46 protein-coding genes and 1 tRNA gene (1 of these 47 cut by a window edge) are annotated in these 57,671 nt (G+C 71.6%); 27 read left to right on the plus strand and 20 right to left on the minus strand.

Annotation, left to right across the window (positions count from 1 at the left end):
- Positions 1 to 338 (plus strand): hypothetical protein (locus ACWDVB_RS06580; RefSeq protein WP_451611946.1); only part of this gene is annotated, 338 nt, incomplete at its 5' end.
- Here the strand turns inward: ACWDVB_RS06580 and ACWDVB_RS06585 are convergent.
- From ACWDVB_RS06585 to ACWDVB_RS06605, 5 genes are all read right to left on the minus strand, one after another.
- The gene (locus ACWDVB_RS06585; RefSeq protein ID WP_451517366.1) at positions 282 to 1,133 is read right to left on the minus strand and encodes a DMT family transporter; all 852 of its coding nucleotides are present in this window, start codon (positions 1,131 to 1,133) and stop codon (positions 282 to 284) included. The two genes, ACWDVB_RS06580 and ACWDVB_RS06585, sit on opposite strands and share 57 nt — an antisense overlap.
- Positions 1,130 to 1,672 carry a YbaK/EbsC family protein gene (locus ACWDVB_RS06590; RefSeq protein ID WP_451517365.1) on the minus strand — a complete coding sequence of 181 codons (543 nt, stop codon included), beginning with the start codon at positions 1,670 to 1,672 and terminating at the stop codon, positions 1,130 to 1,132. The genes ACWDVB_RS06585 and ACWDVB_RS06590 overlap by 4 nt, the downstream gene beginning before the upstream one ends.
- Before the next feature lie 126 nt (positions 1,673 to 1,798).
- Positions 1,799 to 3,565 carry a penicillin-binding transpeptidase domain-containing protein gene (locus ACWDVB_RS06595; RefSeq protein ID WP_451517364.1) on the minus strand — a complete coding sequence of 589 codons (1,767 nt, stop codon included), beginning with the start codon at positions 3,563 to 3,565 and terminating at the stop codon, positions 1,799 to 1,801.
- A gap of 160 nt (positions 3,566 to 3,725) precedes the next feature.
- Positions 3,726 to 5,357: a penicillin-binding transpeptidase domain-containing protein gene (locus tag ACWDVB_RS06600; RefSeq protein ID WP_451517363.1), complete on the minus strand. Its 1,632-nt coding sequence runs from the start codon at positions 5,355 to 5,357 to the stop codon at positions 3,726 to 3,728.
- 93 nt (positions 5,358 to 5,450) lie between these two features.
- Positions 5,451 to 7,190 carry a dolichyl-phosphate-mannose--protein mannosyltransferase gene (locus tag ACWDVB_RS06605; protein WP_451517362.1) on the minus strand — a complete coding sequence of 580 codons (1,740 nt, stop codon included), beginning with the start codon at positions 7,188 to 7,190 and terminating at the stop codon, positions 5,451 to 5,453.
- A gap of 122 nt (positions 7,191 to 7,312) precedes the next feature.
- Between ACWDVB_RS06605 and rsmI the strand changes: the two genes are divergently transcribed.
- The 7 genes from rsmI (at position 7,313) to ACWDVB_RS06640 (ending at position 14,646) form a co-directional block, all read left to right on the plus strand.
- The gene (gene rsmI, locus ACWDVB_RS06610) at positions 7,313 to 8,176 is read left to right on the plus strand and encodes a 16S rRNA (cytidine(1402)-2'-O)-methyltransferase (protein ID WP_451517361.1); all 864 of its coding nucleotides are present in this window, start codon (positions 7,313 to 7,315) and stop codon (positions 8,174 to 8,176) included.
- Between the two features lie 172 nt (positions 8,177 to 8,348).
- On the plus strand, positions 8,349 to 8,753 hold the full coding sequence (locus ACWDVB_RS06615) for a hypothetical protein (RefSeq protein ID WP_451517360.1): 405 nt from the start codon (positions 8,349 to 8,351) through the stop codon (positions 8,751 to 8,753).
- A 68-nt stretch (positions 8,754 to 8,821) separates the two neighbouring features.
- Entirely contained in the window at positions 8,822 to 9,709 is an 888-nt protein-coding gene (locus ACWDVB_RS06620; RefSeq protein ID WP_451517359.1) for a TatD family hydrolase, read from the plus strand.
- Positions 9,710 to 9,798: 89 nt separating this feature from the next.
- Positions 9,799 to 11,199, plus strand: a complete 1,401-nt coding sequence (locus ACWDVB_RS06625) for a ubiquitin-like domain-containing protein (RefSeq protein ID WP_451517358.1) — start codon at positions 9,799 to 9,801, stop codon at positions 11,197 to 11,199.
- Positions 11,200 to 11,359: 160 nt separating this feature from the next.
- Positions 11,360 to 12,226 (plus strand): 16S rRNA (adenine(1518)-N(6)/adenine(1519)-N(6))-dimethyltransferase RsmA, encoded by an 867-nt coding sequence (gene rsmA / locus ACWDVB_RS06630; protein WP_451520012.1) that lies wholly within the window; start codon positions 11,360 to 11,362, stop codon positions 12,224 to 12,226.
- On the plus strand, positions 12,223 to 13,110 hold the full coding sequence (locus tag ACWDVB_RS06635; RefSeq protein WP_451520011.1) for a 4-(cytidine 5'-diphospho)-2-C-methyl-D-erythritol kinase: 888 nt from the start codon (positions 12,223 to 12,225) through the stop codon (positions 13,108 to 13,110). The genes rsmA and ACWDVB_RS06635 overlap by 4 nt, the downstream gene beginning before the upstream one ends.
- Before the next feature lie 180 nt (positions 13,111 to 13,290).
- Positions 13,291 to 14,646 carry an acyltransferase family protein gene (locus tag ACWDVB_RS06640; protein WP_451611947.1) on the plus strand — a complete coding sequence of 452 codons (1,356 nt, stop codon included), beginning with the start codon at positions 13,291 to 13,293 and terminating at the stop codon, positions 14,644 to 14,646.
- Here ACWDVB_RS06640 and ACWDVB_RS06645 read toward each other — a convergent pair.
- Entirely contained in the window at positions 14,624 to 15,235 is a 612-nt protein-coding gene (locus ACWDVB_RS06645; protein WP_451517978.1) for a Uma2 family endonuclease, read from the minus strand. The two genes, ACWDVB_RS06640 and ACWDVB_RS06645, sit on opposite strands and share 23 nt — an antisense overlap.
- A 169-nt stretch (positions 15,236 to 15,404) precedes the next feature.
- Between ACWDVB_RS06645 and ACWDVB_RS06650 the strand changes: the two genes are divergently transcribed.
- From ACWDVB_RS06650 to ACWDVB_RS06685, 8 genes are all read left to right on the plus strand, one after another.
- On the plus strand, positions 15,405 to 17,219 hold the full coding sequence (locus ACWDVB_RS06650) for an ABC-F family ATP-binding cassette domain-containing protein (RefSeq protein ID WP_451517979.1): 1,815 nt from the start codon (positions 15,405 to 15,407) through the stop codon (positions 17,217 to 17,219).
- Between the two features lie 156 nt (positions 17,220 to 17,375).
- A complete protein-coding gene (locus ACWDVB_RS06655) occupies positions 17,376 to 19,190 on the plus strand; it encodes an outer membrane protein assembly factor BamB family protein (RefSeq protein ID WP_451517980.1) in 1,815 nt (604 codons plus the stop codon).
- A gap of 61 nt (positions 19,191 to 19,251) precedes the next feature.
- Entirely contained in the window at positions 19,252 to 21,081 is a 1,830-nt protein-coding gene (locus tag ACWDVB_RS06660) for an outer membrane protein assembly factor BamB family protein (RefSeq protein ID WP_451517981.1), read from the plus strand.
- A 223-nt stretch (positions 21,082 to 21,304) separates the two neighbouring features.
- Positions 21,305 to 22,036: a helix-turn-helix transcriptional regulator gene (locus ACWDVB_RS06665; RefSeq protein WP_451517982.1), complete on the plus strand. Its 732-nt coding sequence runs from the start codon at positions 21,305 to 21,307 to the stop codon at positions 22,034 to 22,036.
- A gap of 244 nt (positions 22,037 to 22,280) precedes the next feature.
- Positions 22,281 to 23,342 (plus strand): galactose-1-phosphate uridylyltransferase, encoded by a 1,062-nt coding sequence (gene galT, locus ACWDVB_RS06670; RefSeq protein ID WP_451517983.1) that lies wholly within the window; start codon positions 22,281 to 22,283, stop codon positions 23,340 to 23,342.
- A complete protein-coding gene (gene galE / locus ACWDVB_RS06675) occupies positions 23,339 to 24,298 on the plus strand; it encodes a UDP-glucose 4-epimerase GalE (RefSeq protein ID WP_451517984.1) in 960 nt (319 codons plus the stop codon). The genes galT and galE overlap by 4 nt, the downstream gene beginning before the upstream one ends.
- A 6-nt stretch (positions 24,299 to 24,304) precedes the next feature.
- Positions 24,305 to 25,459: a galactokinase gene (galK, locus tag ACWDVB_RS06680; RefSeq protein ID WP_451517985.1), complete on the plus strand. Its 1,155-nt coding sequence runs from the start codon at positions 24,305 to 24,307 to the stop codon at positions 25,457 to 25,459.
- A gap of 115 nt (positions 25,460 to 25,574) precedes the next feature.
- Positions 25,575 to 25,922, plus strand: coding sequence for a DoxX family protein (locus ACWDVB_RS06685; RefSeq protein WP_451517986.1), 348 nt, complete (start codon positions 25,575 to 25,577; stop codon positions 25,920 to 25,922).
- A gap of 9 nt (positions 25,923 to 25,931) precedes the next feature.
- On the opposite strand, the gene ACWDVB_RS06690 is transcribed toward ACWDVB_RS06685, so the two are convergent.
- Complete coding sequence (locus ACWDVB_RS06690) at positions 25,932 to 26,387, minus strand: GNAT family N-acetyltransferase (RefSeq protein WP_451517987.1); 456 nt, start codon at positions 26,385 to 26,387, stop codon at positions 25,932 to 25,934.
- Between the two features lie 287 nt (positions 26,388 to 26,674).
- Here ACWDVB_RS06690 and ACWDVB_RS06695 point away from each other — a divergent pair, with 287 nt between their 5' ends.
- Complete coding sequence (locus tag ACWDVB_RS06695; protein ID WP_451517988.1) at positions 26,675 to 27,490, plus strand: LuxR C-terminal-related transcriptional regulator; 816 nt, start codon at positions 26,675 to 26,677, stop codon at positions 27,488 to 27,490.
- On the opposite strand, the gene tamR is transcribed toward ACWDVB_RS06695, so the two are convergent.
- Complete coding sequence (tamR, locus tag ACWDVB_RS06700) at positions 27,449 to 27,946, minus strand: MarR family transcriptional regulator TamR (protein ID WP_451517989.1); 498 nt, start codon at positions 27,944 to 27,946, stop codon at positions 27,449 to 27,451. The genes ACWDVB_RS06695 and tamR overlap by 42 nt on opposite strands.
- Positions 27,947 to 28,068: 122 nt before the next feature.
- On the opposite strand from tamR, the gene ACWDVB_RS06705 reads away from it, so the two are divergent.
- Together ACWDVB_RS06705 and ACWDVB_RS06710 are read left to right on the plus strand one after the other, a co-directional pair.
- Positions 28,069 to 28,926 carry a trans-aconitate 2-methyltransferase gene (locus ACWDVB_RS06705; RefSeq protein WP_451517990.1) on the plus strand — a complete coding sequence of 286 codons (858 nt, stop codon included), beginning with the start codon at positions 28,069 to 28,071 and terminating at the stop codon, positions 28,924 to 28,926.
- On the plus strand, positions 28,926 to 29,291 hold the full coding sequence (locus ACWDVB_RS06710; RefSeq protein WP_451517991.1) for a VOC family protein: 366 nt from the start codon (positions 28,926 to 28,928) through the stop codon (positions 29,289 to 29,291). Before ACWDVB_RS06705 ends, ACWDVB_RS06710 begins: the two co-directional genes overlap by 1 nt.
- A gap of 79 nt (positions 29,292 to 29,370) precedes the next feature.
- Here ACWDVB_RS06710 and ACWDVB_RS06715 read toward each other — a convergent pair whose 3' ends face one another.
- Positions 29,371 to 30,057 carry a TetR/AcrR family transcriptional regulator gene (locus ACWDVB_RS06715; RefSeq protein ID WP_451517992.1) on the minus strand — a complete coding sequence of 229 codons (687 nt, stop codon included), beginning with the start codon at positions 30,055 to 30,057 and terminating at the stop codon, positions 29,371 to 29,373.
- Positions 30,054 to 31,061 carry an acyl-CoA desaturase gene (locus ACWDVB_RS06720; RefSeq protein ID WP_451517993.1) on the minus strand — a complete coding sequence of 336 codons (1,008 nt, stop codon included), beginning with the start codon at positions 31,059 to 31,061 and terminating at the stop codon, positions 30,054 to 30,056. Before ACWDVB_RS06720 ends, ACWDVB_RS06715 begins: the two co-directional genes overlap by 4 nt.
- Positions 31,062 to 31,371: 310 nt before the next feature.
- Between ACWDVB_RS06720 and ppc the strand changes: the two genes are divergently transcribed.
- Positions 31,372 to 34,128, plus strand: a complete 2,757-nt coding sequence (gene ppc, locus ACWDVB_RS06725) for a phosphoenolpyruvate carboxylase (protein ID WP_451517994.1) — start codon at positions 31,372 to 31,374, stop codon at positions 34,126 to 34,128.
- A 45-nt stretch (positions 34,129 to 34,173) separates the two neighbouring features.
- Here the strand turns inward: ppc and pth are convergent, their stop codons facing one another.
- The 5 genes from pth to ACWDVB_RS06750 all read right to left on the minus strand — a co-directional run bounded on the left by pth (position 34,174) and on the right by ACWDVB_RS06750 (position 38,363).
- Positions 34,174 to 34,776, minus strand: coding sequence for an aminoacyl-tRNA hydrolase (pth, locus tag ACWDVB_RS06730; protein ID WP_451517995.1), 603 nt, complete (start codon positions 34,774 to 34,776; stop codon positions 34,174 to 34,176).
- 73 nt (positions 34,777 to 34,849) lie between these two features.
- Entirely contained in the window at positions 34,850 to 35,440 is a 591-nt protein-coding gene (locus ACWDVB_RS06735; protein WP_451517996.1) for a 50S ribosomal protein L25/general stress protein Ctc, read from the minus strand.
- Between the two features lie 178 nt (positions 35,441 to 35,618).
- Positions 35,619 to 36,602, minus strand: a complete 984-nt coding sequence (locus ACWDVB_RS06740; RefSeq protein ID WP_451517997.1) for a ribose-phosphate diphosphokinase — start codon at positions 36,600 to 36,602, stop codon at positions 35,619 to 35,621.
- A gap of 116 nt (positions 36,603 to 36,718) precedes the next feature.
- A complete protein-coding gene (gene glmU, locus ACWDVB_RS06745) occupies positions 36,719 to 38,167 on the minus strand; it encodes a bifunctional UDP-N-acetylglucosamine diphosphorylase/glucosamine-1-phosphate N-acetyltransferase GlmU (protein WP_451517998.1) in 1,449 nt (482 codons plus the stop codon).
- 122 nt (positions 38,168 to 38,289) lie between these two features.
- Positions 38,290 to 38,363: transfer RNA gene (locus tag ACWDVB_RS06750), tRNA-Gln, on the minus strand.
- A 178-nt stretch (positions 38,364 to 38,541) separates the two neighbouring features.
- On the opposite strand from ACWDVB_RS06750, the gene ACWDVB_RS06755 reads away from it, so the two are divergent.
- On the plus strand, positions 38,542 to 39,882 hold the full coding sequence (locus tag ACWDVB_RS06755; RefSeq protein WP_451517999.1) for a sensor histidine kinase: 1,341 nt from the start codon (positions 38,542 to 38,544) through the stop codon (positions 39,880 to 39,882).
- Between the two features lie 156 nt (positions 39,883 to 40,038).
- Here the strand turns inward: ACWDVB_RS06755 and ACWDVB_RS06760 are convergent, their stop codons facing one another.
- Together ACWDVB_RS06760 and ACWDVB_RS06765 are read right to left on the minus strand one after the other, a co-directional pair.
- A complete protein-coding gene (locus ACWDVB_RS06760) occupies positions 40,039 to 40,551 on the minus strand; it encodes an SUKH-3 domain-containing protein (protein WP_451518000.1) in 513 nt (170 codons plus the stop codon).
- Between the two features lie 95 nt (positions 40,552 to 40,646).
- Entirely contained in the window at positions 40,647 to 41,180 is a 534-nt protein-coding gene (locus tag ACWDVB_RS06765; RefSeq protein WP_451518028.1) for a YwqJ-related putative deaminase, read from the minus strand.
- Between the two features lie 345 nt (positions 41,181 to 41,525).
- On the opposite strand from ACWDVB_RS06765, the gene ACWDVB_RS06770 reads away from it, so the two are divergent.
- The 3 genes from ACWDVB_RS06770 (at position 41,526) to ACWDVB_RS06780 (ending at position 46,637) form a co-directional block, all read left to right on the plus strand.
- The gene (locus tag ACWDVB_RS06770; RefSeq protein WP_451518001.1) at positions 41,526 to 42,521 is read left to right on the plus strand and encodes an SMI1/KNR4 family protein; all 996 of its coding nucleotides are present in this window, start codon (positions 41,526 to 41,528) and stop codon (positions 42,519 to 42,521) included.
- Between the two features lie 7 nt (positions 42,522 to 42,528).
- Positions 42,529 to 45,390 carry an SUKH-4 family immunity protein gene (locus tag ACWDVB_RS06775; RefSeq protein WP_451518002.1) on the plus strand — a complete coding sequence of 954 codons (2,862 nt, stop codon included), beginning with the start codon at positions 42,529 to 42,531 and terminating at the stop codon, positions 45,388 to 45,390.
- 341 nt (positions 45,391 to 45,731) lie between these two features.
- Positions 45,732 to 46,637, plus strand: a complete 906-nt coding sequence (locus ACWDVB_RS06780) for a cellulose-binding protein (RefSeq protein WP_451518003.1) — start codon at positions 45,732 to 45,734, stop codon at positions 46,635 to 46,637.
- A gap of 55 nt (positions 46,638 to 46,692) precedes the next feature.
- On the opposite strand, the gene ACWDVB_RS06785 is transcribed toward ACWDVB_RS06780, so the two are convergent.
- Entirely contained in the window at positions 46,693 to 48,183 is a 1,491-nt protein-coding gene (locus ACWDVB_RS06785; protein WP_451518004.1) for an MDR family MFS transporter, read from the minus strand.
- Positions 48,184 to 48,567: 384 nt separating this feature from the next.
- On the opposite strand from ACWDVB_RS06785, the gene ACWDVB_RS06790 reads away from it, so the two are divergent.
- A complete protein-coding gene (locus ACWDVB_RS06790) occupies positions 48,568 to 49,356 on the plus strand; it encodes an ABC transporter ATP-binding protein (RefSeq protein WP_451518005.1) in 789 nt (262 codons plus the stop codon).
- Entirely contained in the window at positions 49,353 to 51,935 is a 2,583-nt protein-coding gene (locus ACWDVB_RS06795) for an ABC transporter permease (RefSeq protein WP_451518006.1), read from the plus strand. The genes ACWDVB_RS06790 and ACWDVB_RS06795 overlap by 4 nt, the downstream gene beginning before the upstream one ends.
- A 77-nt stretch (positions 51,936 to 52,012) precedes the next feature.
- Here ACWDVB_RS06795 and ACWDVB_RS06800 read toward each other — a convergent pair whose 3' ends face one another.
- Complete coding sequence (locus ACWDVB_RS06800; protein WP_451518007.1) at positions 52,013 to 53,470, minus strand: DUF2079 domain-containing protein; 1,458 nt, start codon at positions 53,468 to 53,470, stop codon at positions 52,013 to 52,015.
- Positions 53,471 to 53,691: 221 nt separating this feature from the next.
- Between ACWDVB_RS06800 and mfd the strand changes: the two genes are divergently transcribed.
- The gene (gene mfd, locus ACWDVB_RS06805) at positions 53,692 to 57,222 is read left to right on the plus strand and encodes a transcription-repair coupling factor (RefSeq protein ID WP_451518008.1); all 3,531 of its coding nucleotides are present in this window, start codon (positions 53,692 to 53,694) and stop codon (positions 57,220 to 57,222) included.
- A gap of 13 nt (positions 57,223 to 57,235) precedes the next feature.
- Here mfd and ACWDVB_RS06810 read toward each other — a convergent pair whose 3' ends face one another.
- Positions 57,236 to 57,671 carry the 3' portion of a nuclear transport factor 2 family protein gene (locus ACWDVB_RS06810; protein ID WP_451518009.1) on the minus strand. 11 nt of this gene lie beyond the right edge of the window, so 436 of the gene's 447 nt are visible here — the last part of the coding sequence; its start codon lies off the right edge, out of view; the stop codon is at positions 57,236 to 57,238.

Genomic DNA, 57,671 nt, shown 5'->3' on the forward strand with positions numbered 1-57,671 from the left:
ATCCGCCGGGCACCGGCCATCCGCCGGGCACCGGCCGCCCGCCGGGCACCGGCCATCCGCCGGGCACCGGCCATCCGCCGGGCACCGGCCATCCGCCGGGCACCGGCCATCCGCCGGGCACCGGCCGCCCGCCGGGCACCGGCCATCCGCCGGGCACCGGCCATCCGCCGGGCACCGGCCATCCGTCGGGCACCGGCCGCCCGCCGGGCACCCGCCGCCCCCAGGGCACCCGCCGCATACCCGGCACCGCCGGTCGCCGCCCTCGTGCCGACGCGCTCGCGTCAGCCCGCGTGCAGCATCAAGCCGATTCCCGCCACCATCAAGCCCGCCGCCACTAGCCGCGGTGCCCCGAACCGTTCCTTGAAGAAGATCGCGCCGATCGCCGCGCCGACGATGATCGAGGACTCCCGCAGGGCGGAGATCGGGGCCAGTTCCGCCTTCGTCTGGGCCCACAGGACCAGGCCGTACGCGGAGACCGAGAGGGCCGCGCCCAGGAGGCCCACCGCCGCGAAGGGGCGCAGTCTCGTGGGCAGTTCGCCGCGCCAGCGGTACGCCGCGTACAGCGGGACCCCGATGCCCTCCAGGATCATCAGCCACGCGATGTAGCCCAGGGGCGAGTCGGAGGCGCGTACGCCCAGGCCGTCCACCACCGTGTACGCCGCGATGGAGACGCCCGTCGCGAGGGCCGCGCCGATCGCCGCCCAGTCCGGGCGGCGCCCCGACCCTCGTATGCCCCACAGGGCGAGGCCCGTCAGACCCGCGCACGACACCGCGACGCCCGCCGCCTGCCAGCCGTCCGGGATCTCGCCCGCGAAGACCGCCGCGAGAACGGTGACCACCAGCGGCGCCGTGCCGCGCGCGATGGGGTACGCCTGGCCGAAGTCGCCGAGCTTGAACGACCGCATGAGCAGGGCGTAGTAGCCGACGTGGAGGACGGCGGACGTGATCAGGTACGGCCACGCCTCCGCCGCCGGGACCGCGACGAAGGGGGCCAGGAGCAGGCCGATCAGCGTGCCGCCGCCGGATATGAGCGTGAAGCCGACCAGCTTGTCCGTGATGTGGTGGGCGATCGCGTTCCAACTGGCGTGCGTGACGGCGGCGAGCAGCACCGCCGCCGCGACCAGCGGGGTCACTTCGCGGTCTCGCGCACGTCCACCAGCGCGCCGCCCGCGTGGGCGATCAGCGTCTTGGGGTCCATGGGGAAGACGGCGTAGGGGGTGCCCGCCGCGGCCCACACCACGTCGTGGCCGAGGAGCGAGCGGTCGGCGAGGACGCGGGTCCTGGTGGCGTGACCGAAGGGCGGCACGCCGCCGATGGCGTAGCCGGTGGTCTCCCGGACGATGTCCGCCTTGGCGCGGGTGACCTTCTCGGCGCCCAGCTCCCGGCGTACGAGGTCCACGTCGACCCGGGACGCGCCGTCCATCAGGACCAGCACGGGGGCCCCGTCCGCCGCGAAGATCAGGGACTTGCAGATCTGGCTCAACTCGCAGCCGATCGCGGCCGCCGCCTCCTGCGCGGTACGGGTCTGCTCCGGGAAGCGACGGGCCCGCCCGACCACTTCGGCGAGCCCCAGTTCGCGCAGCGCGGCGGCGAAGCGGGGGTGAGCCGCGGACTCGGCGGCCTCGGCGGACGTGGCGTGCTCGGTCGGTCCGGCGGATTCTGTGGCGCTCATGCCCGGCACGCTAGCGGTCCGTGTACGGGACATGCGACCGCGTATCCGCATGGCGGACAAGGGGGTTCGCCATGCAGTGCGCCAGGCACACCGACGCGCCGGCCGCCGGACGCCGCCCGCCCGCGCTCAGCCCCCGGCCACCAGCATCGCCCGCACCAGCGGTCCCGCCGACTCCCCGCCGTGGCCGCCCTGCTGCACGACCGCCGCCGACGCCAGGTCACCCCGGTACGCGGTGAACCAGCCGTTCGGCTTCTTCTGGCCGTCGACCTCCGCCGAACCGGTCTTCGCGCCCATGTCGGAGCCGAGGCCCCGCATCGGCTCGGCCGCGGTGCCGGCCACCGCCGTGTAGTGCATGAGGTCCCGCAGCGCCGCCGCCGTCGCGCCCGACATCTTGCGCGGGGCCGTCGCCAGAGTGCGGTCGTCCACGTCGGGCGAGACCAGGTAGGGCTGCTTGAACGTGCCCGACTTGACCGTCGCCGCGACCGACGCCATGTTCAGCGGGTTCATCCGCACCGCGCCCTGCCCGATCAGCGAGGCCGCCATCTGGGCGTCCGACTGCACCGGGACCGCGCCGTCGAAGGACGGCACACCGATCGACCAGTTGTCGCGGCCGAGACCGAAGACGTCCTGCGCCTGTACGGTCAGGGAGTCGTTCTCCAGCTTCTTGGCCTGGCTGATGAAGGCCGTGTTGCAGGAGCGTGCGAAGCTCGCCCGGAACGTGCCGTTCTTGATCTGGAACTTGTCGTCGTTCTGGAACTTCCAGCCGCCGTACGTCTCGTACTTCGGACACGGGTGCTTCTTGTCCACCCCGGCGAGCTTCTTCTCCAGGAGCATCGACGCGCTGACGACCTTCATCGTGGAGCCGGGCGCCAGGGAGCCCTGGAAGGCCGTGTTGAAGCCGGTCGGGTTGGAGTTGGCGGCGGCCAGGATCTCGCCGGTGCTCGGCTTGACGACGACCACGGACGCGCGCTGCCGCTTGGCCGTCTCGCGCTCCGCCGCGGCCTGCAACGAGCCGCTGAACGTCGTCTTCAGCGTCCCCGGGGTGCCGGGGGAGAGCGTCAGGAGCGTCTTGTCGGGCGTCGACTTCGCGTCGGCCTTCCGCGTCGAAGCGGCGTCCCCCTTCGAGGACTTCGAGGACTCGCCGTCCGCCCGCACCACCCTCAGCTCCACGCCCGCCTTGCCGCCCGCCTTCTTGCCGTACTTCTCGCGCAGCCCGTCCAGAACCGTGCCCAGCGAGGGGTACTTCGCCGCCGTCATCTCGGCGCCGTCCCGGTCCACCGCCTTGATGGGCGGATCACCCGCCTCGCCGGTGACCAGGCGGTCGCCCGCCTTCAGTTCGGGGTGCAGGACCGAGGGACGCCAGCCGACCAGCGTCTTGCCGTCGCTCTTCCTGCGTACGACCGTCAGTTCGGACTGGTAGGCGAAGGGCTCGCTCTTGCCCTTGTAGGAGACCGTGGCCGCCGCCTTGAACGGCACCTCGGCACCCGACCGCTTGCCTGCCTTGCGTTTCTCGCCCGTCTTGCCCGTCTTGCCCGGCGTCAGCCGCACCTGCGTGAAGTGGCCCTCCTCGCGGTAGGAGGTCAGGGCCTTCTTCGCCGCCGCCCGGTCGTCCGTCAGCGCGGCGGCACCGGCCACGTCGCCCTTGGCCCATGCGGCGAGGAACGCCCGCGAGGTGGCGCGCACCTCGGCGGAGGTCGGCGGCCCCGAGGCCACCGGCTTCTCGTCGACCGTCGAGTCGCCGCCTGGCCCCGAGCCGCCGGAGAGTGCGAACGCGGCGGCTCCCGCACCGCACAGGACGACGGCCGCCGCCCCGCCGAGCACGGCCGGGCGCACCCGCACGTTCCTGAATCCGACGCCGCCCTTGCGCTCGGTGGCGCGCCTTCGCTTGCCCACAAACCCTCCGCAGTTCCCCGGAGCCCCCATGCTCCTCACCGGTTCCTCACCGGAAGGCCACCTTAGAGGCGTACGGAGAAGCCCTTGACCACTTTTTCCCCCGGCCGGACGCCTGTCCGACCGACCCTCTACCCTGCGTCCGCCACCTGCCCCGCGCCCTCTACCCCGCGCGCAGTACGTCCGCGACGATCGGTCCCGCCGCGTCGCCGCCGTGCCCGCCCTGCTGCGTCATCGCGGCGGCCGCCACATCGCCCCGGTAGCCGGTGAACCAGCTGTCGGACTTCGCCCGGCCGTCCACCTCCGCCGACCCGGTCTTCGCGCCGATGTCCCCGGTGAGGCTCGCCATGGTCCGCGCCCCGGTGCCGCTGACCGCCGTGCGGTGCATCATCTGACGCAGCTGCGCGACGGTGGAGGCGGGCAGGCCGCGTGCGGTGGCCAGTTCGCGGCCGTCGAGGGACCTCGGCACGATCACCGGCTGCCGGAACGTGCCCGTCATCGCGGTCGCCGTGACCGACGCCATGTTCAGCGGGTTCATCTGGACCTTGCCCTGGCCGATGGCGTTGGCCGCGCGGTCGGGGCCCGGGGAGGCCGGGACGGCGCCGTCGAAGGAGGGGACGCCGACCTTCCAGTTGCCCTGGCCGAGGCCGAAGCCGTTCTGCGCCTCCTCGGTGAGGGAGGCGTCCGTGAGGCCTTCCTCGTCGACGAGCTTCACGAACGCGGTGTTGCAGGAGCGCGCGAAGCTCTCCGAGAACGTCGCGGACTCGTTCGGTGCCATGCCCTTGAGGTTGGGGAAGGTCTGGCTCTGCCAGGTCGCGGTGGCCGGACAGGGCGCCGCGCCGCCCGCCGTGGTGACGCCCTTGTCGATGAGCATCGCCGCCGACACGATCTTCATCGTCGAGCCGGGCGCCGCCTTGCCGAGGAACGCCGCGTTCCAGGAGTCCTTGCGGTTGTTGGCGACCGCGAGCACCTCGCCGGTGCTCGGCTTCACCGCCACCACCGACGAGTCGTCGTACCGCAGGACCGCCCGCTCCGCCGCCCTCTGCACGGGTGCGCTGAGCGTCGTGCGCAGCTTGCCCGGCCTGCCCTTGGCGAGGGTGAGCAGCGTGCGCGTCCCCGCGTCCTCGTCGGCGTGCTGGACGTACAGCTCCACGCCGGCCGTGCCGCCCGCGCTCTCCCCGTACTTCGCCCGCAGCTCGTCCAGGATCGGGCCGAGCGAGGGGTACTCCTTCTTGCGCAGGACGGCGCCCGCGCGGTCCACCGCCTGGATGGGCGGCGCCGCGGCCTCGCCCGTCACCAGGGTGTCGCCCTCCTCCAGGGAGGGGTACAGGACGGCCTCCGACCAGTCGACGAGCGGGCGCCCCGTGGTCTCGCCCCGCACCACGGTCAGCTGGGAGTCGTAGGCGAAGGGCTTGCTCTTCCCCTTGTACGACACCGTGGCGGAGACGGAGAACGGCACGCGCGTGCCGGACGCCTGCTTCGGGGTGAGCTTCACCTTCATCAGACGCGCGTCGTCGCGGTAGCCGGTCAGGGCGCGCGAGGCCGCCGCGTCGTTGTTCGTGTACGCCGCCGCCCGCCGGGCATCACCGTCGGCCCACGCCGCGAGGAACTTCCGCGTGGTCTCCCGGACCTCACCGCTGCTGGGCGGCCCGGTCTTCACCGGAGCCGGGCCCGCCCCCGACGAGCCGCCGCCCCCGGTCACGCCGTTCACCAAGTTGTACGCGCCATAACCGGCGCCCCCCACCATGACGGCGAAGACCCCGCCGACCAGAGCGGCCTTTGCTCCCTTGCGCACGATGCGCCCCCTCCCCAGGAGCCTTCCCGAAAGGAGATGTCCAGGAAGGTCATTCGTCCGGCACCTTATGGGGAGGCGTCCAGAACCGCGCAACTACACCCACGTATCGAGCCACATTCGGGACCGCCAGGAATCGATGGGGATCGCGGTGCCGGTGTAAATGGGCCAGAAGTAGATGAAGTTCCAGAAGATGAGCAGGACGACGACACCCGACGCCGCGGCTCCCGCCACTCGGCGCCGCTCACTGGACCCCGCCGGCCCCAGCACCGCGCCGATCAGCATCGCCACGGCGAGACAGAGGAACGGCACGAAGACGACCGCGTAGAAGTAGAAGATCGTCCGCTCCTGGTAGAAGAACCAGGGCAGATAGCCCGCGAGCACCCCGCACACGATCGCGCCCGCCCGCCAGTCGCGCCGGAACACCCACCGCCACAGGACGTAGAGCAGCGCGAACGCCGCGACCCACCACAGCAGCGGGGTGCCGAGCGCGAGGACCTCACGGGCGCACTTCTCGGCCGTGCCGGCGGGGCAGCCGTCCTTGCCGGGCAGCGGCGACTCGTAGAAGTACGAGACGGGGCGGCCGTCGACGATCCAGCTCCAGGGGTTGGACTGGTAGGTGTGCGGCGAGGAGAGACCGACGTGAAACTCGTACACGGCGTGCTCGTAATGCCACAGGCTGCGCACCCAGTCCGGCAGCCACGTCCAGCTGCCGCCGCGCCCGCTCGTCGCCGCCCAGTCGCGGTAGTAGCCGCCGGAGCCGTCCGTCGGCGAAAGGATCCAGCCGAGCCACGACACGACGTACGTCGCGAGGGCCACCGGCACCGTCGACACGAACGCCGGGAGCACGTCCCGCTTCAGGACCGCGCGGTAGGGCCGCACCGCCCCGGCGACGCGGCGCGCGCCGACGTCCCAGAAGACGGTCATCAGGCAGAGGAAGACCATGACGTACAGGCCGTTCCACTTCGTGCCGAAGGCCAGCCCCAGACAGAGCCCGGCCGCCCACCGCCACGGCCGCCACCCCAGGCGCACCGTTTCGGCGACATGGGCGTCAGGGCGTACGACACCGTCCTCGTCCACCGAAAGCGCCGCCGCCAGTCTCGCCCGCGTCTTGTCCCGGTCGATCAGGAAGCACCCGAAGGCGGCCAGCACGAAGAACATCAGCACCTGGTCGAGCAGCGCGGTGCGGCTCATCACGAAGTGCAGGCCGTCCACGGCGAGCAGCGCGCCCGCCAGACACCCCAGGAACGTGGAGCGGAACAGCCGCCGCCCGATCCGGCACAGCATCAGGACCGACAGCGTGCCGAGCACCGCCGTCATGAACCGCCAGCCGAACGGGTCGAAGCCGAACAGCCACTCGCCCGCGCCGATCACGTACTTGCCGACCGGCGGGTGCACCACGTACGCCGCGTCGTGCGGGATCGCGATGTCGCCGCCCTGCCGCAGCACATCGTCGTTGATCTTGTCCGGCCAGTTGACCTCGAAGCCGCGGTGGATGAGCGCCCAGGCGTCCTTCGCGTAGTACGTCTCGTCGAATATCACGGCCTTCGGATTGCCGAGATCCCAGAACCGGGTCACCCCGGCGACCAGCGTGATCAGCAGCGGGCCGATCCACGCCGACCAGCGCACCACCTGGCCGGCGGCGGCCTTCGACAGGCCGAGCGTCGTCCACAGCCGGGGACCGGGCTCCGTGTACGGGGGCACCAGCCGCGCCCCGACGTCTTCTCCGGGCCGCGCCACATGGCCGAATCGGCGCAGCCGCCGCTGCCAGGAGAGCTGCTGCTCCTCGGCTGCCTGGCCCTCGCGGGTGTCCGGGGAAGACGCGGTACTGGTCACCGCGCCATCGTAGGGAACCAGACTGTGCGAGTCCTGCCCGTGGCCCGGACTGTGCGAGTCCCGCCTGCGGGCCCTGCGAGGATGGAGCCGTGACAGGAAGCGCAGATTCCCCCGGAACCCTCGTGTTGGCAGGCACTCCCATCGGCGATGTCGCCGACGCGCCGCCGCGCCTCGCCACCGAGCTGGCGTCGGCCGACGTCGTCGCCGCCGAGGACACGCGGCGCCTGCGCCGGCTCACCCAGGCGCTCGGTGTACAGGTCGGCGGCCGCGTCGTCTCGTACTTCGAGGGCAACGAGACCGCACGCACGCCCGAACTCGTCGAGGCCCTCGCGGGCGGCGCGCGCGTCCTGCTCGTGACGGACGCCGGGATGCCGTCGGTCTCCGACCCCGGCTACCGCCTGGTCGCCGCCGCCGTGGAACGGGACATCAAGGTGACCGCCGTACCCGGCCCGTCGGCCGTGCTCACCGCGCTCGCCCTGTCCGGCCTGCCGGTCGACCGCTTCTGCTTCGAGGGCTTCCTGCCGCGCAAGGCGGGCGAGCGGCTCTCGCGCCTGAAGGAGGTCGCCGAGGACCGCAGGACGCTCGTCTACTTCGAGGCCCCGCACCGCATCGACGACACGCTCACCGCGATGGCCGAGGCGTTCGGCGACGAGCGCAGGGCCGCGGTCTGCCGCGAGCTGACCAAGACGTACGAAGAGGTCAAGCGCGGTTCGCTGAAGGATCTCGCCGAGTGGGCCGCCGACGGCGTACGCGGCGAGATCACCGTCGTCGTCGAGGGCGCCCCCGAGAAGAGCGCCGGTGAACTCGGCCCCGACGAGCTGGTGCGCAGGGTGCGCGTGCGCGAGGAGGCGGGGGAGCGGCGCAAGGAGGCGATCGCCGCGGTCGCCGCCGACGCGGGCGTTCCCAAGCGCGAGGTGTTCGATGCCGTCGTCGCGGCAAAGAACGCGGATCGGGGCAGCCCATCGGAGGGCAAAGGACTATCGTGAAAGGCAAAGTGCGGGCCGCGCACCAGGCCCTTTTGCTAAGGAATGGCCAAATCGTCTTCAACGCTCGACAGGTCTGATGCGCTCGCTCCGGGAAAGGCGTCCACTGGTCGAAGGGACGGTGGAGCTTGTCCCTCGGACAAGTGCTTGTCCCTCGGACAAGAGGAGCAGCGGCATGAGTGAGATCGCAGACACCGGCCACCCCCGGACGGCGCTGAATGTCGTTCATGAGTCCTACGCCTTCGCCTGCATGCGCTGCGGGCACGGCTGGGAACAGTCGTACGAGATCGAGCATCACGTGGACACCGCGGGCCAGGAGTTCGTGATGTACCGGGCGGACGGCCTCCACGTGCCCTCGCCGCTCTCCCGGCCGACCTGCCTGAACTGCGGCGGCCATGTCGTGCGGATCATGCGCGCGGGCCAGGTGTCGTCGGTGCTCGACATGATGCGGCGCCAGCACGAGGTCGGCCGGGTCGGGAAGCCGGCGGGGCCGGTGCCGGTCGCCGGCGGAAGCGGACCCCGGCACCACTGGCACTTGTCCGACCTGCTGCACCCCTTCCAGCACCGCAAGGCGCGGTGAGACGCCGCCCCGAACCGGGGCGGTCCGCCGGTTCTCCGGGGCGGGCCGGCGCTTCGTAGGATCGGGGTATGCCTTCGAAGAACGCCGATACGAACGCCGACGTGCCGCCGCCCCTGCCCGAACCGCTCCGGGTGGCGGTAGCCGACTCCCACACCCACCTCGACATGCAGTCGGGCACGGTGGAGGAAGCCCTCGCCAAGGCCGCCTCCGTGGGCGTCGAGACGGTCGTCCAGGTCGGCTGCGACATCCGGGGCTCCCAGTGGGCGGCGCGCACCGCCGCCGAGCACGGCCGGGTGCACGCGGCCGTCGCCCTCCATCCGAACGAGGCGCCGCGCATCGTGCTCGGCGACCCCGACGGCTGGTCCCGGCAGGGCGCGCGCGAGGCGGGCGGCGAGGCCGCGCTCGACGAGGCGCTCGCCGAGATCGACCGGCTCGCCGCGCTGGAGCACGTCAAGGGCGTCGGCGAGACCGGCCTCGACTACTTCCGCACCGGACCGGAGGGCATGGCCGCCCAGGAGCGGTCCTTCCGCGCCCACATCGAGATCGCCAAGCGGCACGGCAAGGCCCTCGTCATCCACGACCGCGAGGCCCACGAGGACGTGCTGCGCGTCCTGAAGGAGGAGGGCGCCCCCGAGCGCACCGTCTTCCACTGCTACTCCGGCGACGCGGCGATGGCCCAAGTCTGCGCGGAGCACGGCTATTTCATGTCGTTCGCGGGAAACGTCACGTTCAAGAACGCGCAGGGCCTGCGGGACGCACTGGCGGTCGCGCCGCTCGAACTCGTACTGGTGGAGACGGACGCGCCGTTCCTCACCCCTGCTCCCTACCGCGGGCGGCCCAACGCGCCGTATCTCATTCCGGTCACGCTGCGTGCCATGGCGGAGGTCCGCGGTATCGAGGAGGACGCCATGGCCGAGGCGGTCTCGGCGAACACGGCGCGCGCTTTCGACTACTGATCGCGACACAGCGTAGTCGTACGACTTTGGAGAGTGACGAAAGCTCCGCTAGGTTCTGTCCGCCCGGTCCGGACCCCTGGAGCGTCATCGTGAGCAGTTCGCAGTACGAGACGTATGAAGCGCCGTATGCGGCGCCGCATGAAACGGCGTATGAGCCGACCGTCCCGTATGGCCACGCGTACGGCCAGGGGTACGGCCACCCGTATGGCCAGGCGCACGGCCAGACGTACGCCCCGCCCGAGTCCCAGGGCGGCTACCCCCACCCCCGCCAGACGACGACTACCACCACCACCGCTACTGCCACTGCCGGCGGCGGGCGGGCCGCGGCACGGCGGGCGGCGCGCCGCAAGGTGTTCAGGGCGCCTCCCAGGGACTCCAGACCGGAGCCCCTTGAGCGCTCCGAGGTGTTGCGGCGCCTCGTGCCGCAGGCGCTCGTCGTCGCCTTCCTCGCGGGTGGCACCTCCGCGTTCGTCGCCGACGACAAGACCGTGCGGCTCAACGTCGACGGCGAGCCCCGCACCCTGCACACCTTCGCCGACGACGTCGGTGAGCTCCTCGCCGACGAAGGGGTCCCCGTCGGCGCCCACGACCTCGTCGCGCCCGCCGCGGGCACCGCCCTGGCCAGCGGCGACGAGATCGCCGTCCGCTACGGCCGGCCGGTCCGGCTCACCCTCGACGGCGAGTGGCGCCAGGTGTGGACGACGGCCCGCACCGTCAGCGGCGCCCTGCGCCAGCTCGGGGTGCGTGCGGAGGGCGCGCACGTGTCGGCCTCCCGCAGCCGGCGCATCGGCCGCGCCGGGCTCGACCTCGCCGTCCGCACGGAACGCACCGTCACGGTCATGGCGGACGGGCGGGAGCGGACCATCCGCACGAACGCGGCGACCGTGCAGGAGGCCGTCGCGGAGGCCGGGGTCACGCTGCGGGGGCAGGACACCACGTCGGTGGCGCCCGACAGCTTCCCGCGCGACGGGCAGACGGTCACCGTCATGCGGATCACCGGGTCGAAGGAGGTGCGGGAGGAGGCGATCCCGTTCGCCGTGGAGAAGACGCCGGACGCGACGCTGTTCCGCGGCACGGAGGTCGTCGTACAGACCGGGCGGCAGGGCGTCCGGCGCATCACGTACGCGGTGCGCACCGTCAACGGCGTCAGGCAGAAGCCGCGGCGGCTCGGCTCCGAGGTGGTGCAGGAGCCCCGCAACCGGATCGTGAAGGTCGGTACGAAGCAGATGCCGTCGTCGGTGGCCGGGGCGGAGGGCCTCGACTGGTCCTCGCTGGCCCGCTGCGAGTCGGGCGGCCGCCCCGGCGCGGTCGACGCCTCGGGCACGTATGGCGGGCTCTACCAGTTCGACACGAGGACATGGCAGAGCATGGGCGGCTCGGGCCGCCCCCAGGACGCCCCATCATCGGAACAGACCTTCCGCGCGAAGAAGCTGTACGTCCAGCGCGGCGCAGCCCCGTGGCCCCACTGCGGCCGCCGCCTCCACGGCTGAACACGCCGGGCCCGCGTCCCTTCAGCCCCTACGCCCACCCATCGACGCGGGGCAAACGGGTGGGTGGGTGGGAGACATCCGCCGCGAAGCGGCGGACCAGGCGCCGCAGGCGAGACCACATGAGGCCCAGGGGCCAGTCACAGCACCGTAACCTGGTGCGGTGAGCACTGAGCACGGCGCCCTCCTCGGCCCCGCCGACATCCGCGAACTGGCCGCTGCCCTGGGCGTACGCCCCACCAAGCAGCGCGGCCAGAACTTCGTCATCGACGCCAACACCGTACGGCGCATCGTCCGCACCGCGGGGGTAGGTCCGGACGACGTCGTCGTCGAAGTGGGCCCGGGCCTCGGGTCACTCACCCTGGCCCTGCTGGAGAGCGCCGCCCACGTCACGGCCGTCGAGATCGACGACGTACTCGCCGCCGCGCTGCCCGCGACCATCGTGGCCCGCCTCCCGGAGAAGACCGACTCTTTCGCGCTGGTGCACAGCGACGCCATGCTCGTACGCGAGCTGCCGGGCCCCGCGCCGACCGCCCTGGTCGCGAATCTCCCGTACAACGTCGCCGTACCCGTGCTGCTGCACATGCTCGCCACCTTCCCGACCATCGAGCGCACGCTCGTGATGGTGCAGGCCGAGGTCGCCGACCGGCTCGCCGCCGCGCCCGGCTCGAAGGTGTACGGCGTACCGTCCGTGAAGGCCAACTGGTACGCCGAGGTGAAGCGCGCCGGCTCCATCGGCCGCAACGTCTTCTGGCCCGCCCCGAACGTCGACTCGGGCCTCGTCTCGCTGGTGCGCCGCACCGAGCCGGTGAAGACCAGCGCCTCCAAGCGCGAGGTGTTCGCGGTCGTCGACGCCGCCTTCGCGCAGCGCAGGAAGACGCTGCGGGCCGCCCTGTCCGGCTGGGCCGGTTCCGCGCCCGCCGCGGAGGCCGCCCTGGTCGCCGCCGGGGTCTCGCCCCAGGCACGCGGCGAGGCGCTGACCGTGGAGGAGTTCGCGCGCATCGCCGAGCACAAGGGGGCCGCCGCGTGAGCGTGACGGTACGGGTTCCCGCGAAGGTCAACGTCCAGCTCGCGGTGGGCGCCGCACGCGCCGACGGCTTCCACGACCTGGCCAACGTCTTCCTCGCCGTGGGTCTCCACGACGAGATCACGGTCACGCCCGCCGACGAGCTCCGGATCACCTGCGAGGGCCCCGGCTCCGACCAAGTGCCGCTGGACCGCACGAACCTGGCCGCCCGCGCCGCCGGACTCCTCGCCGCGCGGTACGGCATCTCCCCCGACGTCCACCTCCACATCGCCAAGGACATCCCCGTGGCGGGCGGCATGGCGGGCGGCAGCGCGGACGGCGCGGGCGCGCTCGTGGCGTGCGACGCGCTGTGGGGCACGATGGCCTCCCGCGAGGAGCTGCTGGGCATCTGCGCCGAGTTGGGCAGCGACGTGCCGTTCAGCCTGGTGGGCGGCGCCGCGCTCGGCACCGGGCGCGGCGAGAGGCTTCAGCCGCTGGAGGTCGGGGGCGACTTCCACTGGGTCTTCGCCGTCGCCGACGGAGGGCTCTCCACACCGGCCGTGTACCGCGAGTTCGACCGGCTCACCCCGGCCGCGCCCGCCCCCGAGGCGTCCCCCGCACTGCTCGCCGCCCTGCGCAAGGGCGACGTCGAGGCCCTCGCCGCCACGGTCAGCAACGACCTCCAGCCCGCGGCCCTCTCCCTCTTCCCCTCACTCCACGACACCCTCGCGGCCGGCACCGCGGCGGGCGCCCTCGCCGCGCTGGTCTCCGGCTCCGGCCCGACGACGGCGTTCCTCACGGCCGACGCCGCCTCCGCACGCGAGGTGGCCGACGCGCTGACAACCTCCGGCACCTGCCGCACGGCCCGGGTGGCGACCTCCCCGGCCCCGGGCGCGCAGGCGGTCTAGCGGGTGCTCAGCGCCCCGAAGGGGCGCGGGGAACTGCGCGACCGGCCACGACGGACCTGCGGCCATGACGGAACCGCGGCCGCATCGGACCCGTTGACACGGAGAAGCGCTCAGGTACTCACCCCCGAATGAGTACGGGCACGCTGACGCCGGAGGCAGACCGCACGCGACCGTACGTCCATGGGATCAAGCGTTCGCGAACTGGCCGAGAAGACGCCCTCCGGGCGTGACCGGTACATCGACCTGCTGCGGGTCGCCTCGCTGGGCACGGTCGTCCTCGGGCACTGGCTGATGGCGGCCGTGACCGTCGGCGACGACGGCCGCGCCGAGGTCGGCAACCTCCTCGCCGTCGTGCCGGAGCTGCAACTCCTCACCTGGGCGATGCAGATCATGCCGGTGTTCTTCTTCGTCGGCGGCTTCTCGCACGCACTGTCGTACCGCTCACTGAGCCTCGGGTCCGAGGGCGGATCGATCTACTCCGCCTTCCTCCGAGCGCGCCTCCAGCGGCTGCTGCGCCCCACCATGGTGTTCATAGGCGTCTGGGGCGCGGGCGCGCTGGCCCTGCAACTCCTCGGCCAGGGCGGCGGCCTCCTCGACATCGCACTCCGCCTGGTCGCCCAGCCGCTGTGGTTCATCGGCATCTATCTGGCGATGGTCGCCTTCACGCCGCCGCTGCTGCGGCTGCACGAGCGGTGGGGCTGGGGCGCGTTCGGCGCGCTCGTGGCGGCGGCGGCCGCGGTGGACGTGGCGCGCTTCGCGCTGGACGTGCCGTACGTCGAGTTCCTGAACTTCGCCTTCGTCTGGCTCGCGGTGCACCAGCTCGGCTTCCTGCGCGCGGACGGCCGACTGCGGCTCCCGTACGTCCTGGCGGGCGCGGGCCTGGCGGGCGCCTCGCTCCTGGTCGCCCTCGGCCCCTATCCCCTCTCGATGGTCGGCATGCCCGGCGAGCGCGTCTCGAACATGGCGCCGCCCACCTTCGCCCTGCTCTGCCACGGCCTGTGGCTGGTCGGCGCGGTGGAACTGCTGCGGGGCCCGGCGACGCGGTGGCTGACGAGGCCGCGGGTGTGGCGCGGCGTGGTGGCGGCGAACGGCATCTCCATGACGGCGTTCCTGTGGCACCTGACGGCGATGCTCGGGGTGTACGGGATGATGCTCGCCCTCGACGTCCCGCTCCCGGAGCCCGCGAGCGCCGCGTGGTGGGCGCAGGTGCCGCTGCGGATGGCGGTGGCGGCGGCCCTGACGGCGGCGCTGGTCACGGCCTTCCGCCGCTTCGAACGCCCCGGCGCGGCGAGGAAGGCCGGTACGCCGGGGGCCGCCTCCGGCCCGACCGCGGCCCTCGGCGTCACCCTCTGCCTCTTCGGGGTGCTCGGCCTGTCGATGGTCGGCTTCGGGGGCCTGTTGGAGGGGCGTACGGCGATGCTGATCGCCGTCCATGTGACGGCACCGGCGGCGGTGGCGATGGCGCTGGTGGGGTGGCTGCTGGTGGAGCGGGCGGGGCGGGGCGCCGCCGTCCTCACAGGTCGTCGATGCCCTTGAGGTCGATGTCGATGTCGAAGGGCACGGAGACCTTGAGGCGGTCGTGATAGATGCCGGTCAGGGCGTACGTACCGGACACCGTGCCGAGTTCGTAGACCTGGACGACAGGGTGATCGTCCTGGCCCGCCATCTCCACCAGCCAGAAGTGGCGGATACCGGCAGCGGCGTACTTGAGCGGCTTGGCGTCCCGGTCGCGTGCCTCCGAGTCGGGGGAGACGACTTCCACGGCAAGAAGGACGTCGGCGGCGGGGAAGGACGTCTGATCGCGGCTCTTGACGGCTTCCTTGCGGACGACGGAGATGTCCGGCTCGGGGCCGTTGCGACGGTCGAGGACGACGGTCATCTCCCGACTCACCCGCATCTCCGTCGGCACGCTGCTGCGGAGCCCGTTCACCAGCAGATCGATGGCGAGGCTGTGGAACAGGCGTTGCGGACTCACGAAGATCAAGCTCCCGTCGATCAACTCAGTGTGCGGCGGGAGGTCGGGCAGCGTGTGCAGGTCGTCCACGGTCCAGCCCTCCGGCGGCGGCACCGGCCATCGGGGCCCGGACACCGGCTCGGAGATCTCGGAAATCGGCTCGGCGGTCATGGTTCCTCCCATGGACGGGATTCTTCGGCCTGCGTCTCCACGGTAGCCGCGCTTTCCTCGAACCGTCATCACAAGGAGTGAGCGAGCCGGTACCCCCAGAGAGGCCGACGGCCCGTCCCCGCGGGCGACTACGCTGGAGGATCGATCGTCCCCCCTCTCAGGAGCGTTAATGGCCGTCAATCTGGTCAATGTCGAGGCAGTCAGCAAGGTGTACGGCACCCGTGCCCTGCTCGACGGCGTCTCACTCGGCGTGTCCGAGGGGGACCGGATCGGCGTCGTGGGGCGCAACGGCGACGGGAAGACCACCCTGATCCGGATGCTCGCCAAGCTGGAGGACGCGGACACCGGGCGCGTCACGCACAGCGGCGGGCTGCGGCTCGGCGTGCTGACGCAGCATGACTCCCTCGACCCGGAGGCCACCGTCCGGCACGAGGTCATCGGTGACCTCGCCGATCACGAGTGGGCGGGCAGCGCCAAGATCAGGGACGTGCTGACGGGGCTCTTCGGCGGGCTCGACCTGCCGGGCTTCCCGCAGGGTCTTGAGACCGTCATCGGTCCGCTCTCCGGCGGCGAGCGGCGCCGCATCGCGCTCGCCAAGCTGCTCATCGCCGAGCCGGATCTGATCGTCCTCGACGAGCCGACCAACCACCTCGACGTGGAGGGCATCGCCTGGCTGGCCGAGCATCTGCGGACGCGGCGCTCGGCGCTGGTCTGCGTGACGCACGACCGGTGGTTCCTCGACCAGGTGTGCACCCGCATGTGGGACGTGCAGCGCGGGTCCGTCTTCGAGTACGAGGGCGGGTACTCCGACTACGTCTTCGCCCGCGCCGAGCGCGAGCGCATCGCCGCCACCGAGGAGACCAAGCGGCAGAACCTGATGCGCAAGGAGCTGGCGTGGCTGCGCCGCGGCGCCCCGGCCCGCACCAGCAAGCCGAAGTTCCGCATCGAGGCGGCCAACGAGCTGATCGCGGACGTGCCGCCGCCGCGGGACACCAGCGAGCTGATGAAGTTCGCGACGACGCGGCTCGGCAGGACCGTTTTCGACCTTGAGGATGTGTCGGTCCAGGCCGGGCCCAAGCTGCTGCTGAAGCATCTGACCTGGCACCTCGGCCCCGGTGACCGCATCGGTCTGGTCGGTGTGAACGGCGCGGGCAAGACCTCGCTGCTCCGCGCCATGGCCGACGCGGCGCGCAGCGAGGGCGAGGTGCAGCCCGCCGCCGGGAAGGTCGTCGTCGGCAAGACCGTGAAGCTGGCCTACCTGTCACAGGAGGTCGCCGAGCTGGCGCCGACGCTGCGCGTGCTGGAGGCCGTGCAGCAGGTGCGCGAGCGCGTCGATCTCGGCAAGGGCCGGGAGATGACCGCGGGCCAGCTCTGTGAGACGTTCGGGTTCAACAAGGACAAGCAGTGGACGCCGGTCGGTGATCTGTCCGGCGGTGAGCGGCGCAGGCTGCAGCTGCTGCGGCTGCTTATGGACGAGCCGAACGTCCTCTTCCTCGACGAGCCGACGAACGACCTGGACATCGAGACGCTGACGCAGCTGGAAGACGTCCTCGACGGGTGGCCGGGGTCCATGGTCGTGATCTCCCACGACCGGTTCTTCGTCGAGCGGACCACGGACAAGGTCTTCGCGCTCCTGGGCGACGCCACCATGCGGATGCTGCCGCGCGGCATCGACGAGTATCTGGAGCGGCGTCGGCGGATGGCCGAAACCGCCACCGCGTCGGCCCCCTCTCCCGCCCCCGCGCGGAGCGACGCGGCGAAGACGGTGTCCGCCGCGGATGCCCGCGCCGCGAAGAAGGAACTGCAGAAGGTCGAGCGGCAGTTGGACAAGGTGTCCGAAAAGGAGTCCAAGCTGCACGCCCAAATCGCCAATAACGCCACGGACTTCGAGAAGGTGGCCAAATGGGACGCCGAGCTCCGTGAACTGATCGGCGAGCGCGAGGCGTTGGAGATGCGCTGGCTGGAGCTGGCGGAGGACGCGTAGAGCTCCCGTGGAGCTCGCGTAACGGACGCATCACGGGCCGGTCCTCCCTTGGGAACAGGGGCGGGACCGGCCCCGTCCTGTACGGCATCAGGGTGATAGAAAGGCTGATCTGAGCACCATTTGGCGTGCCGAAAATCAGTGAAGGGGGAAGCGCTGATGACTCAGCCGCCCAACCAGCCGCCGCACGGCGGTTTCGGAGCTCCGCAGGATCCACCACCGGGGCCCCAGCAGCCACCGCCGGGGCAGCCACCGATACAGCCGCAGCCGGGGTACGGCTATCCGCAGACCCCGCCGCCGCCCACGGCCGACAACCCGTACGCGCAGCCGACCCAGCCCGGCCCCTACGGAAACCAGCCACAGCAGCCCGGCCCGTACGGAAGTCAGCCGCAGCAGCCCGGCCCTTACGGCCAAGCGCAGCAACCCGGCCCCTACGGCCAGCCGCAGCAGCCCGGTCCCTACGGAGCCCAGCCCCAGTACGGGTACCCGCAGCAGCCGCCGACGCAGCCGCAGTTCCCCGCGGGCCCCGGCGCCCCCGGCGGCGGCAACGGCGGCAAGCGCAACAAGCTTCTGGTGATCGCCGTCGCGGCCGTGGCCGCCCTGCTCGTCGCGGGCGGTGTCACCTGGGCCGTCGTCGGCGGTGACGGCGAGGGCGAGAAGAAGTCCGAGGCGAAGAAGAAGGATCCCAAGCCCTCCGTATCCGCTCCCGTCAATCCCGGCACCGGTGACGGTGACGGCAACGAAGGCAAGGAAGACCTCAACGAAGGCCGGCAGCCGGGCGAGGCGAAGGTCCTCTGGTACAAGGAGGCGCCCAAGGTGCCCGGTTCCGGCGGCGACGCCCCGGGCATGTGGGTCCAGGGCGACACCGTGGTCAAGGCCGCGTACAAGGAGCTGTACGCCTACAACGCGCAGAGCGGCGACGTCGCGTGGAAGCCGATCGAGTTCCCGCAGAAGATCTGCGCCGCGACGCCGACCGCCACCGACGACGGCAAGATCGTCATCGCGTACAAGGACGGCACCAAGAGCAACGCCAAGTGCAACCAGCTCCAGGTCATCGACCTGAAGACCGGCGGCAAGGGCTGGGGCAAGCCGGTCAAGGAAGAGGGCCTCTTCGACTTCTCCATGCAGAGCCACCTCGTCCTCGTCGGCGATGTGCTGATGGTCGGCCGCGACCAGTCCGGAACGGCGCTGCGGATGAGCGACGGCAAGAAGCTCTTCGTCGCCAAGAAGAAGGACGAGGGCACCTGCTTCCCCAGCGGGTTCGCCGGCGGTGACGGCAAGCTCCTGATGGGGCTGTCCTGCGGCGCCAGCACTCCCACCGAGCACGACGAGCTGCAGGAGCTCGACACGGAGACCGGCAAGGCCCTGTGGACCAAGAAGTTCCCCAAGGGCTGGCGCGTCGGCAAGATCTACGGCACGAGCCCCACGATCGTGTACCTCCGCAACGAGGACAAGAAGAAGTGGAACATCTCGGTGCTGAAGGAGAAGAGCGACAAGACCCGCTCCGAGGTCACCACCGACGACAACTTCGCCCCTGAGTGCGGCACTTCGGTTCTCGACAACGCACTGGGCGGCTGCCTGGGCGTGACGAACGACGACAAGTACCTCTACCTGCCGACCGACGACAAGGGCGCCAACGCGATCGTCGCGATCAGCCTCGCCACCGGCAAGGAGGCCTGGCGCACCAAGTCGCCGCTGGACGAGCGGATGCTCCCGATGAGGATCGAGAACGGTGAGCTGATCGCGTACGTCGAGCCGTCGTACGACTCCGGCGGCCGCGTCGTCTCCATCGCCACGTCCGGCTCCCACAAGCCCAAGACCCTTCTGCAGCACCCGAAGGGCACATCGCAGATCGAGAGCGGCTTCTACTCGAAGGACGTCGACTACGTGGACGGGCGCTTCTACATCTCGACCACCAGCTTGACGGGCAGCACCGCCGGCCAGGCGAAGTTGATGCTCGCCTACGGCAAGTGACCGTCCCGACCGCCCCGTTCACCCCCTCGTCCCTCAGCGTCCCCAAGGAATAGACGACGTCATGACCCAGCCGCCCCAGCCCCCGCAGCAGCCGCCGAACGAGCCCCCGCAGGGCGGCTTCGGCGCGCCCCAGGAACCCCCGGCCGGTGGTTTCGGCGCCCCGCAGGCCCCGCAGACACCGCCGCCCGCGATGCCCCCGGCACCTCCGGGTCAGCCGCCGCAGGCCCCGCCGCCCGCGCCCCCGGCGGGCTACGGCTACCCGCAGGCACCCCAGGCACCCCAGCCCCCGCAGGGCTACGGCTACCCGACGCAGCCCGCCCAGCCGCAGTACCAGCAGCCCGCGTACCAGCAGCAGCCCGCGTACCAGCAGGGCTACCAGCAGCCGCCCACCATGCCGATGCAGCCGCAGCCCGGCGGCTCCGGCCCCGGTGGCGGCAAGAAGTTCAGCGGCCAGATGGCGATCATCGTCGCGGCGGTCGTCGTGATCGCGCTGATCGTCGGCGGCGGTGTGCTGTACGCGTCCTCGTCGAAGGACGACGACTCCAAGAACACCGCGCAGGACTCCGACGGCAAGGGCGGCGGCAAGAAGGGCAAGGGCGGCGGGGGCGGCGACACCCCGACCGACGCGGGCCCGGCCAAGGAGAAGGCCCCGGCCGACCCCTCGGCCAAGGTGGTCATGCAGCTGCCCCAGCCGGAGATCCCCAAGGACCAGATCTGGCAGGCCACCGGTTCGCTGCTGACCGACGACACCTACGTCAAGTCGGGCATCAACGAACTGAACGGCTACGACCCGGACACCGGCAAGGAGAAGTGGTCGATCCCGCTCTCCGGCCAGACCTGCGCCATGTCGCGGGAGACCACCGAGGACGGCATCGCGGCGATCGTCACCGAAGAGGCCGAGCGGAACAAGAAGGGTGACTACGAGCAGTGCACCAACGTTTCCGCGGTTGACCTGAAGTCCGGCAAGAAGCTCTGGACGGAGAGCGTCGACACCAACGGCGTGAAGGCGACGTTCAAGGAAGTCACCATCTCCGGCACCACGATCGCCGCCGGCGCGGGCACCAGCAGCGGCGGCGCCGCCTGGGACGTGACCGGCAAGTCCCTGTGGACGCCGAAGATCGGCAAGTGCGAGGACGTCGGCTACGCCGGCGGCGACCAGCTGGTCGCGGTCCGCAAGTGCGGCACGTACGGCGACGAGCAGCTGAAGGTCCAGCTCCTGGACCCGAAGACCGGCGACGACAAGTGGACGTACCCGCTCGCCGACGGCATCGACAACGCGAAGATCATCTCGACGAATCCGGTCGTCTTCGGCCAGGACACCACCGAGATCACGGCGAGCGGCGCCACCGACGTCTTCTCCCTCGGCAGCAACGGCAAGCTGCGCGCCAAGATCTCGCTGGAGGACGGCAAGTACGACCACGACTGCGGCGTCAACGTGGTCAACGAGTGCAGGGCGATCACGGTCGGCAACGACCGGCTGTACGTTCCGACCCGCCAGCACGACGGCAGCGGCGAGAGCTACAACCGCACGAACGAGATCGTCTCCTTCTCGCTGGCCACCGGTAAGTCCACCAGCGACCGCGCGACCGCGGGCGACAACGGCGAGATCTTCCCGATCCGCATGGACGGCGGCAACGTCCTCGCGTACAAGGCGCACGGCTACCAGAAGGGCGCCCAGGTCGTCTCGCTCGACGGCAAAACGATGAAGGAGACCAAGCTCCTGGAGACCCCCTCGTCCGAGGCGGTCACCGACGCGGTCAGCGGCATGGTCCCGAAGTCGAACGAACTCCTCTACTCCGACGGGCGCCTGTTCCTCGGCAAGAAGCTGCTGAGCAAGCCCTACTCGAAGGACGAGAAGGACTACGTGGCGCTCGGTTTCGTCGTGAAGTAGTCACCGGTTCCCAGGTCCACGCAGGGCGGCCGTCCCCTCGAAAGAGCACGAGGGGGCGGCCGCCGTCGTCGTCACGCCCGCCCGTACTCCCCACCGCCCCCGAAGGGTCTGGATTTCGGCATTCCGGGCCGCTTCTGGTGGGTAGGGGGCGCGCAACGTCGAACAAGCGTGTAGCTTCCGGAAGATGGAGGGCCGGGGGGCCTGCGGGAACTGGGGGGTTTCTATGGGTGTGCGGCTCATGGTGGTCGACGACCACCGACTGCTCGCCGAGGCGCTCGCCTCGGCGCTGAAGCTGCGCGGGCACCGGGTGCTCGCCGCGGCCGCGCCCGCCGCGGGCGCGGCCGAGCTGGTGATCAGCAGAGCGCCGGAGGTCTGCCTCCTGGGCACGGCCACGCCCGCCGAACCGGGCATGTTCGACCCGGTGGTGAAGATCAAGCGGGAGCGCCCGCAGGTGCAGGTCCTGGTGCTCGGCCCGGTGCCGAGCCCGCGCGGGATCGCCGCGGCCTTCGCCGCCGGCGCCTCCGGATACGTACGTCATGACGAGCGCATCGAAGGAGTGGAGCGCGCCATCATGAAGGCGCGCGCCGGGGAGGCCGCCGTCGCGCCGCAGCTGCTGCAAGGCGCCTTCAGCGAGCTGCTGAATCCGGCCGCGCAGCCCGACGACGAGGGGCAGCGCCTGCTGCAGATGCTCACGCCGCGCGAGGTCGAGGTCCTGGTGCGGGTGGCGGACGGCGAGGACACCCGGCTGATCGCGGCCGGGATGGGGATCGCCCCGAGCACGGCGCGTACGCACGTACAGCGGGTGCTGATGAAGCTGGGCGTCGGCTCGCGTCTGGAGGCCGCCGCGCTCGCCGCGCGCACGGGCCTCCTGGACCGCGCCGAGCGCCCTTCGCCGGCGTACGCGGAGCCCGGCGACGACGCGGACACGCGGACGGCGCCCGAACCACCGCGGTGACTCTTCTTCAGGTCGGCGTCGGACGCGGTGATCCCTCCGATCAGGGCTGGAGCGAGTGCGGCGGGCGTCCCGTGGACGAGACCGGCCAGTTCGGCCCGAGACGAAGTCGGCGCCCTGGTCGGTCGGGGTGTCGATGACGCCCTCCCGAAGCCGCCGGCGAGATTTTCGGGCGTTGACGAAGCTGTTGGCTTGTGGTTTGTTATGTTTGATTCTGTTGAGTGGTAGGTGGTGAGGAGCCCCGGACGTGAAGAAGACCTCGACCCGTCTCGCCGACGGTCGTGAGCTCATCTACTACGACGTACGCGACGACGCGGTCCGCGACGCCGTCGACCGGCGCCCGCTCGGGCCCGTCTCCACGACGTCGGAGATCCGCGAGGACCGTCTCCTGGGCGACGCCGTGGCCATCGCCTCGCACCGCCAGGGCCGCACCTACCACCCGCCGGCCGACGAGTGCCCCCTGTGCCCGTCCGCCGGGGACCGGCTCAGCGAGATCCCCGACGCCTCCTACGACGTCGCGGTCTTCGAGAACCGCTTCCCCTCCCTCGCGGGCGACGCGGGCCGCTGCGAGGTCGTCTGCTTCACCTCCGACCACGCCGCGTCCTTCGCGGACCTCACCCCCGAGCAGGCCGGACTCGTCCTGGAGGCCTGGACCGACCGGACCGCCGAGCTGTCCCATCTACCCTCCGTGCGGCAGGTGTTCTGCTTCGAGAACCGCGGCGCCGAGATCGGCGTGACCCTCGGCCACCCGCACGGACAGATCTACGCCTATCCGTTCGTCACCCCGCGCACCGAGCTGATGCTGCGCTCGCTCGCCGCGTTCAAGGAGGCGTCGGGCGGCCACAACCTCTTCGACGACATCGTCGCCGAGGAGAGCGCGGGCGAGCGGGTCGTCCTGGACGGCGAGCACTGGGTGGCGTTCGTGCCCCACGCCGCGCACTGGCCCTACGAGGTGCACCTCTATCCCAAGCGCCGGGTGCCGGACCTGCTCGGGCTCGACGAGGGCGCGCGCACGGAGTTCCCACAGATCTATCTGGAACTCTTGAGGCGCTTCGACCGGATCTTCGGCCGGACGGAGAACCCGACTCCGTACATCGCGGCCTGGCACCAGGCGCCCTTCGGCGGCCTGGAGGGACACGACGGCATCAACCGGGACGACTTCGCCCTCCACCTCGAACTTTTCACGATTCGCCGCACTTCGGGCAAGCTGAAGTTCCTCGCGGGTTCCGAATCCGGCATGAGCGTGTTCATCAACGACGTGCCGCCGGAAGCCGCGGCCGAGCGACTGCGAGAGGTAGCGAGTTCATGAGCGGTAAGTACCTGGTCACCGGTGGAGCGGGCTATGTCGGAAGCGTGGTGGCCCAGCACCTGATCGAGGCCGGGCATCAGGTGACGGTCCTCGACAACCTCTCGACCGGCTTCCGCGAGGGCGTCCCCGCCGACGCCGCCTTCATCGAGGGCGACATCCGCGACGCCGCCAAGTGGCTGGACCCCTCCTTCGACGCCGTCCTGCACTTCGCCGCCTTCTCCCAGGTCGGCGAGTCCGTCGCCAAGCCCGAGAAGTACTGGGACAACAACGTCGGCGGCACCATGGCACTGCTCGCCGCCATGCGCGACGCGGACGTGCGCAGGCTCGTCTTCTCCTCCACGGCCGCGACCTACGGCGAGCCCGTCAGCACCCCCATCACGGAGAGCGACCCGACCGCCCCCACCTCTCCGTACGGCGCCTCGAAGCTCGCCGTCGACCACATGATCACCGGCGAGGCGGGCGCCCACGGCCTGGCCGCCGTCTCGCTGCGCTACTTCAACGTCGCGGGCGCCTACGGCCGGTTCGGGGAGCGCCACGACCCCGAGTCGCACCTCATCCCGCTGGTCCTCCAGGTCGCCCAGGGCAGGCGCGAGGCGATCAGCGTCTACGGCGACGACTACCCCACCGATGACGGCACCTGCGTACGCGACTACATCCACGTCGCCGACCTCGCCCGGGCCCACCTCCTCGCCGTCGAGGCCGCCACCCCCGGCGAGCACCTCATCTGCAACCTCGGCAACGGCAACGGCTTCTCCGTCCGCCAGGTCATCGAGACCGTCCGCCAGGTCACCGGGCACCCCGTCCCCGAGGTGACGGCCCCGCGCCGCGGCGGCGACCCGGCGGTGCTCGTCGCCTCCGCCGCCACCGCGCGCGAGAAGCTCGGCTGGCACCCGTCCCGCGCGGACCTCGCGGGAATCGTCGCCGACGCCTGGGCCTTCGCCCAGCGAAAGGGGTAACAGCACATGGCCACGGCATCCGAAGTCGCCGAGCAGTTCCGGAAGTTGTACGGGTACGAGCCCGACGGCGTCTGGTCGGCCCCCGGCCGCGTCAACCTCATCGGCGAGTACACGGACTTCAACGAAGGCTTCGTGATGCCGCTGGCCCTCCCGCACACCGCGGTGGCCGCCGTCGCCCCGCGCACCGACGGCGTCCTGCGGCTGCACTCCGCCGACGTCGACGCCCCGCTCGCCGAACTGCGCGTCGACGAGCTGACCCCGCTCTCCGACGGAGGCTGGGCCGCCTACCCCGCCGGGGTCGTCTGGGCGCTGCGGGACGCCGGGCACCCCGTCACCGGCGCGGACCTGCACCTGGCCTCCACGGTCCCGACGGGCGCGGGCCTGTCGTCCTCGGCCGCCCTGGAGGTCGTCACCGCGCTCGCCCTCGACGAACTGTTCGGGCTCGGGCTCACCCGGCCCGAACTCGCCGTCCTCGCCCAGCGCGCCGAGAACGCCTTCGTCGGCGTCCCCTGCGGCGTCATGGACCAGACGGCATCGGCGTGCTGCACCGACGGCCACGCCCTGCACCTGGACTGCCGCGACCTGTCCATACGGCAGGTCCCCTTCGACCTCGCGGCCCAGGGGCTGCGGCTGCTCGTCGTCGACACCCGGGTGAAGCACGCGCTCGGCGACGGCGCCTACGCGGAGCGCCGCGCCGGATGCGAGGCGGGCGCGCGGGCCCTCGGAGTCAGCCACCTGCGCGACATCTCGTACGGGGAACTGCCGCGGGCGCTCGGGAAACTGACGGACGAGAAGGTGCGGCGCTACGTACGCCACGTCGTCTCCGACAACCACCGCGTCGAGCAGGTCATCGGCCTCCTCGACGCCGGTGACGTCCGTGCGATCGGCCCCGTCCTCACCGACGGCCACGCCTCGCTCCGCGACGACCTGCGCATCTCCTGCCCGGAGTTGGACCTGGTGGTGAGCGCCGCGAACACGGCGGGCGCGCTCGGCGCCCGGATGACCGGCGGCGGCTTCGGCGGCTCGGCGATCGTCCTGGTGGAGACCGGGGACGCCGACGCGGTGACCAAGTCGGTCCTGGAGGCCTTCGCCGCGGCGGGCTTCACGGCGCCGCGCGTGTTTCCAGCGGTGGCGTCGGCGGGGGCGCGCCGGGAAAAGTAGCAACCAGTTCTGCTGATCGGTCACATTCGCCCGGAGCGGCTCGTCATGGCAGTGAACAACCCCCCGGCCGGGGCGCCACCGCGCTCCGGCGCCTGCCTGATGAGGAGCATCTCTGATGTCCACCGCACACGTCGTCGTCACGCTCCTGGCCGCCGCGATGGTGGGCTTCTCGGCCGCCTCCGTCTTCCTGGGCTCCAAGTGGGTCCTTGAACCCATGGGCGACTACGGCGTCCCCATGACGTGGCTGCCCTGGCTCGGCGCCGCCAAGGCCGCGGGCGCCGCGGGTCTGCTCGTAGGTCTGTTCGTGCCGTTCGTCGGGGTCGCCGCCGGGATCGCTCTGGTCCTGTACTTCACCGGGGCCGTCGTCACCGTGGTGCGGGCCCGCTGGTACGCGCACATCCCCTTCCCCCTGGTCTACGCGGCACCGGTGATCGGCGCCCTCGCCCTGGGCCTCGCGGCCTGAACCGGCCCGTCAGCCGAGCCGCTTGGTGAGCGTGAACTCCTTGACGCCCTCCGGGTAGTCGGGGATCACGCACACCAGCTCGTACCCCCGGTTCCGGTAGAAGCCCGGCGCCTGGAAGTCCCACGTCTCCACCCGCGACGCCCCGCAGCCACGCTCCTCGCGGGCCACGCGCTCCGCCTCCCCGAGCAGCCGGGAACCGAGTCCCGCGCCGCGATGACATCCGTCGACCCAGAGGTAATTCACATGCAGCCAGCCGCCCCAGGTGTGCGCGGCGAGCCCGGCCGCGAGGCCGTCCGCCTCGTCCAACACCCAGAGCGCCAGGGGGACTTCCTGGTCGGCGACCGTGCCGCGCAGGGTGCGGAGCTCGGGGGACGCCGCCGTGTTCGTCTCGGCGAGCCGCGAACGAAGCTGAGCCAGCCGCTCCTTGTCGACTCCTGTCTCCATACGAAACATACGGCTCACCATAAACGCGCCGGACAATCAGTTCTGCAAATCACCTTCCGCTCCCGGCGTCCGGCCCTACTCTGAAGAACAGTGCCGGTGGGGGCCGGCGCCGATCAGGGGGCGAGACAGTCGGGTGCGACGCCCGGCATGGGGGTGGCGGTGCACGCGCGGCGGCGGCCGTGCGGCTGCGTCGATCCCCGTTCCGGGCGGCGTGCCCGCGCCGATCGTTCTCCGACGGTTCGTTCTCCGACGGTATTCGACGGGGGTATCCCCTGCTCCTTGCGGGGAGCGCGGGGAAGGGGGTTTCTGTGGTTCGCATTCGAGTTCTGGTCGTGGACGACCATCGCATCTTCGCCGAGTCGCTGGCGGCCGCGCTGGCGGCCGAGCCCGATGTGGAGGTGTCGGCGGCCGGCAGCGGCCCCGCGGCGCTGCGCTGCCTGGAGCGGTCGGTCGCCGAAGGACGCAGATACGACGTGCTGCTCGTCGACGCGGACCTCGGCGCCACCGCGAGCGCCCTCCAGGGCACCCGCCCCCAAGCTCTCGGCTTCGCTCGGGCAGGGGGGACCCCCACCGCGGTCCCCGTCCAGGACGGCAACGCCGACGGGCTCGTCGACGGCATCTCCCTGGTCGCCGGCGTCCGTACGGGCCAGCCCACCGTGCGCACCGTCGTGCTCGCCGAGAAGGACGACCCGCGCCGCGCGGCCCTCGCGCTGCAGGCGGGCGCCTCGGGTTGGGTCGCCAAGGACTGCTCGCTCTCCCGCCTCCTCACGGTCATCCGAGGAGTGCTGCGGGACGAGACGCACCTGCCGCCCGCCCTGCTCACCGGCGTCCTGCGCGAGCTGACCGCCGCCCGCAAGCACCGCACCGAGTCCGAGCGCCTGGTGGAGTCCCTGACCCCGCGCGAGCGCGAGGTGCTGCGCTGCATGGTGGCGGGCCTGGGCAGGAAGGCCGTCGCCGAGCGCCTCTTCCTCTCCCCGCACACGGTGCGTACGCATATGCAGAACGTCCTCGGGAAGCTGGGCGTCCACTCCACCCTGGCGGCGGTCGCCCTCGCCCGGCGCGCGGGCGTCGGGCCGGTCGACCTAGCCGGGGATGTTGTCGAACGGGGCGGTCAACTGGCGTAGGAGTCCCGCCAGTTCACCCCGCTGGGCGCGGGAGAGCTCACCGAGGATCGCCCGCTCCTGCTCAAGGAGGCCGGCCAGGGCCTGGTCCGCGCGGTCCTGGCCCTCGGTGGTGAGCCGCACGAGCACGCCGCGCCGGTCGCTCGGGTCGGGCAGGCGCTCGACGAGGCCCTTCTTCGCCAGGCGGTCGATGCGGTTCGTCATCGTGCCGGACGTCACCAGGGTCTGCGTCAGGAGCTGGCCGGGGGAGAGCTGATAGGGGGCGCCCGCGCGGCGCAGCGACGTCAGGACGTCGAACTCCCACGGCTCCAGCTGGTGCTCGGAGAACGCGAGTCTGCGGGCCCGGTCCAGATGGCGCGCGAGTCTGCTGACGCGGGAGAGTACTTCGAGTGGTTCCACGTCGAGGTCCGGGCGCTCCCTGCGCCACGCCGCGACCAGTCGATCGACCTCGTCCTCCATGACGATCAGTGTAGGGGGTCTGTCGACGTGAAGTCTCTTGACGTCAAGATACTTAGGGGTGAGGATGCGGAGGGAGCGCGTCGAGTGGAGCGCGTACGCCGCCGTTCTTGAGGAGGCCCTTCATGCCCGCACCCGCATCCGACGCCGAAGTCGCGGCCGATGCCGGCTGGGATCCGCTTCAGTACCTGCGCCACTCCGACCACCGGGCCCGGCCCTTCCTGGACCTGCTGAGCCGCGTCCCCGACCTGCCCGCCGCCGAGGTCCGCCCGCCGCGCATCGCCGACCTCGGCTGCGGGCCCGGCAACGTCACGCGGCTGCTCGCGCGGCGGTGGCCCACCGCGCACATCACCGGCTTCGACAACTCCCGGCGGATGCTCACCGAGGCCGAACGGTACGCGGGGCCCACGGAGGGCGGCGGACGCCTGGACTTCACCGCCGCCGACGCGAGGGAGTGGGCGCCGGCCCCGGGCACGTACGACCTGATCCTCTCCAACGCGACCCTCCAGTGGGTGCCGGGCCACCCGGACTCCTTCCCCGCCTGGACCGCCGCGCTCACCCCCGGCGGCACCCTCGCCTTCCAGGTCCCCGGCAACTTCGACGCCCCCAGCCACGTCCTGATGCGCGAGCTGAGCGAGTCCGCGCGGTGGCGGGGACGCCTGGGCGGGCGCCTGCGGCACGCGGACGCGGTGCTGACGCCCGGGGCGTACCTGGAGCGGCTCGCGGGGCTCGGCTGCGAGGTCGACGCCTGGGAGACGACGTACCTCCACCTCCTGGCGGGCGAGGACCCCGTCCTCGACTGGGTCAAGGGCACGGGCCTACGTCCTGTCCTCACCGCCCTCGCGGACGACCCGGAGGCGACGGAGGCGTTCCTCGCCGAGTACCGGGCCCTCCTGCGCGAGGCCTACCCGGCGACTGCCGGGCACGGCACGGTCTTCCCGTTCCGGCGGGTGTTCGCGGTGGCGCGTAAGGGCGGTGCCTGATGCTCACGTCCGTCGACCACGTCCAACTCGCCGCCCCGCCGGGCAGTGAACCGGTCCTGCGTACGTACTACGTCGACGTGCTCGGCATGACGCAGACGCCCAAGCCGCCCGCGCTCGCGGCGCGCGGCGGCTGCTGGTTCGAGGCGGGCGGCGTACGCCTGCACCTGGGCATCGAGGAGGACTTCGTCCCGGCCCGCAAGGCCCACCCGGGCCTGCTCGTCCGGAACATCGAGGCGTACGCGGACCGGCTGGCCGCGCGCGGCGCCGAGGTCACCTGGGACGAGAACCTGCCGGGACACCGACGGTTCTACTCGCGGGACCCCGTCGGAAACCGGCTGGAGTTTCTGGAGCGGATCGGGGTGTAGCGCCGGATGTTTCCGCCCACGGGGTGGGAGCGCCGCCGCGGAGCGGCGGGGATCGGTGCCGGCCGAGGCGCCCCGCCCGTCAGTTCTTCCGGTGGCCTATCAGCCGCGGCTTCGGTTCCAGGCCGTCCAGGCCGTGCCAGGCCAGGTTGACGAGATGCGCCGCCACCTCCGCCTTCTTCGGCTTGCGGACGTCCAGCCACCACTGGCCCGTCAGCGCGACCATGCCGACCAGCGCCTGCGCGTACAGCGGCGCCAGTTTCTGGTCGAAGCCGCGGCCCTTGAACTCCTGGCCCAGGATGTCCTCCACCTGCGTCGCGATGTCGGAGATCAGGGACGCGAAGGTGCCCGTGGACTGCGCCACCGGCGAATCACGGACCAGGATGCGGAAACCGTCCGTATATGTCTCGATGTAGTCGAGGAGGGCGAACGCGGCCTGTTCGAGGAGTTCCCGGGGATGCCCGGCCGTGAGCGCGCTCGTCACCATGTCCAGGAGCTGACGCATCTCCCGGTCCACCACCACCGCGTACAGCCCCTCCTTGCCGCCGAAGTGCTCGTACACCACCGGCTTGGAGACCCCGGCCTTCGCCGCGATCTCCTCCACCGACGTGCCCTCGAAGCCCTTCGCGGCGAAGAGCGTGCGGCCGATGTCCAGCAACTGCTCCCGGCGCTCGGCACCCGTCATCCGGGTCCGGCGGGTGCGCCGGGGCTGCTTCTCTTTGCCGGCAGGGCTGGGATTGCTGGAGTCGGTCGCCACGTCGTCCATCATGCCGCGTCAGCGGCCTGCGGCAGTCGGCGGGCGTCGATGCGTGACTTCGACGGCCACCGCACGTCGTACGCCCAGCCGAGCCGCTCGCACCAGCGGATGATCCGCGCGGAGGAGTCGACCTGGCCCCTCATGACGCCGTGCCGCGCCGACGTCGGGTCGGCGTGGTGGAGGTTGTGCCAGGACTCGCCGCAGGACAGCACCGCGAGCCACCACACGTTGCCCGAGCGGTCACGGGACTTGAAGGGTCGCTTGCCGACCGCGTGGCAGATGGAGTTGATCGACCAGGTCACGTGGTGCAGCAGCGCCACACGGACCAGCGAACCCCAGAAGAACGCCGTGAAGGCGCCCCACCAGTCCATCGTCACCAGGCCGCCGACCAGTGGCGGGATGGCGAGCGAGACGATCGTCCAGAACAGGAACTGCCGCGAGATGCGGCGGATCGTCGGGTCCTTGACCAGGTCCGGCGCGTACTTCTCCTGCGACGTCCGCTCCTCGTCGAACATCCAGCCGATGTGCGCCCACCACAGGCCCTTCATCAAGGCGGGCACCGTCTCACCGAAACGCCAGGGGGAGTGCGGGTCCCCTTCCGCGTCGGAGAACTTGTGGTGCTTGCGGTGGTCGGCCACCCAGCGCACGACCGGGCCCTCCACGGCCATCGAACCGGCGACCGCCAGCGCGATCCGCAGCGGCCGCTTCGCCTTGAAGGCGCCGTGCGTGAAGTAGCGGTGGAAGCCGATCGTGATGCCGTGACAGCCCAGGTAGTACATGAAGACGAGCAGGCCGAGGTCCAGCCAGCTCACGCCCCACCCCCAGGCCAGCGGCACCGCCGCGAGCAGGGCGAGGAACGGGACGACGATGAACAGGAGCAGCGTCAGCTGTTCGAGCGAACGCTTCTTCTCGCCGCCCAGCGTCGCGGGCGGCAGGGCCCCGGCGGGGCCCGCCCCCCGAGCGGGAGCGTCGTCGATCACATCGGTCTCGGAGGGCGCATCGGAAGTTGTCGTCATGGGCACGTCCCCTGTGGGGTCGAGGGTCGGGTGGAAGAGGGTGCACGGGCACGGCTGCGCAAGGGCGCTGTGGCCGCGGCTGCCACTTCTGCCACGACACACGCGTTTCCCGCCTTCCCTACGGTTCCGTAACCTACGGCGTCGTAAGTATGGCAGTGAGGAGCGTCTCGGCAAGTGGCCGAAACTTCCCTGCCGCGGAGTGACACCTATCCTTGGAGACGGTCGGACAGCGCGGTCCGCTCTGAATCTCCCCGGATCCTTACCGGGACCCCTCCCAGACGTGCTTCAAACACTGCAAGGAGCCGCACCTGTGAGCAGTGCCGACGACCAGGGCCGCCAGGCCACCAGTACAGCCAGCAGCGAGCTGCGCGCCGACATCCGCCGCCTCGGCGACCTGCTGGGCGAGACCCTCGTACGCCAGGAGGGTCCCGAGCTCCTCGAACTGGTCGAGAAGGTCCGCCGCCTGACGCGCGAGGACGGCGAGGCCGCCGCCAAGCTGCTCGGCGGCACCGAACTGGAGACCGCGGCCAAGCTGGTCCGCGCCTTCTCCACCTACTTCCATCTGGCGAACGTCACCGAGCAGGTCCACCGCGGCCGCGAGCTGCGCGCCCGCCGCGCCGCCGAGGGCGGGCTGCTCGCCCGCACCGCGGACCGCCTCAAGGACGCCGACCCCGAACACCTGCGCCAGACCGTGCGGCACCTGAACGTGCGGCCCGTCTTCACCGCGCACCCCACCGAGGCCGCCCGCCGCTCGGTCCTCAACAAGCTCCGCCGCGTCGCCGAGCTCCTGGAGACCCCGGTCATCGAGTCCGACCGGCGCCGCCACGACATCCGTCTGGCCGAGAACATCGACCTGGTGTGGCAGACCGACGAGCTGCGCGTCGTACGCCCCGAACCCGCCGACGAGGCCCGCAACGCCATCTACTACCTCGACGAGCTGCACGCCGGCGCCGTCGGGGACGTACTGGAAGACCTCACCGCGGAGCTGGAGCGCGTCGGCGTCGAGCTGCCCGAAGGCACCCGGCCGCTCAGCTTCGGCACCTGGATCGGCGGCGACCGCGACGGCAACCCCAACGTGACACCCGCCGTCACCTGGGACGTCCTGATCCTCCAGCACGAGCACGGCATCAACGACGCGCTCGACCTGATCGACGAGCTGCGCGGCTTCCTCTCCAACTCCATCCGCTACACCGGAGCCACCGACGAGCTGAAGGCGTCCCTCCAGGCAGACCTGGAGCGGCTCCCCGAGATCAGCCCCCGCTACAAGCGGCTCAACGCCGAGGAGCCCTACCGCCTCAAGGCCACCTGCATCCGGCAGAAGCTGGAGAACACCAAGCAGCGCCTCGCCAAGGGCACCGCCCACGTCCCGGGCCGCGACTACCTCGGCACGAGCGAGCTGCTCGACGACCTCACACTCATCCAGACCTCCCTGCGCGAGCACAAGGGCGCCCTCTTCGCCGAGGGCCGGATGAACCGCACCATCCGCACGCTGGCCGCCTTCGGCCTCCAGCTCGCCACCATGGACGTACGCGAGCACGCCGACGCCCACCACCACGCGCTCGGCCAGCTCTTCGACCGTCTCGGCGAGGAATCCTGGCGCTACGCGGACATGCCCCGCGAGTACCGCCGGAAGCTGCTCGCCAAGGAGCTGCGCTCACGGCGTCCGCTCGGCCCGCAGCCCGCCCCGCTGGACGCGGCGGGCGAGAAGACCCTCGGCGTCTTCCTCACCGTCAAGAAGGCCCTCGAAGTCTTCGGACCCGAGGTCATCGAGTCGTACATCATCTCGATGTGCCAGGGCGCCGACGACGTCTTCGCCGCCGCCGTCCTCGCCCGCGAGGCCGGTCTCGTCGATCTGCACGCCGGCTGGGCCAAGATCGGCATCGTGCCGCTCCTGGAGACCACCGACGAGCTGCGCGCCGCCGACGTCATCCTCGACGAGATGCTCGCCGACCCCTCCTACCGCAAGCTCGTCTCGCTCCGCGGCGACGTGCAGGAGGTCATGCTCGGCTACTCGGACTCCTCCAAGTTCGGCGGCATCACCACCAGCCAGTGGGAGATCCACCGCGCCCAGCGGCGGCTGCGTGACGTCGCGCACCGCTACGGGGTCAGGCTCCGTCTGTTCCACGGCCGCGGCGGCACCGTCGGCCGTGGCGGCGGCCCCTCCCACGACGCGATCCTCGCCCAGCCCTGGGGCACGCTGGAGGGCGAGATCAAGGTGACCGAGCAGGGCGAGGTCATCTCCGACAAGTACCTCGTGCCGTCACTGGCCCGCGAGAACCTCGAACTGACCGTCGCCGCCACGCTCCAGGCATCCGCCCTGCACACCGCGCCGCGCCAGTCCGACGAGGCCCTCGCCCGCTGGGACGCGGCCATGGACGTCGTCTCCGACGCCGCCCACTCCGCCTACCGGCGCCTGGTCGAGGACCCCGACCTGCCCGCGTACTTCTTCGCCTCCACGCCGGTCGACCAGCTCGCCGACCTGCACCTGGGTTCCAGGCCGTCCAGGCGGCCCGACTCCGGCGCCGGTCTCGACGGGCTGCGCGCCATCCCCTGGGTCTTCGGCTGGACCCAGTCGCGGCAGATCGTGCCCGGCTGGTTCGGTGTCGGCTCGGGCCTCAAGGCGCTCCGCGAGGCGGGCCTGCGGCAGAGCGGTGCCGCCGTGCTCGACGAGATGCACGAGCACTGGCACTTCTTCCAGAACTTCCTCTCGAACGTCGAGATGACCCTGGCCAAGACCGACCTGCGCATCGCACGGCACTACGTCGACACGCTCGTCCCCGACGAGCTCAAGCACGTCTTCGCCACGATCGAGGAAGAGCACGAGCTGACCGTCCGCGAGGTTCTGCGGATCACCGGCGGGGACGAACTCCTCGGCTCCCACCAGGCGCTCCGGCAGACCTTCGCGATCCGCGACGCCTATCTGGACCCGATCTCGTACCTTCAGGTCGCCCTGCTGAAGCGGCAGCGCGACGCCTCCGCGGCGGGCGTGGAGCCGGATCCGCTGCTCGGGCGGGCGCTGCTGCTCACCGTGAACGGGGTGGCCGCGGGCCTGCGCAACACGGGCTGACGCACCCTTCGGGGCGCTCCTGAACGGGGCGCCCCTTACGGGGCTCTAGGAGTTGTACGTGCTCTGCGCCCGCTCAAGGCCCTCGATGACCAGCGCCTCGACCGCGTCGGTCGCCCGGTCCACGAAGTAGTCAAGCTCCTTGCGCTCCGTCGACGAGAAGTCCTTCAGTACGAAGTCCGCGACCTGCATCCGGCCCGGCGGACGCCCGATACCGAACCGCACCCGGTGGTAGTCGGGGCCCATCGCCTTCGTCATCGACTTCAGACCGTTGTGACCGTTGTCGCCGCCGCCCAGCTTCAGCCGCAGCGTGCCGTAGTCGATGTCCAGCTCGTCATGGACCGCGACGATCTGCTCCGTCGGCACCTTGTAGAAGTCGCGCAGCGCCGTCACGGGACCGCCCGAGACGTTCATGTACGACATGGGCTTCACGAGGATCACCCGACGGCTCGCCGGACCCGGCGCCCCGATCCGGCCCTCGACCACCTGAGCCTGCGCCTTCGCGGCCCGCTTGAACTTGGCACCCATGCGCTGCGCGAGCAGGTCGGCCACCATGAAGCCCACATTGTGCCGGTTCATGGCGTAATCGGGGCCCGGATTGCCGAGGCCCGCGATCAGCCAGGGGGCGTTGGCGTCGGTCGTCACGTGCATGTCTCCTTCATACGCGGCAGCCGCCGCCCCCCGAGGGAGCGGCGGCTGCCGTGCCGGATGTACGTCGCGAGGATCAGGCCTCGGTGGACGCGGTCTCGGCACCCTCGGCCGGGGCCTCCTCGGCCTGCGCCGACAGGACCTGCAGGACCACGGCGTCGCCGTCGATGGCCAGCGTGGAACCGGTGGGCAGCGGGATGTCCTTGGCGAGGATGGACGCGCCGGAGTCCAGGCCCGCGATGGAGACGGTGACCTCGGTCGGGATGTGCGTGGCCTCGGCCTCGACCGGCAGCGTGCTCAGCACGTGCTCCAGGAGGTTGCTGCCCGGGGCCAGCTCGCCCTCGGTGTGGACCGGGATCTCGACCGTGACCTTCTCGCCGCTGCGCACGAGGAGCAGGTCGACGTGCTTCAGGATGCCCTGGCGCATGGCGTCGCGCTGCACGGCCTTCGGGATGGCCAGCTGGGTCTTGCCGTCGACGTCCAGGGAGATCAGGACGTTGGGGGTACGCAGGGCCAGGAGCAGCTCGTGGCCCGGCAGCGACAGGTGGACCGGGTCGGCGCCGTGGCCGTAGAGGACGCCGGGAACCTTGTTCTCACGGCGGGTGCGGCGCGAAGCGCCCTTGCCGAACTCGCTGCGGATCTCGGCGGTGATCTTGACCTCGGGCATGTCCACTCCTCGTACAACAGGTGTCGGATGGGGTTACCCGGCCATACGACTGGCCTGCTACGAAGAGCGCGTCGATAACGGACCGCCGCACACAAGTGCGGCCTCCCTCGCCGAGCAACTCGGTGAGTCTACCCGGCGGGGAGGCCGCTCCAGAAATCGATCTTCCGACCGCTTGTGCCTACTGCTCCTCGAAGTCCTCGAAGAGGCTCGTCACCGAACCGTCCTCGAAGACCTCACGCACCGCGTTCGCGATCGTCGGCGCGATCGAGAGCACCGTGATCTTGTCGAGCTCCAGCTCGCCCGGCGTCGGCAGCGTGTCCGTGAACACGAACTCGCTCACCTTCGAGTTCTTCAGCCGGTCCGCGGCGGGACCGGACAGCACGCCGTGCGTGGCCGTCACGATGACGTCCTCGGCGCCGTGCGCGAACAGCGCGTCGGCGGCGGCGCAGATCGTGCCACCCGTGTCGATCATGTCGTCGACCAGGACGCAGACGCGGCCCTGGACCTCACCGACCACCTCGTGCACGGTGACCTGGTTCGCGACGTCCTTGTCCCGGCGCTTGTGGACGATCGCCAGCGGCGCGCCCAGACGGTCGCACCAGCGGTCGGCCACACGCACGCGGCCGGCGTCGGGGGAGACCACCGTCAGCTTGGAACGGTCGACCTTCGCGCCCACGTAGTCCGCGAGGATCGGCAGCGCGAAGAGGTGGTCGACCGGGCCGTCGAAGAAGCCCTGGATCTGGTCCGTGTGCAGATCGACCGTGAGGATGCGGTCGGCGCCCGCGGTCGCCATCAGGTCGGCGATCAGACGCGCCGAGATCGGTTCACGTCCGCGGTGCTTCTTGTCCTGGCGCGCGTAACCGTAGAACGGCACGATGACGGTGATGGAGCGGGCCGACGCGCGCTTCAGCGCGTCGATCATGATCAACTGCTCCATGATCCACTTATTGATCGGAGCGGTGTGGCTCTGGATCAAGAAGCAGTCGGCGCCACGCGCCGACTCCTGGTAGCGGACGTAGATCTCACCATTGGCGAAATCAAAAGCCTTCGTCGGCACGATGCCGACACCCAGCTTGTGTGCGACCTCCTCGGCCAACTCGGGGTGGGCGCGGCCGGAGAAGAGCATCAACTTCTTCTCGCCGGTCGTCTTGATCCCGGTCACAGCACTGTCTCCTCAGAGAGTTCTTCCCGCTGCCGTACTCACGCGTCCCGATGCGACGAGTCGGCCGAATGTGTGCACCTATCACGGTACGCCGTGTCAGACGCACCTGTTTCCGGTCAGCTTGCGCTGTCCGCCTCCCGGGACGCCGCCTCCGCCGCCTTCGCGGCCGCGCTCCCCGGACGCTTGCGGGCCACCCAGCCCTCGATATTCCGCTGCTGGCCCCGGGCGACGGCCAGCGAACCCGCCGGCACGTCCTTCGTGATCACGGACCCGGCGGCGGTGTAGGCACCGTCCCCCACCGTGACAGGAGCCACAAACATGTTGTCCGAACCCGTACGGCAGTGGGACCCCACCGTCGTGTGGTGCTTCGCCTCGCCGTCGTAGTTCACGAAGACACTCGCCGCGCCGATGTTGGAGTACTCACCGATCGTCGCGTCACCCACGTACGACAGATGCGGCACCTTCGCACCGTCGCCGACCGTCGCGTTCTTCATCTCCACATACGTACCCGCCTTGGCCTTCACCCCGAGCCGGGTGCCGGGCCGCAGATACGCGTACGGACCGACGCTCGCCCGCTCCCCGACCTCCGCGCTGTCCGCCACGCTGTTGTCGACCCGCGCCCCCGGGCCGACCTTCGTGTCCTTCAGACGCGTGTTGGGGCCCACCTCGGCGCCCTTGCCCAGATGCGTGGCGCCGTGCAGCTGCGTACCGGGATGCACGACCGCGTCCCGCTCGAAGGTGACCGTGGCGTCGACCCAGGTGGAGGCGGGATCGACGACGGTGACACCGGCGAGCATGGCCTCTGTGAGCAGTCGGTCGTTCAACGTCCGCCGTGCCGCGGCGAGTTGGACGCGGTTGTTGATGCCCGCGATCTCCTCGTGGTCCTCGGCGACGGACGCGCCGACGCGGTGCCCGGCCTCGCGCAGAATCCCCAGCACGTCCGTCAGGTACTCCTCGCCCTGACTGTTGTCCGTACGCACCTTGCCGAGCGCCTCCGCCAGGAGCCGGCCGTCGAAGGCGAAAACCCCGGAGTTGATCTCACGGATCGCGCGCTGCGACTCGGTGGCGTCCTTGTGCTCGACGATCGCGGTGACCGCGCCGTTCGCGCTGTCGCGCACGATGCGGCCGTAGCCGGTCGCGTCCGGCACCTCGGCGGTCAGCACGGTCACGGCGTTGCCGTCTCCGCTGTGCGTGGCGGCGAGGTTCTGGAGCGTCGCGCCGGTGAGCAGCGGGGTGTCGCCGCATACGACGATGACGGTGCCGTCCACCGATCCGCCGAGCTCTTCCAGACCGATGCGGACGGCGTGACCCGTGCCGTTCTGCTCCGCCTGGTAGGCGGTGCGGACCTGCGGGGCGGTGGCGTGGAGGTGTTCCTTGACCTGGTCGCTCTGGAACCCGACGACGGTGACGAGCTGCTCGGGGGTGAGCGCGTAGGCCGCCTCCAGCACATGGCCGATGAGGGAACGGCCACAGAGCTCGTGCAGGACCTTGGGAAGGTCCGACTTCATACGGGTGCCCTCACCCGCTGCGAGGACGACGACGGCTGCCGGGCGGTTGGCGCTCACGGGGATGCCCTTCGGCTTCGGATGGCTAGTGCCTCTGTGGGGTGGACATCCGCAGGATACCGGGGCGTAGGGGGCTGGAAATGGGGGCGGGTCCCGACCTGGTGGTCGGGACCCGAACTCTGTGGCTCCCGGAGAAGGATTCGAACCCTCATTCAACGGACCAAAACCGTTTGTCCTGCCCTTAGACGATCCGGGATAGCGCGCGCCTTATGTCCGATGTGATCAACCGGATCGAGGCGCGGACAACACTATGCCGTACCGGGCGCCTTCCGTGCGACGGTACGGATCGGGGTGCTGCGTTCCACGCCGAGCAGCTCGGCCAACGCGGGAAACTCACCGGAAAACCGGGGTGGAACGCCCGTACGCTGGAAGGCATGACCACGACGGGGGACAACCACACCATGGCCATGACCGGGCCATGGTGGTGGGAGAGGCGACGCGGGGCCGCGTTGGATGTGGGGCTCGCGGTGGTGTCCGCGGCGGAGTGCGGGGCCGAGGGGGTGGCCTTCGCGGGGGACGCGGGGCTGCCGACGGCGGTGGGGGTCGGTTTCGGGGTCCTCGCGGGCTCCGCGCTGCTGGTCCGGCGGCGGTGGCCGGTCGCCGTGGTGCTCATAGCCATCGCGATCACGCCCGCCCAGATGGGCTTCCTGCTGACGATCGTCGGCCTCTACACGCTGGCGGCCTCGGAGCTGCCGCGCCGGGTGACGGGCGCGCTCGCGGGCATGTCGATGGCGGGGACGCTGATCGTCGCGCTGGTGCGGGCGAGCCAGGATCTGGCGGAGGAGGGTTCGCATCCGCCGATCGGCAGCGAGTTCGTGCCGTTCTTCGCCGTCGCGGCGTCGATCGGGGTGACGGCTCCGCCGGTGCTGCTCGGCCTCTATGTGGGGGCGCGGCGGCGGTTGATGGAGAGTCTGCGGGAGCGTGCGGACGATCTTGAGCGGGAGCTCCAGCTGCTCGCCGAGCGCGCGGAGGAGCGCGCGGAGTGGGCGCGGAACGAGGAGCGGACGCGGATCGCCCGTGAGATGCACGACGTGGTGGCGCACCGGGTGAGTCTGATGGTCGTGCACGCGGCGGCGTTGCAGGCGGTGGCGCGGAAGGATCCGGAGAAGGCCGTGAAGAACGCGGCGCTGGTCGGCGACATGGGGCGGCAGGCGCTGACGGAGTTGCGGGAGATGCTGGGGGTGCTGCGGGCGGGCGACGGCGTGCAGGGCGCGAAGCCCGTGCGACCCGTGGAGCCGGTGCCGTTGGCCGCGGTGGGGTACGCGGCGGCGGCCGCGGCGTCGCGTGCGGTGGACGAGGACGGTCCGTGTCTGGCGGAGCTGGACGAGCTGGTGGGGCAGTCGCGGGCGGCGGGCATGGCCGTCGAACTGTCGGTGCAGGGTGAGCCGCGTGGTTACACCGCCGATGTGGAGCAGACCGCGTACCGCGTGGTCCAGGAGGCGTTGACGAACGTACACAAGCACGCGGCGGGCGCGAAGACGTACGTGCGGTTGGCGCACCGGACCGCGGAGATAGCGATGCAGGTGGAGAACGAGCCGCCGCCGGAGCCCGGTTCGACGACGGACGCGCGGCTGCCGAGCGGCGGCAACGGCTTGGTGGGCATGAAGGAGCGCGTCACGGGACTCGGCGGGGTCTTCGTGTCGGGCCCGACGGACGACGGCGGCTTCCGGGTCTCGGCGGTACTGCCGGCGGCGGTGGTTCCGGCTGCGGGGTAGCGGAGGCGGGCCGTCGGCTGCGGGCTGCGGCGTGCGGTGTGCGGTCTGGTGTGTCGTGCGGGCAGCGGGTGTCACACGGCTCGCGGCTTGCGGCCGCAGGGTTCGTGCGGGCTCGTGTCGCGTCGTACGGCGGCGGCCGCAGAGGTCGTACGTAGGTCAGCTCGCCGTCAGGCGGGTCGGCTGGGCGCCGGTGATCAGGGTGGCCAGGGCCTGGTCGATGTGGGCGCCGAGGAACCAGTCGCCGCTGTGGTCGAGGCTGTAGACGCGCCCCTCGGTGTCGATGGCGAGCAGCGCCTGCGTGTCCGTCTCCTCGCCGATCGGGCAGACCTCGGTGCCGAGGGCGCGGCCGAGGTCGCCGAGGGTGCGGGCGAGGTGCAGACCGTACATGGGGTCGAAGTGCACGGTGGCGGGCGCGATCTGGCGGCCGGGGCCCTGCGGGGTGAGGTGCAGTCCACCGAATTCGGCCCAGGCCTCGACCGCGGCGGGGAAGACGGCATGGCGGTGCCCGGCGGGTGAGGTGTGGCGGCGCAGGACGTCCGCCCAGATCTCGGCCTGCTTGATGTCCCAGCGCCCGGGGCGCCAGCCGGCGGTGCGCAGGGCGGCGTCGACGGGGACGGGAAAGCGGGTGCTGCCGCCGGCCGGGGCGGTGGCGGTGTGGTCGGCGTGCATGGGGTGGCCCTTGTTCGGTCGGAGACGGTCGGAGACGGTCGGATGGACGGGCGGAGGGACGGTGGGGCGTCGGTCGGCTGGTGTCCGGGCGACGGTCAGGCATCGGTGGCCGTCGGGTCCACGACCCGTACGCCGAAGTGCGCCGTGAGGGCCGTACAGGAGCGGCAGGGCTGGGCGAAGGAGCCGTGCAGGGGGTCGCCGTCCTCGCGGATGCGGCGCGTGGTCAGTTTGGCGTGCTTGAGCGCCTTGCGGGCCTCGCCGTTGGTCATGGGCTTGCGTGCGGCTCGTTTGGAGCGGCTCGCGTCGGCCGCCGTGAGGTGGCGGGAGACGAGGATGGCCTCGGCGCAGCGGCCGGTGAAGCGTTCGCGCTGGCCGCTGGTGAGGGCGTCGAGGAAGTCCTGGACGAGCGGGTGCAGCGTGGGCGGCTCCTCGCCGCGGCTCGGGGTGCAGGTGAGCGTGGTCTGGCCGCGTGCGGAGAGGGCGGCGGCCACGGTCGGCAGTATGCCGTCGCGGCGCTGGCGCAGGATGGGCGCGTGGGCGGCGGTGCTGCTCCAGCCGACGCGTGGATCGCCGGAGAGGGCGCCGGGTGCCGCCTCCTCCGCTGTGGCGGGTGCGGTGGCGGACGCCATGGCGGATGCCGTGACCGCCGCCTCGGCCGCCGTCGTGGACAGCGTGTGTCCGGTGGTGCCGCTCTGTGCCGTGTGCATCGTGCTGTTCCCCTCCCCCTGCTCGCGGTCGTCACCGCTTGTGTGCCGCCACGCCCCCGCGTCGCGGGGGACAGCCTGCCAAATGGGGCGGGTGGTGCGGAAGCTGGGGCTCTGCGACACGCCTGGCTCCGGGTCGGGTTTCGTCGCACGGTGACCGTCCGGTGGCTGCTGGTCATGGAACCGGAGGCCCGGTGACCGGTGTCGTCCTTACGCATAGGCTGTGTCGACATCCGTAGGACTTTCACAGTGCCGCAGGGGGCAACCGCCATGACGACAGGTCGGCTGGGGCAGCAGTCCGCGCCGCCGAACGCGGCCTACGCCGGGCAGGTCGTGCACTTCCCGGATCCGGTCCGCGCCGCCCGCCACCCCAGAGGGGTGCGCGTGGACGAACGGGGCTATCCGGACTTCTCGCCCTACGCGCGGGCCGCCGCCGAGATCGCGGAGCCCCCGGAGGGCTTCGGCGTCGACGAACTGCGCCTGACGGACTACGTGTCGGCGAACGCGGCGCTGGCGGCGGACGGCCACGACCTGTGGGACACGATTCCCGCGGTGGCGACCCCGCACGGCTGGACCTGGCACCACGCGCCGGACAGCCGCCGTCTGGAGCTGGTCCCGGTCGAGGTGAAGGCGCTCCTTCGGCACCACGGCGGGATCGCGACGACGGCCGTGGACCAGGACAAGAGGGGCACGCGGCCGCTGCAGGAGACGCGGCCCGCGCACTTCGGTCTGCCGAAGGCGGCGGTCGCGGTGACCGAGCAGCAGGTCCAGGGGGTGGAGGAGGATCTCGGCTACCGCCTTCCGGGCGCCTACCGCTCCTTCCTGAAGGCGGCGGGTGGCTGCGCGCCGGTGGGCGCGGCGCTGGACGCCGAGTTGGGCCTTCTGGTGGACCAGCCGTTCTTCACGGTGCGGGACGAGGCCGCGGTCAATGACCTGGTGTACGTCAACAAGTGCCTGCGCGACCACCTCACCAAGGACTACCTGGGCGTCGGTTTCGTGCAGGGCGGGCTGCTGGCGGTGAAGGTCAAGGGTGAGCAGGTCGGTTCCGTGTGGTTCTGCGCGTACGACGATGCGCGAGACGTCTCGGAGGCGGCCGCGTGGCCGCCCGCGGAGCGGGTGCGGCGGCTGCTGCTGCCGTGCGGCGACGACTTCGACGAATTCCTGACCCGGCTCGCGGGCAATCCGCCGGAGCTGGAGACCGTGGCGAACCTGATGGTGGACGGCGGCTTCGCGCGTGCCGTCCCCGTGTCCTCGGCTGGGGAGTGACTAGGCGATGGTGACCTTCGCGCAGGCGCAGGAGCGCGCCGAAGAGTGGATCAACGGCGAGGTGCCGGGCTATCAGCACCGTGAGGTGCGGGTCCGGGAGTTCGACCTCGGGTTCGTGGTGTGGGCGGAGGACCGGGAGAACGGTCCGGTGTCCGACGGCGGCGGCCAGCGGCTCGTCATCGCGCGGGACAGCGGCGAGGCCACGCTCTGGCCCTCGCTTCCCGTGGGCGAGGTGATTCGCCGGTACGAGGAGGAGTACGGACTGCCGGACGCGGCACCGCAGGACGCGGTGGTGCCGCCGCCGGAGCGGGTCGACCTGAATCAGACGTCGTTCCTGCTGACTCCGCCGGAGTGGTTGCAGGAGGCGGCGGACAAGATGGGGATTCCGGACCGGAGGGCGGGTTCTGGCAGGGACGCCGGGGCCGGAGACCCGGTTGCCGCCGGGGCGTCGCCCGACGAGGCGGCCGCTGCCGAGAGTTCCGCTCCCGCGGCTCCCGCGGCTGCCTCCGTGCCGGACAGTGGTACGCCGTGGCCCGCCGCGGCCGGGGCTCCGGGCGGGGACAGTACGCCCGCCCGTGACGACAGCCTGCCGGTGACGTCGCCGGGCGTGCCCGCGGGGGCGACTCCGTGGGCCGGTACGGACACCAACGCCGACGGGGGCGAGGACCTTTCGGTACCGGCGCCCGCGACGGTGTTCGCGCCGCCGCTGGCCGTCGTGGACGGCACCCAGCGGCCGGGTGTCGCACCGGAGGCCAAGACGGCCCTGATGCACGGCGGCAGCCACCTACCGGCGACGACCATCGCCCCGGCCCTGAACGACCCGCCCCAGGGCACACCACCCCACCCCACCGACCGGGCGACGCCACCACCGGGTGCACCGTTGCCGCCCGCGCCGGGGGCGGATGCGTCCGCGTACCCGCAGGGGCCCGGGGCCGCTGGGCTCAACACGCCGCAGCCGCCTGCTGGTTCGCCGGTTCCGCCTGGGCCGGGGGCGCCGTTGCCGGCTGCTGGTTCGTCGGTTCCGTCTGCGTCGGGGGCGGATGCTTCCGCGTATTCGCAGGGGTCTGGGAGCGCTGGGTCCAACGTGCCGCAGCCGCCTGCTGGTTCGCCGGTTCGGCCTGGGCCGGGGGCCGATGCGTCTGCGTACGGGTATCCGCAGGGGCCGGGGGCGCCGTTGCCGGCTGCTGGTTCGTCGGTTCCGTCTGCGCCGGGGGGTGATGCTTCCGCGTACGGGTATCCGCAGGGGCCGGGCGTTATGGGTGCCAACGCGCCGCAGGCGGACGCCGGGTCGCCGGTTCCGTCTCCGTCGGGGGGTGTCGCTGATGCCGCCAGCAGTAAGGCTCAGGGCGCGCCGCGGGGGAGTGTGCCGGCGCCGCCGTCTTCCGGGCCCGGTGCTCCCGGTACTCCTGCCGGTGGGTATGTTCCGACTCAGCTGGTCTCCTCGCTCGGGCCCGACGGGCCCCCGGCGGCGCCCGGTACGCCTCCCGGGGGCGTGCACCATGCCGCCACGATGTTCGCCGATCCGAGTCTTGGTGGGGCCGGTGGGATCAAGCCTCCGAGGGCTCCGGGTGCGCCGCAGCCGCCTGGGCCTCCCGGTGCGCCCGGTGCGCCGGGTACGCCTCCGGGGGGTGTGCATCACGCCGCCACGATGTTCGCCGATCCGAGTCTTGGTGGGGCCGGTGGGATCAAGCCTCCGGGGGCTCCGGGGGCTCCGGGTGCTCCGCAGCCGCCTGGGCCTCCCGGTGCGCCCGGTGCGCCAGGTACGCCTCCCGGGGCTGTGCACCATGCCGCCACGATGTTGGCAGGGCCCGCGGTCGGTGGGCCGCCTCCGCCCGCGCCGGTGCGGCCGGGGCCGCCCGGGCAGCCGTACGGCTATCCGCAGCCGCCCACCGGGCAGCCCACCGTGGGCCCCGGCTACCAGGCCGTGCTGCGCTACCGCGCGGCCGACGGTTCCGAGCAGCAGCTGATCCGCCGCTCGGCGCCCGGCACGCCGCACCCGGAGTGGCAGATCCTGCACGAGCTGCGCGGCATGAACGTGCCGCCGCAGCAGGTGCTCGAACTCCACACCGAGTTGGAGTCCTGCGAGCTGCCTGGCGCCTACTGCGCCCGCATGATCCGCGAGACCTGGCCGCAGGCGCGGATCACGTCCATCGCCCCGTACGGCAAGGACCACGCGTCCCGCCGGCAGGGCATGCAGCAACTCCTCGCCCATCAGGGAGAGCTGCACCAGGTCGCGGACGGGCCGGCCCGCCCCGCGCCCGTGCGCGCCCCGTTGCAGCAGATGCCGCCCGCCCCGGCGATTCCGCCGGAGGGCGTCGCGCAGGAGCTGGCCGCGGCCTTCGGCCCGGGCATCTTCCGCTTCGACCAGCGGGCGGTGTCCCGGCAGGGCGTGCCGGACATCGTGGCGCACACCCTCGTGGTGGCGGGTCTGCCCGTCGACTTCGGGCCGTTCTTCTGGGCGCAGGCCCAGCCGGGCCGTCCGGTGCCGACGCTGGCGGAGCTGGCGCAGGAGCGCGGCGTGCAGCCGGCGTCCGACGCGGGCTCGTACCTGGTGATGGGCAGCGACTTCGGGCGCGCGCTCTGCGTCCAGTACGGGACGGCGAACATCGTGGCCGTGCCGGTGGAGGCCGGGCCCGGCGGCGCCCCCGTACCGCCGCAGTTCGTGAACACGGGCCTGCCCGAGTTCGCGCGCTGCATGGCGCTGCTCGGCCGCATGTGGCGGCTGCGCTTCGGGCTCAACCAGGAGCAGGCGGGCCGCTGGACCGTCGACTTCCAGAACCAGCTGGCCGCCCTCGACCCGGCGGCGCTCGCGTCACCGGAGAGCTGGTGGTCGGTGCTGCTCGAACAGATGTGGGACGGGCTGTTGTAGCGGAGGCGACGGGACCGGGGACGCGACGACGTGACGACGCGATGACGTGACGACGTGACGACGTGACCCGGAGGTGTACGGAGAAGGCGCTCGACCTGCGTGAGAGGTCGGGCGCCTCCTTCGTTCGGGGGGCCGGGACGCGAGTACGGGGGCACGGGCCCAGGAGTGCTGGACCATATGGGCTTGGACGGGGAGGGGCTTTCGGCTTTCCGTGGCGATTGCCGCATCCTTGACCAGGTGGAGTGGGCGGAGTGTCGCGTTATGGGCGCTTCCGCTTGATCCATCAAGATGTGCGCCAATCGCGCTGTACGCGCGAGGTACGTCGGAGAGGGGTTCCAAGGATGAGCAGCAGCGATGCATCGTCGTCGCCGCACGGCTTCACCATCGTGCGCGGGCGCGGCGGCTACCGTCCCCAGCAGGTGGAGGCGTACACCGCCGGACTTTCCCAGGCGCGGGACGACGCGTGGGAGCGTGCCGCCCGGCTGACCGTCCTCGCCAAGAACATGGAGGCCCAGGCCGCGCAGCTGCGGGACACGGTGGCGCGGCTCGCCCCTCAGACGTACGAGGCGCTGGGCGAGCGGCCCCGGCAGATCCTCGCGCTCGCCGAGGCGGAGGCCGCCGCCGTGCGGGAGGCGGCGCGAGCCGACGCGCAGGCCGTGACCGAGGAGGCCGGTGCCGAGGCGCGTGCGCTGCGGGAGGCCGCTCGCGCGTACGCCGACGAACTGGGCGCGGACGCCGACGAATGGGTCAGGCGGCGGCTCGTGGAGGACCGGGCCACGGCCGACGAGGCCCGGGTCTCCGCCCGGCGGGACGTGAAGGAGTGGCGCGGCGAGGCGCTGGCCGCGCTGCGGGAGATGCGGCTGCGGTGCGAGGGGCTGCTCGCCGAGCGGGAGAAGGAGCAGGCCGAGCGGTGGGAGGCGGCCGAGCGGGAGATCTCCGAGCGGGAGGCGGCGTCGGACGCGCGGGACGCGGAGCGGATCGCGGCCGCTGAGGTGCGGCTCGCCGAGGCCGAGCGTGCGTACGCAGAGGTGGAGGAGGGGGCGCGGCACGGGCTGGAGGACGCGTCGGCGCGGGGCGCGGAGATCGTCGCGGAGGCGCGGTTGCGGGAGGAGCGGTGTGTCCGGGAGACGGAGCGGGTTCTTCGGGAGCATGGGGAGTCGTGGGACGAGGTGCGGGCGCATATGGACCATGTGCGGAGCAGCCTTGCCGCCCTTACGGGGCGGGCTCCCGCGGAGGAGACGCCGTAGCGTTGGCGGTGCTCAAGGCCGCCGCTTCGCGGCGGATGTCTCCCGCGGCCCGCGCCTACGCGTCGTCCGTCTTGAAGCGGCGTGGCGCCACGAAAAGTAGGGCCAGTAGGGCCAGCACCGCTGCGCAGGCCGCGCCCATGTAGACCGTGTCGACCGCCGCGTCCACCGCTCGGCGAAGCCGGTCCGGGTCGGCCACGGAATCGGGGTCGTCCAGGACGCGTGCGACCGAGTCGAGGGAGCCGGAGCCGCCGAGGCGTGCGCTCAGGACGCCGTTGGCGACCGCGCCGAAGAGCGCCGCGCCCAGGGTCTGGCCGATCTGGCGGCAGAAGAGGATGGACGCGGTGGCCGTGCCGCGTTCGGACCAGCCGACGGTGGACTGGACGCCGACGATCAGGGGGAGTTGGAAGAGGCCGAGGGCCGCGCCGAGGAGCAGCATGATCAGGGCCGGCTGCCAGGCGTCGCCGGGGTAGGGGAGCAGGGGGAAGGCCAGCAGGATCAGGGCGGCCGCCGAGACGCCGACGACCGCCGTGTCGCGGAAGCCGATCCTGCGGTACACGTGCTGGCTGAGCGCGGCGGAGACGGGCCAGCTCAGGGTCATCACGGAGAGCACGAACCCGGCGGCGACGGGGGCGAGTCCGAGCACGGACTGGGCGTACGTGGGCAGGAAGACCGTGGGGGCGACCATCAGGAGGCCGAGCGCGCCGAGCGCGAGGTTCACCGCGGCGATGGCGCGCCGCCGCCAGACCCAGCCGGGGATGATCGGCTCCGCGGCGCGCCGCTCGATGAGGACGACGGCGGCCAGCAGGGCGAGCCCGGCCGCGAACAGCGCGAGCGAGGGCGCGGAGAGCCAGGGCCAGGCGACGCCGCCCTGTACGAGCGCGGTCAGCAGGACGCCGCCGCAGGCGAAGACGGCGAGCGCGCCGGGCCAGTCGACGCGGCCGCGCGGCACCGTCTCCCGCTCCGGTTCATGGAGGTGGCGCGCGATCAGCCAGAGTGCGAGCGCGCCGATCGGCAGGTTGATGAGGAAGATCCAGCGCCAGTCGGCGTACGAGGCGATGAGGCCGCCGACGGCGGGGCCCGCGACGGCCGAGGTGGCCCACACCGTCGACAACCTCGCCTGGATCTTGGGGCGTTCCTTGAGCGGATAGAGGTCGGCGGCGAGCGTCTGCACCGTGCCCTGTATGGCGCCGCCGCCCAGGCCCTGGACGACGCGGAAGGCGATGAGCGACTCCATGTTCCAGGCGAGGGCGCAGAGCGCGGAGCCGAGCAGGAACAGCACGCTGCCCGCGATGAGTACGGGTTTGCGGCCGAAGGTGTCGGAGAGCTTGCCGTAGACGGGCAGGGTGACCGTGGCCGCGAGGAGGTAGCCGGAGAAGAGCCAGGAGAAGATCGGGAAGCCGCCGAGCGAGCCCACGATCTGCGGGACGGCGGTCGACACGATCGTGGAGTCGACGGCGGTCAGCGCCATGGCCAGCATCAGCGCGGCGACGACCGCGCCCCGGCCCCGTGTCGCGTCCCGGCTCCGTATCGCGTCCTGCGTGCCCACGAAGATTCCTTCCCCCGTTCCCCCTACACCCGTTGCTGCGGGCCACTTTCTCACCCGCCGGGGGTGGAGGGCAGGGTGTGGTCGACCCTGAGTCGATCTCCACCGGCAGGTGGAGATCCCCTAGGGGAACCTCCGTACTTCGGACCGGGGAGGGCTCGTACCGCCGGAGGATGAGCGGGCCCGGTCCGGTCTTTAGATTGGCTTTACGGCGGGCCACACCGCGGAGGGTGGGGTTTTCCCCCGGAAAAGACTGCGCTGAGCACCAGCGCGCCGGACCCCCGCCGACACCAGACTTGTTCGCACGGCGAACGCACGCGACTTACCGCGATTTACCGCTGTGTACCTGTACCCGACTTACCGCATGACCGATATAGGAGACTTACCGTGACAACGGCTGTGACCACACCCAGGCACGGGGGCACTGGAGGGCGTACGGCCGTGGCGGCGCGGGCGCGCCAGGTCGTGAAGGCGTACGGCTCCGGGGAGACCCGCGTCGTCGCACTCGACCGGATCGATGTGGACATCGCCCGCGGGCAGTTCACCGCGATCATGGGCCCCTCCGGCTCCGGCAAGTCCACCCTGATGCACTGCCTCGCCGGCCTCGACACCGTGACGTCCGGACAGATCTATCTGGACGAGAGCGAGATAACCGGCCTGAAGGACAAGAAGCTCACGCAGCTGCGCCGGGACCGGATCGGCTTCATCTTCCAGGCGTTCAACCTGCTGCCGACGCTCAACGCCCTGGAGAACATCACGCTCCCCATGGACATCGCGGGCCGCAAGCCGGACAAGCGGTGGCTGGACCAGGTCGTGGAGACCGTGGGCCTGGCCGGGCGCCTCAAGCACCGCCCCACCGAGCTCTCCGGAGGCCAGCAGCAGCGCGTCGCCGTGGCCCGCGCGCTCGCCTCGCAGCCTGAGATCATCTTCGGTGACGAGCCGACCGGAAATCTCGACTCCCGTGCCGGGGCGGAGGTGTTGGGCTTCCTGCGGCGCTCCGTGACCGACCTCGGCCAGACCATCGTGATGGTCACGCACGATCCGGTCGCCGCCTCGTACGCGGACCGGGTGCTGTACCTCGCCGACGGCCGGATCGTCGATGAGATGTACCACCCGACCGCCGACCAGGTCCTGGACAGGATGAAGTCGTTCGACGCGCGGGGTCGCACCTCATGACCGTCCTCAAGACCTCGATGCGCAACTTCTTCGCGCACAAGGGCCGCATGGCGCTCTCCGCGGTGGCTGTGGTCCTGTCGGTGGCGTTCGTGTGCGGCACGCTCGTCTTCTCCGACACCATGAGCACCACCTTCGACAAGCTCTTCGCGGCGACCTCCGCCGACGTCACGGTCACCCCCAAGACCGCCGAGAACGCGGGCGAGGCGCCGCGCAGCGGCAGGCCCGAGTCGATGCCCGCCTCCGTGGTCGGCGAGGCGAAGAAGGCCGAGGGCGTCAAGGCCGCCGAGGGCGCGGTCAGCAGCCAGAGCGTGACCGTCGTCGACGGGAAGAACAAGAACGTCGGGCCCACCAACGGCGGCCCGACCATCGCGGGCAACTGGACGCGCAACGACCTGCGTTCGATGGACATCACCTCCGGCCACTCCCCGCGCGGCCCCACCGAGATGATGGTCGACGCCGACACCGCCGACAAGCACGACCTGAAGATCGGTGACGAGCTGCGCACCATCGCCGCCACCGGCGACCACACCGCGAAGATCTCCGGCATCGCCACCTTCAAGGTGACCAACCCCGGCGCCGCGATCGTCTACTTCGACACCGCCACCGCCCAGCGTGAACTGCTCGGCGCCACCGGCCGGTTCACGCACGTCAACCTCACCGCCGGCGCGGGCGTCAGCGACACCCGGCTGAAGGCGAACGTCGCGACGGCCCTGGACAGGGCCTCGTACGAGATCAGGACGCAGAAGGAGACCGCGGACGACAACCGCGAGTCCGTCAGCGGCTTCCTGAACGTGATGAAGTACGCGATGCTCGGCTTCGCCGGGATCGCCTTCCTCGTCGGCATCTTCCTGATCATCAACACCTTCTCGATGCTGGTCGCCCAGCGCACCCGCGAGATCGGCCTGATGCGTGCCATCGGGTCCAGCCGCAAGCAGGTCAACCGCTCCGTGCTCGTCGAGGCGACACTGCTCGGCGTGTTCGGGTCCGTCCTCGGAGTCGGCGCGGGCATCGGCCTCGCCGTCGGTCTGATGAAGCTCATGTCCGGCATGGGCATGGAGCTGTCCACCGGCGACCTCACCGTCAGCTGGACGACGCCCGTGGTCGGCATGGTCCTCGGCATCGTCGTCACCGTCCTCGCCGCCTACCTCCCCGCACGGCGGGCCGGCAAGGTCTCCCCGATGGCCGCCCTGCGCGACGCGGGCACCCCGGCCGACGGCCGGGCGAGCGCGCTGCGCGCCGCCATCGGCCTGGTCCTCACCGGCGCCGGCGCCTTCGGCCTCTACGCCGCCTCGCAGGCCGACAAGGCCAAGGAGGGCTCGCTCTTCCTGGGCGGGGGCGTCGTCCTCAGCCTCATCGGCTTCGTCGTCATCGGGCCGGTGCTCGCCTCCGGTGTCGTACGCGTCATCAGCGCGGTGCTGCTCCGGGCGTTCGGGCCGATCGGGCGGATGGCCGAGCGCAACGCCCTGCGCAACCCGCGCCGCACCGGCGCCACCGGCGCGGCCCTGATGATCGGCCTCGCGCTGGTCGCCTGCCTCTCCGTGGTCGGCTCCTCCATGGTCGCCTCCGCCACGGACGAGCTGGACAAGTCGGTCGGCGCGGACTTCATCATCGAGCCCACCCAGCCCGGCATCTCCATCACGGAGAAGGCCGCCCAGGCCCTGGAGAAGGCCGACCACATCGGCCACATCACCCGCTACAAGCAGATCAACGCGGACATGACGACGCCCGACGGCAAGACCGTGGACGGCGTCGGCATGAGCGCCGCCGACCCGACGTACGCCAAGGACCTGCGCCGCGAGACGGTCGCCGGTGAACTGTCCGCCGCGTACGGGAAGAACGCCATGTCGGTCGGCGACGAGTTCGCCAAGAAGCACGGCCTGAAGGTCGGCGACGAGCTGAAGGTCGCCTTCGAGCACGGGAAGACGGCCGAGCTGAGGCTCGCGGCGATCACGTCGGACGACGGCACGGTCGACAAGGGCGCGATGTACACGAACATCACGACCCTGGAGAGCTACGTCCCGGCGGACCGGATGCCGCAGAACGACATCATGTTCGCCACGGCCGCCAAGGGCCAGGAGGACGCCGCCTACCAGTCCCTGAAGGACTCCCTGACGGCGTACCCGCAGTACAAGGTCATGGACCAGACCGACTTCAAGCAGACCCTGAAGGACCAGGTCGGCCAGATGCTGAACATGGTCTACGGCCTGCTCGGACTCGCGATCATCGTCGCGATCCTCGGTGTGGTGAACACCCTGGCCCTCTCGGTGGTCGAGCGCACCCGGGAGATCGGCCTGATGCGGGCGATCGGACTCTCGCGCCGCCAGCTGCGCCGCATGATCCGCATGGAGTCGGTGGTCATCGCCCTCTTCGGCGCGCTGCTCGGCCTCGGCCTGGGGATGGGCTGGGGGGCGACGGCACAGAAGCTCCTCGCCCTTGAGGGCCTGAAGGTCCTGGAGATCCCCTGGCCGACGATCATCGGGGTCTTCATCGGGTCGGCGTTCGTGGGCCTCTTCGCGGCGCTGGTCCCGGCCTTCCGGGCGGGCCGGATGAACGTCCTGAACGCCATCGCCACCGAATAGCCACCGCGACGGGGGAGCGGGGGAGCAGGCCCCCGGCGGACACTCGCCGAGCGTCCGCCGGGGGCCTGCCGTGCTGTCTAGGCCCGGCGCAGCAGGACGTATCCGTAGGCGGTGTCCTGATGGACGTAGCGCACACCCGGATGCAGCTTCTGGGCGTACGCGACCGGGTCCTTCGTCCAGCCGGACCGGACGTCGAGGGCGACGTACTGGGGGACGACCGGGCGGGCCGCGCCCACCCAGAAGACGCGGGTACGGGAGGTGAGCCTGCTGATGGGCCCGATGTTCGCCTCGACGGTGGCGCCGTCCGGCACCCGCTCCAGCATCCGTTCCACCGCGGCGACGCGCCCGCTCTTCTCGTACGTCCTCGCTTCGGCGAGGCCCGCCAGCGGCAGGGACGTCGTCAGGGCCAGCGCGGCGGCGGCGACGCAGGCCGGCAGCCGGTCGGCGTACTGGCGCAGCCACGGCCGCTCGCTGCGGCGGAAGATGTCGACGGCGTCGACGAGGGCGAGCAGGACCACCGGCATCAGGACGGCGCTGTAGTGCCAGTCGGTGCCCCAGTAGTGGTCGTCGGCGGAGAGGAACCGCCAGCCGAGCGTGGGCAGCGCGACCAGGAGCAGCGGTGAGCGCAGGGCGAGCAGTCCGGTGGTGGGGAGCAGCAGCCAGAGGAGCGTGCGCAGCTTCGTGTCGAGACCGCCGAGCGCCCCGGCGGCCGCGCCGCCCTCGCCGACCTTCTCCCAGTAGTCGTAGGCGCCCCCCGAGTTGAACGCCGGGATGATCAGGGTGAGGGTGACGAGCGTGGCGACGGCGCCGAAGGCGGCGACGGCGAGGGCGTGGGGCACGGCCTTGGAGTGGCCGCGCCGGTGGGCCCGGACCGCCACGACGAGCGCGATGGCGGCGAGCGTCGCCCCCAGGTCCTCCTTGACGAGGACCAGCGGCAGCGCCCACAGCAGCGCGGCCCGCCACCGCTGCCGCACCACCGCTTCGAGGGAGAACGCGATCAGCGGTACGGCGAAGCAGATCTCGTGGAAGTCGAAGTCGGCGGCGCGCTGGATGCCCCAGGACAGCCCGTACGCGACGCCCACGGCGAGCCCCGAGCCGCGCCCCAGCAGCCGCGTCGCGGCGCGTGTGACGGGGATCGCGGAGACGGCGAGGAGCAGCGCCTGCGCGACGAGCAGCGTGACGGGGGAGGGGAAGAGGCGGTAGGCGGGCGCGAGGAGCGCGGTGACGGGGCTGAAATGGTCGCCGAGGATGTTGGCGCCGGGCCCCTTGAGATCGGCGACCGGCACCTGGAGGTGCGCGTAGGCCCGCACGGCCTGCTCGAAGATCCCGAGATCCCAGGAGCGGCTCTCCATACGGCGGTAGCGCCCGATGGACACCGCGGCGTACGCGAGGAACAGCACGGCGGCGAGAAGATACGGCACGCGGTCCCGGGCGCCGCGGGGCCCTGGGCGGGGGCCGGGGCGGGCCTGGTCCCGCGACGGTATGAGCTCGTCGCCGCGCTCCTGCGCGGGGGCGTCGGACTGTGCTCCGGGCATGGGGTGCGCTTTCTGATCGGAGAGGGGGGAGCAGAATCAGCCCCTCCGGCGTTTGAGGAGCGGGTCCGGGGCGGAGCCCCGTGGCAGGACGGCCGTCCCGCCATCGGAACATTGTGCGTCAGGCGCGGCCCGACTCCGCCAGGCGCCCCCGCGCCAAGGGCCCGCACCGGCCGACCCGGAGTCGTACGCTGGAGGCCCCCCGGCCCGAGAGAAAGCCTTCCATGAGCCTGCACGGTCTGCTCGACGCTGTCGTCAAGGACTCCGCACTCGCCGAGGCGGTCAAGGCCGCCACCGACGGCCACCGTTCCCACGTCGACCTGGTCGGGCCGCCCGCGGCGCGCCCGTTCGTGGTGGCGGCGCTGGCCCGCGAGTCCGGCCGCCCCGTCCTCGCCGTGACGGCCACGGGCCGCGAGGCGGAGGATCTGGCCGCGGCGCTGCGCACCATCCTGCCGCCGGACGGCGTCGTGGACTACCCCTCCTGGGAGACGCTGCCGCACGAGCGGCTCTCGCCCCGCTCCGACACGGTCGGCCGCCGCCTCGCGGTCCTGCGCCGCCTCGCGCATCCCCGCCCGGACGACCCGGAGACCGGCCCGGTCTCCGTCGTCGTCGCACCGGTCCGCTCCGTCCTCCAGCCGCAGGTCAAGGGCCTGGGCGACCTGGAGCCCGTGGCCCTGCGCGCCGGTGAGACCACCGACCTCAACGCGGTCGTCGAGGCGCTCGCGGCGGCGGCGTACTCCCGGGTCGAGCTGGTCGAGAAGCGCGGCGAGTTCGCGGTGCGCGGCGGCATCCTCGATGTGTTCCCGCCGACCGAGGAGCACCCGCTGCGCGTCGAGTTCTGGGGCGACGACGTCGAGGAGATCCGCTACTTCAAGGTCGCCGACCAGCGCTCCCTGGAGGTCGCCGAGCACGGCCTGTGGGCGGCGCCCTGCCGCGAGCTGCTGCTCACCGACGACGTGCGCGAGCGGGCGGCGGCCCTCGCCGAACAGCACCCGGAGCTGGGCGAGCTGCTCGGGAAGATCGCCGAGGGCATCGCGGTCGAGGGCATGGAGTCGCTGGCCCCGGTCCTGGTGGACGACATGGAGCTGCTGCTCGACGTCATGCCGAAGAACAGCATGGCCGTGGTCTGCGACCCGGAGCGGGTGCGTACGCGCGCGGCCGACCTGGTGGCGACGTCGCAGGAGTTCCTCCAGGCCAGCTGGGCGGCGACGGCCGGTGGCGGCGACGCCCCGATCGACGTGGACGCGGCCTCCCTGTGGGGCATCGCGGACGTCCGGGACCACGCGCGCGACCTCGGCATGATGTGGTGGTCGGTGAGCCCCTTCGCCGCCGACGAGGAGCTGGATGACGACACCCTCAAGCTCGGCATGCACGCCCCGGAGACGTACCGCGGCGACACCGCGAAGGCCCTCGCCGACACCAAGGGCTGGCTCGCCGACGGCTGGCGCACCGTCTACGTCACCGAGGCCCACGGCCCCGCCGCCCGCACCGTGGAGGTCCTCGGCGGCGAGGGCATCGCGGCCCGCCTGGACGGGGACCTCACCGAGCTGACGCCGTCGGTGGTGCACGTCTCCTGCGGCTCGATCGACTACGGCTTCATCGACCCCGCGCTGAAGCTCGCCGTGCTCACCGAGACCGACCTCTCCGGGCAGAAGGCGGCAGGCAAGGACGGCCAGCGCATGCCCGCGCGCCGCCGCAAGACGATCGACCCGCTGACCCTGGAGGCCGGCGACTACATCGTCCACGAGCAGCACGGCGTCGGCCGCTACATCGAGATGGTGCAGCGCACCGTCCAGGGCGCGACCCGCGAGTACCTGGTCGTGGAGTACGCCCCCGCCAAGCGCGGCCAGCCCGGCGACCGCCTTTACATCCCCACCGACCAGCTGGAGCAGATCACCAAGTACGTGGGCGGCGAGGCCCCCACCCTGCACCGCCTGGGCGGCGCCGACTGGACGAAGACGAAGGCGCGCGCGAAGAAGGCGGTCAAGGAGATCGCCGCCGACCTCATCAAGCTGTACTCCGCCCGCATGGCCGCGCCCGGCCACGCCTTCGCGCCCGACACGCCCTGGCAGCGGGAGCTGGAGGACGCCTTCCCGTACGTGGAGACGCCCGACCAGCTCACCACGATCGCCGAGGTCAAGGACGACATGGAGAAGACGGTCCCGATGGACCGCCTGATCTGCGGCGACGTCGGCTACGGCAAGACGGAGATCGCGGTCCGCGCGGCCTTCAAGGCGGTGCAGGACGGCAAGCAGGTCGCGGTCCTCGTCCCGACGACGCTCCTGGTGCAGCAGCATTTCGGCACGTTCTCCGAGCGGTACTCGCAGTTCCCGGTCAACGTACGGGCGCTGAGCCGCTTCCAGACGGAGACCGAGTCCAAGGCGACCCTGGAGGGCCTGCGCGACGGCTCGGTGGACATCGTCATCGGCACGCACCGCCTCTTCTCCTCCGAGACCAAGTTCAAGGACCTGGGCCTGGTAGTCGTCGACGAGGAGCAGCGCTTCGGCGTCGAGCACAAGGAGCAGCTGAAGAAGCTCCGCGCCAACGTGGACGTGCTGACCATGTCGGCCACCCCCATCCCTCGTACGCTCGAAATGGCGGTCACCGGCATCCGCGAGATGTCCACGATCACCACCCCGCCCGAGGAGCGCCACCCGGTCCTGACCTTCGTAGGACCGTACGAGGAGAAGCAGATCGGCGCCGCCGTCCGCCGCGAACTGCTGCGGGAGGGCCAGGTCTTCTACATCCACAACCGCGTCGAGTCCATCGACCGCGCGGCGGCCCGGCTCCGGGACATCGTCCCCGAGGCGCGCATCGCCACAGCGCACGGCCAGATGTCCGAACAGGCACTGGAACAGGTCGTCGTCGACTTCTGGGAGAAGAAGTTCGACGTGCTCGTCTCGACGACGATCGTCGAGTCCGGCATCGACATCTCCAACGCCAACACGCTGATCGTGGAGCGCGGCGACAACTTCGGCCTCTCCCAGCTCCACCAGCTGCGCGGCCGCGTGGGGCGTGGCCGCGAGCGCGGCTACGCCTACTTCCTCTACCCGCCGGAGAAGCCGCTGACGGAGACCGCCCACGAGCGTCTCGCCACCATCGCCCAGCACACGGAGATGGGCGCGGGCATGTACGTGGCGATGAAGGACCTGGAGATCCGCGGCGCCGGAAACCTGCTGGGCGGCGAGCAGTCCGGGCACATCGCGGGCGTCGGCTTCGACCTGTACGTACGGATGGTCGGCGAGGCGGTGGCCGACTACCGCGCGTCCCTGGACGGCGGTGTGGAGGAGGAGCCGCCCCTAGAGGTCAAGATCGAACTCCCGGTGGACGCGCACGTCCCGCACGACTACGCGCCCGGCGAGCGGCTGCGCCTCCAGGCCTACCGCGCCATCGCCTCCGCCAACACGGAGGAGGACGTCAAGTCCGTACGCGAGGAACTCACCGACCGCTACGGCAAGTTGCCGGAGCCCGTGGAGAACCTCCTCCTGGTGGCGGGTCTGCGGATGCTCGCCCGCGCCTGCGGGGTGGGCGACATCGTCCTGCAGGGCAACAACATCCGCTTCGCGCCGGTGGAGCTGCGGGAGTCCCAGGAGCTGCGCCTCAAGCGGCTCTACCCCGGGACGGTCATCAAGGTGAACGCCCACCAGATCCTGGTGCCGCGCCCCAAGACCGCGAAGGTCGGCGGCAAGCCGCTGGTCGGCCGCGAACTGCTCGGCTGGGTCGGTGAGTTCCTGACGTCGATCCTGGGGTCGTAGCCGGCGGCGGGGCTCACGTGGCGCACGCCTCGGCTATCGACAGGCTGTTCTCGTAGAGGTGGTGGCGGGTGATCCGGCCGTCCTCGACGGTGAGGCGCAGCGCGAAGGGGCCCTCGAAGGACTTGCCGGTGGCCCGCACGGTGCCCGAGACATGGCCCATCAGGACGGCGTCGGCGCCGTCGACGAGGAAGGTGTCGACGGAGGCGCGGGCGTCCTCGGGCACGGTGTGCTCCATCAGCTCCGTGAACTGGGCGGCGCACTCCGCGGCCGTGGACCGCGGCCTGATCCACGGGACGACGGGGTTCTCGGCGAGCAGCCAGTCGACCTCGTCGGCGAAGAGGGCCGTCAGGCGCGCCGTGTCCCCGGCGACGCGGGCGGCGAGGAACTCCTGGACGGCGGCGCGGGTGGCCTCCGCCCGGTCGGCTGCGTTCGCGGGGGCGGCGGTGGGC

The organism is Streptomyces sp. NPDC003379, assembly GCF_053589195.1.

Bases quoted from the DNA above. Each gene is read 5' to 3' on its own strand.
- pth (WP_451517995.1), bottom strand. From the start codon at position 34,776: ATGCACGTGACGACCGACGCCAACGCCCCCTGGCTGATCGCGGGCCTC.
- ACWDVB_RS06715 (WP_451517992.1), bottom strand. From the start codon at position 30,057: ATGATGGACGACGTGGCGACCGACTCCAGCAATCCCAGCCCTGCCGGC.
- ACWDVB_RS06770 (WP_451518001.1), top strand. From the start codon at position 41,526: ATGACGACAGGTCGGCTGGGGCAGCAGTCCGCGCCGCCGAACGCGGCC.
- ACWDVB_RS06710 (WP_451517991.1), top strand. From the start codon at position 28,926: ATGCTCACGTCCGTCGACCACGTCCAACTCGCCGCCCCGCCGGGCAGT.
- tamR (WP_451517989.1), bottom strand. From the start codon at position 27,946: ATGGAGGACGAGGTCGATCGACTGGTCGCGGCGTGGCGCAGGGAGCGC.
- ACWDVB_RS06655 (WP_451517980.1), top strand. From the start codon at position 17,376: ATGACTCAGCCGCCCAACCAGCCGCCGCACGGCGGTTTCGGAGCTCCG.
- ACWDVB_RS06755 (WP_451517999.1), top strand. From the start codon at position 38,542: ATGACCACGACGGGGGACAACCACACCATGGCCATGACCGGGCCATGG.
- ACWDVB_RS06705 (WP_451517990.1), top strand. From the start codon at position 28,069: ATGCCCGCACCCGCATCCGACGCCGAAGTCGCGGCCGATGCCGGCTGG.
- ACWDVB_RS06720 (WP_451517993.1), bottom strand. From the start codon at position 31,061: ATGACGACAACTTCCGATGCGCCCTCCGAGACCGATGTGATCGACGAC.
- mfd (WP_451518008.1), top strand. From the start codon at position 53,692: ATGAGCCTGCACGGTCTGCTCGACGCTGTCGTCAAGGACTCCGCACTC.
- ACWDVB_RS06765 (WP_451518028.1), bottom strand. From the start codon at position 41,180: ATGGCGTCCGCCACCGCACCCGCCACAGCGGAGGAGGCGGCACCCGGC.
- ACWDVB_RS06640 (WP_451611947.1), top strand. From the start codon at position 13,291: ATGGGATCAAGCGTTCGCGAACTGGCCGAGAAGACGCCCTCCGGGCGT.
- galK (WP_451517985.1), top strand. From the start codon at position 24,305: ATGGCCACGGCATCCGAAGTCGCCGAGCAGTTCCGGAAGTTGTACGGG.
- ACWDVB_RS06650 (WP_451517979.1), top strand. From the start codon at position 15,405: ATGGCCGTCAATCTGGTCAATGTCGAGGCAGTCAGCAAGGTGTACGGC.
- ACWDVB_RS06760 (WP_451518000.1), bottom strand. From the start codon at position 40,551: ATGCACGCCGACCACACCGCCACCGCCCCGGCCGGCGGCAGCACCCGC.
- ACWDVB_RS06620 (WP_451517359.1), top strand. From the start codon at position 8,822: ATGCCTTCGAAGAACGCCGATACGAACGCCGACGTGCCGCCGCCCCTG.
- galE (WP_451517984.1), top strand. From the start codon at position 23,339: ATGAGCGGTAAGTACCTGGTCACCGGTGGAGCGGGCTATGTCGGAAGC.
- ACWDVB_RS06615 (WP_451517360.1), top strand. From the start codon at position 8,349: ATGAGTGAGATCGCAGACACCGGCCACCCCCGGACGGCGCTGAATGTC.
- ACWDVB_RS06685 (WP_451517986.1), top strand. From the start codon at position 25,575: ATGTCCACCGCACACGTCGTCGTCACGCTCCTGGCCGCCGCGATGGTG.
- ACWDVB_RS06665 (WP_451517982.1), top strand. From the start codon at position 21,305: ATGGGTGTGCGGCTCATGGTGGTCGACGACCACCGACTGCTCGCCGAG.
- ACWDVB_RS06780 (WP_451518003.1), top strand. From the start codon at position 45,732: ATGAGCAGCAGCGATGCATCGTCGTCGCCGCACGGCTTCACCATCGTG.
- ACWDVB_RS06690 (WP_451517987.1), bottom strand. From the start codon at position 26,387: ATGGTGAGCCGTATGTTTCGTATGGAGACAGGAGTCGACAAGGAGCGG.
- ACWDVB_RS06590 (WP_451517365.1), bottom strand. From the start codon at position 1,672: ATGAGCGCCACAGAATCCGCCGGACCGACCGAGCACGCCACGTCCGCC.
- ACWDVB_RS06660 (WP_451517981.1), top strand. From the start codon at position 19,252: ATGACCCAGCCGCCCCAGCCCCCGCAGCAGCCGCCGAACGAGCCCCCG.
- ACWDVB_RS06775 (WP_451518002.1), top strand. From the start codon at position 42,529: ATGGTGACCTTCGCGCAGGCGCAGGAGCGCGCCGAAGAGTGGATCAAC.
- ACWDVB_RS06645 (WP_451517978.1), bottom strand. From the start codon at position 15,235: ATGACCGCCGAGCCGATTTCCGAGATCTCCGAGCCGGTGTCCGGGCCC.
- ACWDVB_RS06795 (WP_451518006.1), top strand. From the start codon at position 49,353: ATGACCGTCCTCAAGACCTCGATGCGCAACTTCTTCGCGCACAAGGGC.
- ACWDVB_RS06800 (WP_451518007.1), bottom strand. From the start codon at position 53,470: ATGCCCGGAGCACAGTCCGACGCCCCCGCGCAGGAGCGCGGCGACGAG.
- ACWDVB_RS06735 (WP_451517996.1), bottom strand. From the start codon at position 35,440: ATGCCCGAGGTCAAGATCACCGCCGAGATCCGCAGCGAGTTCGGCAAG.